Source organism: Janthinobacterium sp. GW822-FHT07A03, from assembly GCF_058798815.1.
Genome location: NZ_JBXAKW010000010.1, coordinates 1 through 55,171 on the forward strand (window position 1 = coordinate 1; position 55,171 = coordinate 55,171).

A 55,171-nucleotide genomic window follows, 5' to 3' on the forward strand; every position below is an offset into this window, starting at 1 on the left:
CAGGACCGTGAAACAACTTTGCGCCGATGATAGTGCTGCAACCAGTGTGAAAGTAGGTTATCGTCAGGCTTGTTATATAAAAAAACCCCGCATCAGCGGGGTTTTTTTTCGTCTGCAGCGTTCATCGGACTAGATGCCCCAAGTGATGCTTTCGCCTTCCGCCTTGGCCGAGCGCAGCATTTCCATCAAGGGATAGGCGCGCTGTGAAAAGTGCACTTTTTGCGCGCGCGCATGGGCACCCGTTTCGCCATCTTCCAGCGTTTCCGGCGTATGCGCATCGTGTTCGACGTCATTTTCCGGATGCAGTTTGCTTTCCGCGACTTCTTTTTCCAGCAGGGCCAGGGCATCGCCCGCTTCCGCTGGCGTGATGACGCCGCGCGTGGGGTTCTTGTGCAGGATGTCGAGGATACGCTGGGCATGTTCCTGGTACATCAGCACTTCTGGGGAGGATTTGGATTTGAATGAGATCAACATAAGCGCTTTCTGAAACTTGTTGTTAGTGTCGAAACAATATCACGACTTGAAATGTCGCACAGGCCGTCCGATTGCCCGGATTGCACATTTGCAAGCCGGATAGGGCTATCTGTTGGACAACGCACGCATTTACAAGGGCTTGCTCACTGTAAAAACACCGGTTTAAGCGACCGTTAAGTCTCAATCGAGTTTCACCGAGTCCATGAAGGTATCGATGGTGTCACGCGACAGCTTGCTTTCTTCACCGAGGATGATGATCTGGAAAATCCGTTTATCCTGCGCCACGAAACGGCCGACCAGCAAGACAGGCTTGCCTTGCTGCGTGCCCTTGGCCTCGATGCTGAGCGAACTGCGCTTGTGCGTGCCGGCTGCCGTGCTGCTGGCCGCCGATGCCGATTTTTCGCTGCGCACGCTGCCGTTGATATTTTTTAACAGGGCAGTCTGCATGGTGGGCAAGGCCGCTTGTGCCTGTTCTGCGCTGTCGAGCACGGCGCTGCCGATGGCGAAGGTATTGCCATCGACCTCGCTTGCCGTCATGGTCAGGCTGACTTTCTTGCCATTGAGATCGATCTCGCGTGTCAGCACGGCCGGCTTGCCTGGAAACAGGGCCGTGAACTGGGCGTCGGGGCTGCGATAGTCGCGCCAGTCGAATTTCGGACTGCAGGCGGACAGAATGCTGGCGGCCGCGAGCGTAGCCAGAAAGAGGGCAAGTGATGGTTTTTTCATCAGCAGATGGTAGCAGCGCCGCCAATCGCGCGCAATCGCGCACGTGTGGTGCTCACCGGGCGCCTTATATTTCACGCAGCACACGCCGGTACTGGATCGCTTCGGCGACATGCGCTTGCGTGATGCCGCGGCTGTCCGCCAGATCCGCGATGCTGCGCGCCACGCGCAGTACCCGGTGATAGGTGCGCGCGGACCAGTGCAGGCGCGCCATGGCGCCATGCAGCAACTGTTCGCCATGTGTTTCCAGGCGGCAATGCTGTTCGATTTCCGTGCTGCTCAGGCGCTGATTCGCCTTTCCCTGGCGTGCCTGCTGCAGGGCAAAGGCCGCTGCTACCCTCTTGGCAATCGATTGCGTGCTTTCTCCGGCACCGGCGTGCCGGCCCAGTGCCGCCGGCGGCATTGCGGCCACTTCGATTTGCAGGTCGATACGGTCGAGCAGCGGGCCGGACAGGCGGCTGTGATAACGGAGCACGGCGTCCGGCGTGCAGTGGCAACGGCCGGAAGCGTGGCCCAGATAGCCGCACGGGCAGGGATTCATGGCGGCGATCAGCTGAAAGCGGGCAGGAAACTCGGCCTGGCGGGCCGCGCGTGAAATATGGATGACGCCCGATTCCATGGGCTGGCGCAGCACATCGAGCACCCTGCGCTGGAATTCGGCGATTTCATCGAGAAACAGCACGCCGCAGTGCGCCAGCGAGATTTCTCCCGGGCGCGGCACGTTGCCACCGCCCACCAGGGCCACGCCGGACGCTGTCTGGTGCGGGGCGCGGTAGGGGCGGCGTTTCCAGTGTTCCACCTTGAAGTGGCCGCCCAGCGAATGCACGGCGGCCGATTCCAGCGCTTCCTCATCGCTCATGGGCGGCAGAACGCCGGGGAAGCGGCTGGCCAGCATGGTCTTGCCCGCGCCCGGCGGTCCCACCATCAGGACGTTGTGGCCGCCCGCGGCCGCCACTTCCAGCGCCCGCCGTGCCTGCTGCTGGCCCTGCACGTCGGCAAAGTCGGGATACGCAAAAGCGTGCGCTGCCAGCCTGGGCTGGTGACGCTGCAAGGCCGTGTGGTTGACGTGCGCGGCAAAATGCGCGCAGACTTCGAGCAGGCTGTGGGCGGGATAGATGCAGGCATCGCTGACCAGCGCCGCCTCGTCCGCGTTCGCCTGCGGCAGGATGAAGGCGCGTGGCGTGCCCGCCCCGCTGCGCTGCATGGCAAAGGTCATGGCCAGCGCGCCGCGGATGGGGCGCAGCTGTCCCGACAGCGACAGTTCGCCGGCAAATTCATAGTGGTGTAATTGGTCGCCCGGCAACTGGCCGGAGGCGGCCAGGATGCCCAGCGCAATGGGCAGGTCGAAGCGCCCCGATTCCTTGGGCAGGTCTGCCGGCGCCAGATTGGCCGTGATGCGCCGCGCCGGCATCTCGAAGCCGCAGTTTTGCAGCGCGGCACGGACGCGGTCGCGCGATTCCTTCACTTCCGTATCCGGCAGGCCGACTATCGTAAAGGAGGGCAAGCCATTGGCAAGGTGGACTTCGACACTTACCTCGGGCGCTTCCATGCCGGCCAGGGCGCGGCTTTTCAGGACGGCCAGGCTCATCAGACTCCCCTGTGGCGCGGGTGCGGGCAGGATCAGTCTAGCGCTTGAAACGCCGTCAGGCTTGAGGTATGCCAGCAAGGCCGTCAATAACGGGTCCTGGCTGGCGGCAGATTAGGCTTTGGATTCGTTCAGACGCGTTTCCAGTTCGATCAGGCGCAATTCCAGTGCATCAAGCTTGGCGCGGGTCTTGGCCAGCACTTGCGCCTGGATATCGAATTCCTCGCGCGTGACGAGATCGAGGCGGGCGAAGCCCTGGGTCATCATCGATTTCACGTTTTTCTCGATATCCTTGGCTGGCGAGTTCTCGATGGCTTGGTGAATCTTGCCTTGCAAGTCGTTAAAGAAGGTATTCATGTCCATGGTCAGTCCTTTTATGGTGCGGCATGTGCATCGCACCATTGCGGTGCACAGCGGTGTTAATCTGGTGCGAAAATAGGCAAATCCACAACGCTTCAGCAGCGTATTCCCGCATGCCCAGCGGCTTGCAGGGTATGTATGGCCGGAAACGCACCTGTCAAGGTGGCAAGAGAGCTGGCACGTATTCTGCTAAAGAAGGTATGAACGCTTTGTGATCTCCAGCCAAGATTTTAAACCTCAACCGCTTTAAAAGTTCAATAAAAGGGAATCGCCATGAAGAATCTGTCCAAGAACATGACTTTAGCTGCAGCGTTGACGCTGGCCATGGCCGCTTTGTGCGGCAGCGCCATGGCCCAGGATGCAGTGGCGGCGCCTGCTGCAGCCGAAGCCGTACCTGATAACGTGGTGAGCTACAACGTGGCGCTGACCAGCGATTACCGCTACCGTGGCGTGTCGCAAAGCCGTCTCGACCCTGCCATCAGCGGCGGTGCCGACTATACCCACAATCCGACGGGTTTGTACGTTGGGACCTGGTTGTCGAGCATCAAATGGATCAAGGACGGCGGCGGCGATACGAACCTGGAATGGGATATTTATGCCGGTAAACGGGGCGAGATCAGCAAGGATTTCACCTATGACGTGGGCGGCCTGTATTACTTCTACCCATCGAACGGCTTGAGCACGAATGCGAACACCTTCGAGCTGTACGGCCAGCTGGGCTATGGCCCGGCCTACATCAAATATTCGCACTCGACGACCAATCTGTTTGGCGTGCCTGACAGCAAGAACAGCGGCTACCTCGATGTGGGCGCGAATATCGATATGTACGAAGGCTATCTGCTGAACCTGCATGTGGGCCGCCAGAAGGTCGAACATAACGATGCCCTCAGCTACACCGATTACAAGCTGGGTGTCACCAAGGATTTCGGCGTGGCAACTGTTGCGTTGGCCTACGTCAAGGCCAACATCACGTCGCTGGCACCGAATGGCAAGAATCTGGCGAAATCCGGTCTCGTGCTGACCGTATCCAAAACCTTTTAAGCGAGACTGCCATGAAAATGATTACTGCAATCATTAAACCGTTCAAACTGGACGAAGTACGCGAAGCCTTGTCGGCTATCAACGTGCAAGGTATTACCGTCACCGAAGTCAAAGGTTTCGGCCGCCAGAAAGGCCACACGGAACTCTACCGTGGCGCCGAGTATGTCGTTGATTTTTTGCCAAAAACCAAGATTGAAGCGGCCGTCGATGACGCCATTGTCGACCAGGCCATCGAAGCGATCGAAGGCGCCGCGCGTACCGGCAAAATCGGCGATGGCAAGATTTTCGTCTACAACCTGGAACAAGTCATCCGCATCCGTACCGGTGAAACCGGCAACGAAGCGCTCTAAGGGGAATATTGATGCGTAAAAATATAACAAAATTGCTCGCTGGGATAGCCTGTCTGTGTGCGTTTGGCGTCGCCACGCCGAGCTTTGCCGATGCCCCCGCCAAGACGGAGGCGGCTACAACCACGGCCGTCGCCACCCCCGCCGTCACGCCCGTGCCTGACGCCGCGCCCGCTGCCGCTGCTCCGGCCCCGGCCGCTGCCGCGCCGGCTGCCGCCCCTGTCGCCAACAAGGGCGATACCAGTTTCATGATGATTTCCACCTTGCTGGTGATTTTGATGACCATCCCCGGCCTGGCCCTGTTCTACGGCGGCCTGGTGCGCTCGAAGAACATGCTGTCGGTGCTGATGCAAGTGTTCATGGTGTTCGCGCTGGTGATCGTGCTGTGGTGTATCTACGGTTACTCGGTCGCCTTCACGGAAAAAACCGCCTTCTTCGGTGGCTTCGACCGCCTGTTCCTGAACGGTATCTGGGACCCGGCCAAGGGCACGTTTGCCGCCGCCGCTACCTTCAGCAAGGGCGTCGTCATTCCCGAGTTCGTCTTCGTGGCTTTCCAGGGCACGTTTGCCGCCATCACCTGCGCACTGATCGTCGGCGCCTTTGCCGAGCGCGCCAAGTTTGCCGCCGTGCTGGCCTTCGTCGTGCTGTGGTTCACATTTGCCTACCTGCCTGCGGCCCACATGGTGTGGTTCTGGACCGGTCCTGACCTGATCACCAATGCCGCCACCTCGGCCAGCGAAGCCCTGAAAGCGGGCTGGATCTGGCAAAAAGGCGCGCTGGACTTCGCCGGCGGCACCGTGGTGCACATCAATGCCGCCGTCGCCGGCCTGGTGGGCGCGATCATGATCGGCAAGCGCGTCGGCTACGGCCGTGAATCGATGGCGCCGCACTCGCTGACGATGACCATGATCGGCGCTTCCCTGCTGTGGGTGGGCTGGTTCGGTTTCAACGCCGGTTCCTCGCTGGAAGCGGGCGACGTGGCGGCCCTGGCCTTCGTCAACACCTTGCTGGCGACTGCCGCCGCCACCCTGTCGTGGGTATTTGGCGAATGGATCAGCAAAGGCAAGCCATCCATGCTCGGTGGCGCATCGGGCGCCGTGGCCGGCCTGGTGGCGATCACCCCGGCGGCCGGCTTTGTCGGCCCGATGGGCGGCCTGGTCATCGGCCTGCTGGCCGGCGTCATCTGCCTGTGGGGCGTGAATGGCTTGAAACGCCTGATCGGCGCCGACGATTCGCTCGACGTGTTCGGCGTGCATGGCGTGGGCGGTATCCTCGGTGCCTTGCTGACGGGCGTGTTTGCTGCACCACAATTGGGCGGCCAGGGCATCTTCGACTATGTCACCAACAAGATGTCGGCTGACCCATACTCGATCGGCCATCAGGTGTGGGTGCAGGCGCAAGCGGTCGGCACCACCATCCTGTGGTCGGCCCTGGTCTCCGTCGTTGCCTATAAACTGGTCGACATCGTCATCGGCTTGCGCGTACCGGAAGAAGAAGAGCGCGAAGGCCTCGATATCACCAGCCATGGCGAGCAAGCGTATCATGGCTAAATAACAAGGATCTGGCATGCCAGCGCCCCGGCGCGGCATGTCCTGCTGGAAAAGGCGCCTCATTGAGGTGCCTTTTTTTCGTTGTGGGAATGGAAAAGGTCTTTAAAACAAGGCTTTTGCCCCGATTTGGGGTACTTACACGGTAATATAGTCGGCAGTTCTGTGTGCTTTTTTGAATACTGCACATAATTTAAGGATGTAACTATGGTTCCCCATCTCGTCACGGCCCTGACCGGACCGCTGCTCGACCTCGAAAAAAAGATTCTGGCTGCGACGCCGGCCATTGAGCGCTGGTTTCGCATGGAGTGGCAAGAGCACACGCCGCCCTTCTATTGCTCGGTAGACTTGCGTAACGCGGGCTACAAGCTGGCGCCCGTCGATACCAATCTGTTCCCTGGCGGTTTTCACAACCTGGCCACGGAAATGCTGCCCCTGTCCGTGCAGGCGGCCATGGCCGCCATCGACAAGTATTGTCCGGACGCCCGCAACCTGCTGATCGTGCCGGAATTGCACAACACCACGCCGCAATACCTGCAGAACGTGGCGCGCCTGATGCAAATCTTCCGCCAGACGGGACTGCACGTGCGCTTCGGTTCGTGGTCGCCCGACATCACCCAGCCGACACCCTTGGCGTTGCCAGATGGCAACATGCTCGTCATCGAGCCCCTCGTGCGCCTGAACAATGGCCGCCGCCTGGGTTTGAAGGATTTCGACCCGTGCACGATTCTGCTGAATAACGACTTGTCGGACGGTATCCCCGATATCTTGCAAAATATTCATGAACAAAGCCTGTTGCCGCCATTGCACGCGGGCTGGGCCTTGCGCCGCAAGAGCAACCACTACACGGCCTACGATGAAGTGGTGAAAAAATTCGGCAAGATGATCGATGTCGACCCGTGGATGCTCAATCCCTTCCACGCCAAGTGCAGCGACGTCAACTTCCAGGAAGGCGAGGGCGAAGACGCGCTGGCCGCCAGCGTCGACGTGCTGCTGGCCAAGATCCGCAAGAAATACAAGGAATACGGCATCAAGGAAAAGCCGTTCGTCATCGTCAAGCCCGATGCGGGCACGTATGGCACGGGCATCATGACGGTGCGCGACGCCAGCGAAGTGCGCGACCTGTCGCGCAAGCAGCGCGACAAGATGTCCATCGTCAAGGACGGAAAAGTGGTCACCGACGTCATCATCCAGGAAGGCGTGCCGACCTTTGAAAGCATCAAGGATGCCGTGGCGGAACCCGTCGTCTACATGATCGACCGCTACGTGGTGGGCGGTTTCTATCGCGTGCACGCGGAAAAGGGCGTGGACCAGAACCTGAATGCGCCCGGCTCGCAGTACGTGCCGCTGGCGTTTGCCCAGCAGCATGCCGTGCCGGACTTGAAGGCCAAGCCGGGCACGGCCGCGCCGAACCGCTTCTACGTGTATGGCGTGGTGGCGCGCCTGGCCTTGCTGGCCGCGTCGCTGGAAATGGAGCGCACGGACCCGAATCCCGAGGTGTATTGATCCCTCCCCGCAGCTTGCCGGGCGCGCTGACCACTGCGCCTGGCGATCTCGGCTAGAATCAAGCATTCCTTATCCAGGCTCCCCGATTGGACGCACCATGAAAATTGCATTCCTTGCCGACCCGCTGGCAGGCTTCAAGACTTACAAAGATTCCACCTTCGCCATGATGCGCGAGGCGGCCAAACGCGGTCATGCCGTGTATGCGTTCGAACAGAAGGACATGGCGCTGGAAGAGGGCATCGTCACGGCACGGGTAAAACACATCGCGCTGACCGGCGACGAACACGACTGGTACAAGGTCGTTTCCACCGAGGAAGTGCGCCTGTCGGCCCTGGACGCCATCATCGAGCGCAAGGACCCGCCGTTCGACATGGAATACGTGTACGGCACGTATTTGCTGGAACTGGCGGAAAAGCAGGGTGCCTGCGTCTTCAACAAGCCATCCGCCATCCGCGACAACAATGAAAAGCTGGCCATTGCCCAGTTTTCCGAATTCACTTCGCCGACCCTGGTGACGTCGGATGAAGCGCGCCTGCGCGCCTTCCACGCCAAGCACCAGGACGTCATCTTCAAGCCGCTCGACGGCATGGGCGGCACGGGCATCTTCCGCGTCAAGGCCGATGGCCTGAACCTGGGCGCCATCATCGAGACACTGACGGATAACGGCGCGCAGACCATCATGGCGCAGCGTTTCATCGCCGACATCGTCAAGGGCGACAAGCGCATCCTCGTCATCGGCGGCAAGCCGGTGCCGTTTTCGCTGGCGCGCATCCCGCAGGCGGGCGAAGTGCGGGGCAACCTGGCGGCCGGCGGCACGGGCGTGGCGCAGCCATTGACGGCGCGCGACCTGGAAATCGCAGAAAAGCTGGGCCCCATCCTGGCCGCGCGGGGCCTGATGCTGGTAGGATTGGACGTGATCGGCGACTATCTGACGGAGGTCAATGTCACCAGCCCGACTTGCTTCCAGGAAATCATGCAGCAGACGGGTTTTGACGTGGCAGCCATGTTTGTCGACGCCGTCGAGCATGGCGTTGCGCAAGCGCAGCAGCGCTAGAAGGTGAAATGACTATGGTAGGGATTTTGCTCATGACACATGCACCGCTGGGACAGGCTTTCATCGCCGCCTGCGCGCATGTGTTTCGCGGGCCAACGGAACGGTTTGAAGCCATCGACGTCGTCGCCGACCAGGACCTGGCGGAAGTACAAAAGCTGGCCTCGGAAGCCATCTGCCGGCTCGACGACGGCTCCGGCGTGCTGGTGATTACCGACGTTAAGGGCGGCACGCCGTCGAACTGCTGCAACAAGCTGGCCGATGCGGGCCGGGTGGAAGTCATCGCCGGCATCAGCCTGCCGATGCTGCTGCGCGCCATCACATACCGCCGCGACACGCTCGACGTGGTGGTGGAGATGGCGCTGGCCGGTGCGCAAAGCGGCGCCGTGCGCGTCGATAACCGCATCCGCGTGGGCGAATAGGGAAATGCATGGCCGCCGCCCTGAAGGCGGCGGGTTTTATAGGCCAAGATTGTCATCAGCGTAGCGCATTCAGGGATAGAGACCATACAAAAATGATTCAAAAAGAACTCGAAATCATCAACAAGCTGGGACTGCACGCACGCGCCTCCGCCAAATTTACCCAGCTCGCCGCCAAGTTCAAGAGCGACGTCTGGCTGACCCGCAACGCGCGCCGCATCAACGCCAAGTCCATCATGGGCGTGATGATGCTGGCCGCCGGCAAGGGCGCGAAAGTGACCCTGGAAGCCGAGGGCGATGATGAGCAGGCATGTGTCGATGCGCTCACCGCCCTGATTAATGACAGGTTTGGCGAAGGCGAGTAATGCCCGCCGAACGCAGCCGCAGCCGCATTCCGACAGGTCACCCCATGGCATCTTTCACGCTCCACGGCATCCCGGTTTCACGCGGCATCGCCATCGGCCGCGCGCATCTGCTGGCGCCGGCCGCCCTTGACGTCAAACATTACCTGGTCGCCCAGGAACAGATCGAAGCCGAAGTGCAGCGCCTGCAAAGCGCCATCGCCACCGTCCACAAGGAACTGCAAACCCTGTGGAACGAGCTGCCCAAGGATGCGCCCACGGAGCTGGGCGCGTTCATCGACGTGCACGCGCTGATCCTCTCCGACCCGATGATTTCCGAAGCGCCGCTCGACATCATCCGCAAGCGCCACTACAACGCCGAATGGGCGCTGCTGACGCAAATCGATGAATTGTCTGCGCAGTTCGACGAAATCGAAGACCCGTATTTGCGCGAACGCAAGGCCGATATCCAGCAAGTGGCCGAACGTGTCTTGAAAGTCTTGCTGGGTACCGAGCAGCTGCTGCCCAAGGCGGCGGCCGAAGACGAATTGATGGCGCAGATGATCGTCGTCGCGCACGATATCTCTCCGGCCGACATGCTGCAGTTCCGCGACCGCTCCTTCATCGGTTTCATCACCGACGTGGGCGGGCAGAACTCGCACACGGCCATCGTCGCGCGCAGCCTCGATATCCCGGCCGCCGTCGGCATGTCGCAGGCGTCGATGCTGATCGAGCAGGACGACTGGTTGATCATCGACGGCGACGCCGGCGTCGTCATCGCCAACCCCAGCGCGCTGGTGCTGGAACAGTACCGCGAGCGCCAGGTGGCCATGCAGCGCGCGCGCAAGAAGCTGGGCAAGCTGAAAAAGACGCCGGCCGTCACCAAATGCGGCACGCCCGTTACCCTGCTGGCGAACATCGAATTGCCCGAGGATTGCGCGTTTGCGCTGGAGTCGGGCGCCAGCGGCGTGGGCCTGTTCCGCTCCGAATTCCTGTTCATGGGCCGCGTCCACAAGATTCCCACCGAGGACGAGCAGTTCGAGGCTTACCGCAACACGGTGCAGTCGATGAAGGGAAGAGTCGTCACCATCCGCACGCTCGACATCGGTGCCGACAAGCCGCTCGACCAGTCCGACCATACGGCCTTGAATCCCGCCCTGGGCTTGCGCGCCATCCGTTACTGCCTGGCCGAGCCGCAATTGTTCCTGACGCAGCTGCGGGCGATTTTGCGCGCCTCCGCCTTCGGCAAGGTGCGCATCCTGATTCCCATGCTGGCGCATGCGTTCGAGATCGACCAGTCGCTGGCCATGATCGCACAAGCGAAGGGCAGCCTGCGCGAGGAGGGCGTCAAGTTCGACGACGAGGTCGAAGTGGGCGCCATGATCGAGATTCCGGCCGCCGCGCTGGCCCTGCCCATGTTCGTCAAGCGCATGGATTTCCTGTCGATCGGCACGAACGATCTGATCCAGTACACCCTGGCAATCGACCGGGTCGACTACGAGGTGGCGCATTTGTACAATCCGCTGCATCCGGCCGTGCTGCAGCTGATCTCCATGACGATCGCCGCCGGCCACAAGGCGGGCATCGACGTGGCCGTGTGCGGCGAGATGGCGGGCGACGTGAAGCTTACGCGCTTGCTGCTGGGCATGGGCTTGCGCGAGTTTTCCATGCATCCGGCGCAGCTGTTGGCGGTCAAGCAAGAGATCCTCAACAGCGATCTGGGCCTGATTGCACCACAAATGCGCAAAATTATGCGCTCGATGGAGCCAAATGTGATCGCGGAAGCTGTCCATCAACTTCAGCTCATGTAAACTGTCACCTTAAGCATCAGGACACATCGCGCGCGGCAAGATGTGTCCTGATGTTAAAGTTGCAGCACCTATCATCGCGGTGCTGCATCGACCATGGCCCGTGGGGCCGCCTCCCTTTTATAAACCGACACACATGTCATCCATTGGAATCGTTTCGCCGCAAACTATGTATTTTGCGCAACCCCTGCAGCTGCAAAGCGGCGCATCGCTGCGGGACTATATGTTGATGTATGAAACCTACGGCACCCTGAACGCCGACAAATCGAACGCGGTGCTGGTCTGCCACGCCCTGAACGCCTCGCACCACGTGGCCGGCGTCTACGCCGACGAGCCGAAAAGCACGGGCTGGTGGGACAATATGGTCGGCCCCGGCAAGCCGCTCGACACGGATAAATTCTTCGTCATCGGCGTCAACAACCTCGGTTCCTGCTTCGGCTCGACGGGCCCGATGCACACCAATCCCGCCACCGGCAAGCCATATGGCGCCGCCTTCCCCGTCGTCACGGTGGAAGACTGGGTCAGCGCGCAGGCGCGCCTGGCCGATGAACTGGGCATCAGTCAGTTCGCCGCCGTGATGGGGGGCTCGCTGGGCGGCATGCAGGCGCTGGCGTGGAGCATCATGTTCCCCGAGCGGCTGCGCCACTGCGTGGTGATCGCCTCGACGGCCAAGCTGTCGGCGCAGAACATCGCCTTCAATGACGTGGCGCGCCAGGCCATCCTGTCCGACCCCGACTACCGTGGCGGCGACTTTTATGCGCACGGCGTGGTGCCGAAGAACGGCTTGCGCGTGGCGCGCATGGTGGGCCACATCACGTATCTGTCGAACGACGACATGGCCGAGAAATTCGGCCGCAAGCTGCGCGACGCGGCGCAGACGGGCGACTACAAATTCGGCTTCGGCATCGATTTCGAGATCGAATCGTATCTGCGCTACCAGGGCGACAAGTTCTCCGAGTACTTCGACGCGAACACCTACCTGCTGATCACCAAGGCGCTCGACTATTTCGACCCGGCGCGCGCGCATGGCGGCGACCTGGCCCAGGCCCTGTCGGGTACCAAGGCCAAGTTCTTCCTCGCCTCGTTTTCCACCGACTGGCGCTTCTCGCCCGAGCGCAGCCGCGAGATCGTCGAAGCGCTCGTGTGCAACCGCCGCCAGGTCACATATGCCGAAATCGACGCGCCGCACGGCCACGACGCCTTCCTGCTGGAAGATCCGCGCTACATGAACATGGTGCGCGCCTATTATGGCCAGGTTTGGAACGACATCGGGGCGGGCTTGCCCGCTCCTGCACCGCACACTGCCGTCCGCCAGGGCGCGAAGGAGACCGCATGACTTTTGACGAATTGAGCGCGCTGCGCCCCGACCTGGCCTTCATCGCCCACTGGGTGCCGAACAACGCGCACGTGCTGGACGTGGGCTGCGGCGAAGGCGTGATGCTGCAGTACCTGCAAAGCGACAAGGAATGCAGCGGCTATGGCATCGAGATCGCCGACGACAAGGTATTGGCCAGTACTTTGCGCGGCGTCAATGTGATCCAGCAGGACATGGAAAAGGGCCTGGCCATCTTTGGCGACAACAGTTTCGATACGGTGCTGTGCCTGTCGTCGCTGCAGATGATGAAGCAGGTCGAGCCGCTGCTGCGCGACATCGTGCGCGTGGGCGCCGAAGCCATCGTCTCGTTTCCCAACTTTGCCTACTGGCCGCACCGCGTGGCCTTGCTGAAAGGCCGGATGCCCGTGTCGAAATCGCTGCCTTACCAGTGGTACGACACGCCCAACGTGCGCTGCGCTACCATCAACGACTTCCGCGAACTGGCAGAGGAATGCGGCCTGGAAGTGATCGAATGCGTGGCCCTGGCCGAAGGCAAGATGGTTTCCGTGCTGCCGAACCTGCGCGGCGACCTGGCTGTCTTCCGTCTGCGTAAAAAAGCGGTGCATTGATGACCACAAGCCCGGCGCCTGGCTGGCGTTCCTATGCCAATGGCCGCATGCTGGCCGTGCTGGTGCTGGGCTTCAGTTCCGGCTTGCCCCTGTTCATCCTGCTGTACCTGCTGCAGGCATGGCTGGCCAAGTCGGGCTTGAACGTGAAAGCGCTGGGGCTGTTCGCCATGGTGCAGTTCCCGTATATCTGGAAATTCCTGTGGGCGCCCCTGATGGACCGCTACCGCATCCTGGGGCTGGGACGCCGGCGCGGCTGGATGGCGCTCACGCAAGTGGCGCTGTTCTTTTCCATCGGCGGCATGGGCATGCTGGACCCGCTCACGCAGATCGGCCTGATCGCGGCCGCCGCGGGCGGCGTGGCTTTTCTCTCTGCCAGCCAGGACATCGTCATCGACGCCTACCGGCGCGAAATCCTGTCCGTTAACGAGCAGGGCCTGGGCGCCGCCGTCATCGTCAACGCGTATAAAGTGGCGGGCATGGTGCCGGGCGCGCTGTCGCTGATCCTGGCCGACCGCATGCCGTGGCAGCCCGTGTTCTGGATCACGGCCGCCTTCATGTTGCCGGGCCTCGTCTGCACCTTGCTGATCAAGGAGCCCACCGTGTACGGTTCGCCGCCGAAGACCATGCGCGAAGCGATCATCTTGCCATTTCAGGAGTTTATTGCGCGCGATGGTTGGCGTAACGCAATGTGGATCCTTGCCTTTGTATTACTCTACAAAATAGGCGACAGCATGGCCACCGCGCTGGCGACGAAGTTTTATCTGGACCTGGGTTTCAGCATGACGCAGATCGGCCTGGCCGCCAACACCACGGGTTTCTGGGCCAGCCTGGCCGGCGGCGTGGTGGGCGGCGTGTGGATGCTCAAGCTGGGCATCAACCGGGGCCTGTGGGTGTTTGGCGCGCTGCAGGCGATCGCCATCCTGGGCTTTGCCTGGCTGGCGCAGGTGGGGCCGAATACCATGCTGCTCAGCGCCGTGATCGGTTTTGAAGCCTTCGCCAGCCTGGGACTGGGCGCGGCCGCCTTTGTCGCGTTCCTGTCGCGCAGCACGGACCCGCGCTATACGGCCACGCAATACGCCCTGTTTTCCAGCCTGAGCGCCGTGCCGCGCACCCTGATCAACGCCTCGGTGGGTTTTCTGGTCGCGGAATTGGGCTGGTTCTCGTTTTTCATTGTTTGCTTCTTCCTGGCCTTTCCGGCCATGATGATGCTGCCTAAAATTGCTCCATGGAGGTCTGCCGATGGCACCAATATCCCTTAAACGTTACGCCGTCCTGGCCAGCCTGTGCGCGGCCACCGCGCTGGCACCCCTGTCCGCTCACGCCCAGCAGGCGACGGTCCAGGATGGCATCAAGGTGCGTCCGCTGTCGACGTCGCGCATCTTTGCCGGCGGCGCCGATTTCAATGAACAATCGAAGCAGCAATATGCGCAGCTGGTCAACGAGGCGAAGGAAAAAAATGCGCTGGTGCCCGACAGCGACCCGCAAGTCAGGCGCCTGCGCGCCATCGCCCAGCGCATCATCCCGTTCGCCACGCGCTGGAACGAGGCGGCGGCCAACTGGAACTGGCAGGTCAACCTGCTCAATTCCGACCAGGTCAATGCCTTTTGCATGCCGGGTGGGCAGATCGCTTTTTACAGCGGCATCATCACCAAGCTCAATTTGACCGACGATGAAGTGGCCATCGTCATGGGGCATGAGATTTCGCATGCGCTTCGCGAACACTCGCAGGCGCAGGCGGGCAAGGGCAACCTGGCCGCCGTCGGCGCCAAGCTGGCCGGCGCCGGACTGTCGGCCTGGCTCGGCGTCGATCCGAGCATCACCAGTACCGCCACGAATATGGCGGCGCAGGGCGTGATGCTGAAGTTTTCGCGCGACGATGAGCGCGAAGCGGACCTGATCGGCATGGATCTGGCTGCGCGTGCCGGTTTCGACCCGCGCGCCGGCGTCATCCTGTGGCAGAAAATGGCGGCCGTGAGCAAGGGCGCGCCGCCGGAATTCCTCTCGACGCACCCATCGGGCAAGGACCGTATCTCGCAGATGAACAGCCACATGGCGCAAGTGCTGCCGCTGTACGCGCGCAGCAAGGGCGTCAGCGTGGACGCCTTGCCGCCGTACCGCAGCAACGCCATCGCGCAGCGCTAGGATGACCAAGCGCCACGCCGCCGCCCCGTTGCCCATGCGCGACGGCGTGGCACCCAGCTACCTGTGGCTGCCGGAAGGGCAGTGGCCAAGCATGCTGTCGTTTCTGCTGGAGCGCTATCCGCAGATCGGCGCCGCGCAGTGGCGGGACCGCATGGCGCGCGGTGAAGTGGTCAATGGCGACGGCGCCGTGCTGGCGCCCGACAGCGCGTACCGGCGCGGCATGCGCATTTTTTACTACCGCGAGCTGGAGCGCGAGACGCTGATCCCGTTTCACGAAGAGATCCTGTTCCAGGACGAGCATCTGATCGTGGTCGACAAGCCGCATTTTCTGCCGATGACGCCGGGCGGGCGCTTCGTGCAGGAGACCTTGCTGACGCGCCTGAAGAAAAACCTGGACTGCGCCGAGCTGACGCCGATCCACCGCCTCGACCGCGAGACGGCCGGCGTGGTGATTTTTTCACGCCAGGTAGCCAGCCGTGGCGCCTACCAGTCGCTGTTCCAGCGCCGCGAAGTGCGCAAGGCCTACGAGGCGCTGGCGCCCGTGCTGGCGGGACGCGATTTCCCATTCACCTACCGCAGCCGCATGGTCGAGGGCGAGCAGTTTTTCCTCATGCGCGAAGTAGCGGGCGAGCCGAATTCGGAAACCGTCATCGACGTGATCGAGGAGCGCGGCGACGTGACTCTGTACCGCTTGCAGCCGCACACGGGCCGCAAGCACCAGCTGCGCGTGCACCTGGCATCGTTGGGCATCCCCATCGTCAACGATGCGTTTTACCCTGTTGCCCTGCCGTGCAAGGAAGATGACATGTCGCAGCCGCTGCAACTGCTGGCGCGCGCGATCGATTTCACGGACCCTTTGAGCGGCGCGCCGCGCCACTTTGAAAGCCGGCGCAGCCTGTAGCGGTGCTTATGCCTTGACGGTGTAATCGATGATCAGGGGCGCATGGTCGGAAAACCGCTCGTCCTTGTAGACGCTGACCGTATGCGCCTGGGCCGCGATGCCTGGCGTGGCGACGTGGTAATCGATGCGCCAGCCCACGTTCTTCGCGTAGGCTTGTCCGCGGTTGCTCCACCAGGTGTACTGGTCTTCGCGCTTGTCCAGGCCACGGTGCACGTCGACAAAGCCCACTTCGTCGAAGACGCGCGTCAGCCAAGCGCGTTCTTCCGGCAGGAAGCCGGAATTCTTCTTGTTGCCCTTCCAGTTTTTCAGGTCGATTTCGTGGTGGGCGATGTTCCAGTCGCCGCAGATGACCACTTCGCGGCCCAGCGCCTTCAATTCCAGCAGGTGCGGCAGGAACAGTTCCATGAAGCGGAACTTGGCTTCCTGGCGTTCCGGGCCGGACGAGCCGGAGGGGCAGTACACGGAAATGACGGACAGGTTGCCAAAATCACAGCGCACGTAGCGGCCTTCGGCGTCGAATTCGGGGCTGCCGAAGCCGATATGCACGGCGTCCGGTTCCACCTTGCTGTACACGCCCGTGCCGGAGTAACCCTTTTTCTCGGCATAGTGGAAATGGCCATGGTAGCCGTGCGGGTTGAGGAATTCCGGCGTCATGTCGGGCAGCTGCGCCTTCAATTCCTGCACGCAGATGAAATCGGCCGTCTGCGTGCCCATCCAGTTGAAAAAGCCTTTTTTGGCGGCGGAACGGATGCCGTTCAGGTTGGCGGAGATAATTTTTGGCATAGAGTGAGAATGAAAAGGGCGCTGGACGGGGCCGGCGGGCGCGGCATGGCGATTGTCTCGCCGCTGCGCGCGGATTAAAATACAGGCACTTTTAAAAAATGAGGCTAATGTGAATAATTTACGCCAGCAGTTTATCGCGTTTTCAGTATCCAAGGGAGTCTTGCGGTTTGGCGAGTTCACCACCAAGGCCGGGCGATCATCGCCGTACTTCTTCAATGCGGGCCTGTTCCATGACGGCGCCACCCTGGCCGAGCTGGCGCAGTTCTACGCGCAGACCCTGCTCGACTCGGGCGTGGAGTTCGACATGCTGTTCGGCCCCGCCTACAAGGGCATCACCCTGGCGTCGGCCACCGCCGTGGCGCTGGCCGGCAAGGGCCGTAACACCTCGTTCGCCTTCAACCGCAAGGAAGCCAAGGATCACGGCGAAGGCGGCACCATCGTCGGCGCCAAGCTGCATGGCAAAGTTGTCATCATTGACGATGTGATCTCGGCCGGCACCTCGGTGCGCGAATCGGTGGACATGATCCGCGCCGCCGGCGCCGAACCATGCGCCGTGCTGATCGCCCTGGACCGCATGGAGCGTTCCGGCCCAGACGGCCAGCTATCGCCAAGTTCGGCGGTGCAGGAAGTGTCGAAACAGTATGGCATCCCCGTCATCTCGATCGGCAACCTGGACGACTTGTTCGGCTACCTGAACGGCGCGGGCGCCGATCCGGAACTGCTGAAATATAAAGAGGCTGTTTCCGCGTACCGCACGCGCTACGGCATCTGAGGTTCAGGCGCGCTTGAACGTCCTGTTCGTTTGCAGTCGCAACCAGTGGCGCAGTCCCACGGCGGAGCGGGTATGGCGCAGCCATCCCGACCTGTCCGTGCGTTCGGGCGGCACCAGCACGAACGCGCGCCATCCCGTCAATGCGAATGACCTGGCCTGGTGCGAGGTGATTTTCGTGATGGAAGAGAAGCACAAGTCGCGCCTGCGCGCGCAGTTTGGCCGTCTGCTCGAGCACAAGACCATCCATGTGCTCGATATTCCTGACGAGTATCAATTCATGCAGCCGGAACTGGTCGAACAACTCGAACTGTCGGTCGCGTCCATTCTCGGCCTCGGTTGACCCAGTGCACCTGGGCATAGCGCCGCTGGATTTCACGCATCAATGCCCTTGCCACGCCACGATGGCGAAATGGCGGTTTCACGAACAGCATGTTGAGCGTGGCTTGCGCGCCGCAGGGACTGAAATCGAGCATGGCCACCTGCTGCCCGTCGATGCAGGCCGACAGCGCATGCTCGCCCGAAGCCGTTACTTGGATCACGCCAGCCATGGTTTGACCGCCGCATGCAGGCCCAGGGCGAACAGCCCGGCAAAAAAACACCGTTTGAATGCCTGCTGCGCGATGCGCCCGCGCAGCCATTGACCGGCCAGCATGCCGGCCAGCGCCGGCAGCAGCGCATACGCGGATGCGCCGGCCGCGCCGAGGCTGAAGTCGCCGTGCAGGGCCAGGCTGGCCGCCAGCGCCACCGTTGATGCCGTAAAGGCCAGGCCCAGCGCCTGCACCAGCGCATCGCGCGCCAGCCCCAGTCCCTGCAGATACGGCACGGCGGGGATCACGAATACGCCCGTGGCGGCCGTCACCAGTCCCGTCGCCGCGCCCGCCAATGGCCCCAGCCACGCTTCCTGCCGCGCCGGCACGCGCAGCTGCAGCGAGAACAGGCCCGCCAGCGCATACAGCATCAGCGCCACGCCCAGCGCGACGACGGCCCAGGCGCCGCTGTCGGCCGGCAGCAGCGCGCCGCCCGCCAAGGTACCGGCCATGACGGCCGCCAGCATGGGCCACAGGCGCCGCAGCAGGGCGCGCAGCCCGGGGCCGGCCGCCAGTTGCCAGATATTCGTGACCATCGACGGCACGATCAACAGGGCCGCCGCCTGCACGGGCGGCATGACGAGGCTGAGCGTGCCCATGGCCACCGTCGGCAGACCCAATCCGACTACGCCCTTGACGAAGCCAGCGACGAGGAAGCTGGCGCCGACGGCCAGCAGGAATGACGTCTCCATTTTTTCTATTCCGCAGTGAATTGCGTGGATTCTGCGCGCGCTGGGCGGTTTCGCCAAGGTGGATTATTTTGAGTCAGCCTCAGTAGAATACGAAGGCTGGTAAGATGGCATAAAGGAGGGCGCCATGCGCTTTGATCTGGTCGACTTGCAGCTGTTTGTCAACGTGGTGGAGGCGGGCAGCCTGACGGCGGGCGCCGCGCGCAGCCATCTCGCATTGGCCTCCAGCAGTGCGCGCGTGCGCGGCATGGAAGAGATGCTGGGCATGCCCTTGCTGCTGCGCGGGCGGCGCGGCGTGGAGCCGACGCCCGTGGGCCAGACCCTGCTGCATCACGCGCGCCTGGTATTGCTGCAAATGGAGAAAATGCGCGGGGAACTCGGCGAATTTGCGCGTGGCTTGAAAGGGCAGTTGCGGCTGCTGTGCAATACGGCCGCGCTCAGCGAATTTTTGCCCGAGGCGCTAGGCGCTTTTCTCGACCGCCACCCGAACCTGACCATCGACCTGGAAGAGCGCCTCAGTTACGATATCGTCAAGGCCGTCTCGGAAGGGCTGGCCGACATGGGCATCGTGTCCGACTCGGTCGACATGCGCGGCCTGCAGACGTTTCTGTTCCGCCCCGACCGGCTGGTCGTCATCGCCGCGGCCGACGGCGTGCATCACCGCGCGCTCGGACAGGATGGCGTCGTCGACTTTGCCAGCGTGCTGGATCACGATTTCATCGGCCTGGCCGACGACAGCGCGATGCAGCAGTACCTGGGCATGCATGCGGCACGCCTGGGGCGCCCCTTGAAGGTGCGCGTGCGCCTGCGCAGCTTCGATGCCGTGTGCCGCATGGTGGCCAGCGGCGTGGGCATCAGCGTGGTGCCGCTGGCGGCGGCCAGCCGCTGCCAGCAGACGATGGCGCTGCGCTGCCTGGAATTATCCGATCCCTGGTCGGTACGCAATCTGACGATCTGCGTGCGCCAGTTCAGTGAATTACCCCTGTATGCGCGTCAGTTGATCGATCATCTGAAGGCGTGACAGGGCATGACAGGAGCAGCGATGCGTTTTTCAGAAGACAAGATGGCCAGCCTGCTGTGCAGCGACCAGGTCGAGCGGCCCATCCACATCTGGCAGCCGGAGCATCCCCGCGCCGTGATTCTGGCGATCCACGGCGGCATGGCGCATGCGGGCGACTACGTCACGCCGGCGTTGTACTTCCGCCAGCATGGCATCGCCACCGTCAGCTTCGACATGGTGGGCCACGATGGCAAGCGCAAGGTGGATATCCCCTCGTTCGATGCCTTCCTCGACGACGAAGAGCTGTTCCTCGCCTGGGTCAAGCAGGCCTACCCGGGCTTGCCGATTTTCGTCATGGGCCATTCCATGGGCGGATTGATTGCCACGCACCTGGGGCTGCGGCGCTTTGCTGGCGACCCGGCCATCAAGGGGTTTGTGATTTCATCGCCGTATTACGTGAATGCGATTCCCGTGCCGAAGGTGCTGCAGATGCTGTCCGGCTGGCTGGCGCAGCGCTTCCCGACGATGAAAGTGCCATTGGGCAACTTGACCATGCTGCTCACGCACGATCAAACCATCACCGAGCGCCATTTCCAGGACGAGCGCGACGGCATCCGCGCCAGTGCGGCGTCGGTGCGGTTTGCCCATGCGCTGACGTCGGCGCAAAAGGCGCTGGCGGGCGGCTTGTCGGATTGGCGTTTCCCCCTGTTCGCCGTGGTGGCGGGCGACGACAAGCTGGCCGACAGCCGGGCCACGGAAAGCCTGCTGCGCAGCGTGCCCGATGGCTTGCTCGACTATCATTTTTATCCGGCCAATTATCACGAGAATTTCAATGAGGTGAACCGCGAGGCGATCTTTGCCGCCATTCAGGCCTGGATGGAAAAACTGCTGGCACCCGTGCAGGTGTGAGGGCCGGGTATCGTTATAATCGGATTAACTGAATTTACCGCCGGCGCATGCCGGCCCGGTCCCCGCGGCACAGGGGAATACTCAAGGAACGAACGATGCGCTTGCTGATTGCCCTGTTACTCCCATGGCTGACCTTTTTCACGATCGGCCGCCCGATCGCCGGCATCATTTGCCTGATCCTGCAAATCACCGTGATCGGCTGGCTGCCGGCCACGATCTGGGCAGTGTATGCGCTGAGCCAGTACAAGACGGACCAGAAGATCGCCGACGCCATGCGCCGGCGCTAACCTTCTAAGACTGGCCTAAGCTGCGCTTCCTATCTTGATTCAACCGACATGAGGAGAGTGAGATGGCATTAAACAGACGCGGTACCCTGGGCCTGGCGGCGGCGATGCTGGCCGCCGGGCTGTTGCTGGGAAGTGCGGCGCAGGCGCAAACCGACGGCGCACTGCCGCCCGTGCAGAAGAACGGGGCGGTGGAGTACCTGAGCGGCGGCATCGGCCTCGATGAGTCGACGGCCATCAAGAGCGCCAGCCGGCATTGGCCTTTGAGCCTGGTGTTTTCCGTGCAGGCAGCGGGCAAGGCGGAATTTGCCTCCGACGTGAAGCTGGAAATACGCGATGCCAAGGGTAATCCGGTGCTGGACACGACGGCCAGCGGACCGTTCCTGCTGGCGAAACTGGCGCCGGGCAGCTACAGCCTGCGCGCCACCCTGGCCGGCAAGTCGCTGGAGCGCAAGGTGCAGATCAAGGCAGGCAGTTCCGCGCGCGTGGAGCTGGTCTGGCCAGCGGGAACGAACCAGGGCCGGCCCTGATGCCTGGCGACGGCAAGGCGCCCGACCGGGACTTGTCGGCGCGGGGCTTGTCGGCGCATATCCTGCCGACGTCGGCGACGATGGTCGGCGTGTGCATGACGGTGCTGTCGATCGGGCATCTGGCGCCGCGCGGCGAGGTGCGCGTGGCCATCGACAAGCTGCTCGCCGTCGATGCCATCGTCTTTCTCGTCAGCGCCGTGCTCTCGTTCATGTCGCTGCGCCCCGGCCAGTCGCGCTTGCGCTACGAATCGTGGGGCGAGCTGTTGTTCATCTGCGGCCTGGCCTTGCTGGCGCTGGGCGCCGTGGTGCTGGCCTTCGTCATCAACTGACCGCGAGCACGCGCCCTTCGGCGGCGCTTTGCAGCGCCAGTTCGATCAGGCGTATCGTCGCGGCCCCATCCTCGGCCGCCACGGGCGCCGGTGCGCCGTGGCGGATGGCGTCGGCCATGCCCTGGTAAAAATCCTGGTAGCGGCCCGCCTGCATTTCGAGGTGTTCGCAATGGCCGTCCGGCTGCGTGCCCAGGTGCAGCGCGCCGCGCACGGGATCGACGCCCCAGCCGGACTGGCCCGGCCTGCCGCCCGCCTTCAGGGCGTCTTCCTGCGGGTCGAGGCCGAATTTCACGAAACTGCCCTTGTCGCCATGCACGGCGAAGCGCGCCGTCGGCGCCTTCACCAGACAACCCGCTTGCAGCACCACGCGCAGGCGGTCGTAGTACAAAACGATGTGCATGTAGTCGACGGCTTGCGCGCCATCGCGCTGCAGGACGATATCGGCATACAGTTTTTCCGGCTTGCCGAACAGCTGCATGGCCTGGTCCAGCATGTGCGGGCCCAGGTCGTACAGCAAGCCGCCGCCCGGTGCGCCGGATTCGCGCCAGCGCTGGCGGATCTCGGGGCGGAAACGGTCGAAATGCGATTCGACGCTGGCGATGCGTCCCAAGGTGCCCTGCGCCAGCAGCGCCTTGATGGTGAGGAAGTCGCCATCCCAGCGCCGGTTGTGATACACGCTGAGCACCAGCTGGCGCTCTTTCGCCAGTGCGATCAGGCTCTGCGCCTCGGTGCTGGAAATGGTGAAGGGCTTGTCGACCACGACGTGCTTGCCCGCTTGCAGGGCCGCCTGCGCCAGGCTGAAATGCGCCTCGTTGGGCGCGGCGATGACGACCAGCTCGATGGACGGATCGGCAAACAGTTGCGCGGGCTCCGCATACACGGTCGCGTGCGGCCAATCCTTGTGCACGAGCTCGGGCTTGCTGGAGGCGACGGCCGTCAATTCCAGGGCATCGATGGTGGACAGGACGGGAGCGTGGAAGGTGGAGCCGGCAAAGCCGTAGCCGACCAGGCCGGTTTTGATCTTGTTCATGGCAGATTCACAGGTGCGTGGAAGAATCCATGATCATACCCGCAAGCGGGCGGCGGCACCGCTGCAGCAATGCTGCCACGATGTGCCGCCGCAAATGCCTTAGTGCAGGCTCCAGACGTATTGCACCTTGACGCTGGCGCCGACCGGCTTGCCGCCGGCGAGGGCCGGCTTGAACGTGCATTTGGCAATGCCGCTGCGCGCCGCCTCGTCGAGGGCCGGATGGCCGCTGCTCTTGACCACGCTCGAGTCCAATACCTTGCCAGTGGCATTCACGTCGAAGGACATGGTGACCGTACCCTCTTCCTTCGCCTGCAGCGAGGCGGCCGGATAGACCGGTTTGCCGCAGACGCCAAAGTCGATGACGGGGCGGCGCTCCAGCACGGGTGCGCTGTCGGCGGCGACGGCCTGGCCGTAGATGCCGAGGCAGGCACCGGCCAATGCCAGCAGCGGCACGGCTGCCTTCCAGTTCAGGGTTTGCGGTGCGGGGCGCAGCAATCGTTTGATACGTGACATAAGATCTCCTCCGTTGGCCGCCTGGGCCAGGTGGTGGGTTGAGAACTGGAGACGTTCCAGTTCCGAGAGTGCAAGAGCCAGACGCCGCGGTTCGCCCAGTTGTCTTGCTGCGAAATCATCTGCAATGTGTTCGCGTTCGAGGCGCACGCCGCGTGAAATCCACCAGACGGCAGGGTGGAAGAACAGCAGCGCCTCGATGGCGTTTTGCAGCAGGTTGATCAGATAATCGTGGCGCCGGATGTGCGCCAGTTCATGCGCCAGCAGCGCATCGAGCAGGTGCGGCGGCATGCCGGTGAGCAGCGCCGCGGGCACCAGCACCATGGGTCGCCAGATGCCGGCCGTGAGCGGACTGGCGATGTTGTCGAGCACGCGCAGCCGCACGGGCCGCGCCACGCCGGCATCGTGCGCCATGCGCGACAGCCTTGTCTGCAGTTGTCCATGCGCGGCGCCCGTGTTCCTGGCGCTGCGCTCTATCCACAGCATGCCCAGCGCCATGCGCACGGCCAGCACGGCGGCACACAGGGCCCACACGCCGACGACGGCGCGCAGCAGCAGGTCCAGGTCGGGCAGGCTGTCGGGCGCCAGCAGGGCGGCCGGCAGCAAGGCGCCGGAGTACTGGGCGCCCGTGGCGTCGCCGCCGGCCAGGCGCAGATACAAGCCCGCCGCAGGCCATGCCAGGCAGGCTAGCAGGGCGCCGCAACCGACGGCATAGCGCGCCTCGGGACGCGCATTGCGCAGGGCGGCCCGCGCCAGCGCCGTGGCGCAGCCGATCAGGATGCCCTGCCACAGGAAGTGCAGCAGGGTCCAGCCCAGCGCCGGCACGAAGCCGCTCATGACTGATCGTCCTTGAGCATTTTTTCGATTTCCTCGCGTTCGGCGCGCGACACGCCCGTGCGCAGCGCCGCCAGCACCAGCGCCTTGGCCGAGCCGGCAAAGGCTTTCTGCATCAATTCCTTGAGCAGGTTCGTCTGCAGGCTGTCCTGGGCCTGGGCCGGCGCATACACGTGCGAACGCTGGCTTTCGTCGCGGATTAGCAAGCCCTTGCCGTGCATGATCTGCATCAGGCGCAGCACGGTGCCGTAGGTGATGGCCGGCTTGGCCAGCGCCATCGCCTCGTGCACCTGCTTGGCCGTGGCGGCGCCCAGCGGCCACAGTGCCTGCAGCAGATCGAGTTCGGCTGCCGTCGGTTTCGGGGTGTCGGGCGTCTTGGCCATGCGGTTTTCCTCTTGCCTGAAATTCAATAGGGCTAGATTAAACCTTGTAGACAAAAATGTATACTTTAATTTTCAGTGGCGTATAAACGCCTGTCAGGCGTGCCATAAAAAGTAGACAAGCTTGTTTATGAGGAGATCTGACAGGCGGAAAAAAAGACGCCGCAGCGTCTTTTTTGGGGGGAAGAGGAGAGTCAGCCCGCCAGCTTAGCCTTCAGCAATTCCGTCAGCTGGGCCGGGTTGGCCTTGCCCTTGGAGGCCTTCATGGCCTGGCCGATCAGCGCATTGATGGCCGCTTCCTTGCCGGCGCGGTACTGCTCCACCGATTTGGCGTTGGCCGCCAGCACTTCATCGACGATGGCTTCCAGTGCGCCCGAATCCGAGATCTGCTTCAGGCCCTTGGCGTCGATGATGGCGTCAACCAGGTGCTCGTCGTTCGATTTCGCTTCCCACATGCCGGCGAAGACTTCCTTTGCCGCCTTGTTCGAGATCGTGCCGTCGGCGATGCGCTTGAGCATGGCGGCCAGCTGCGCGGCGGAGACGGGGGCGTCGTCCAGGTCCACGCCTTCGCGGTTCAGGGTCGACGATACGTCGCCCATCAGCCAATTGGCGGCGGCCTTGGCGTTTTCCTTGCCGGCCTTCTCGACCACGGCGACGAAGTAGATCGCCATGGCTTTCGATTGCGTCAGCACCAGCGCATCGTAGTCCGGCAGAGCGTATTCGCTGATGAAGCGGGCACGCATGGCAGCCGGCAGTTCCGGCATCGAGGCCTTGACGGTGTCGATCCACGCTTGCGAGATGACCAGCGGCGGCAGGTCCGGGTCCGGGAAATAGCGGTAATCCTGGGCGTCTTCCTTGCTGCGCATTTCGCGCGTTTCCTTGCGGTCCGGATCGTACAGGCGCGTCGCTTGCACGACCTTGCCGCCGTCTTCGATCAGTTCGATCTGGCGGCGCACTTCGACGTGCACGGCTTCCTCGATGAAGCGGAAGGAGTTCAGGTTCTTGATCTCGCAGCGCGTGCCGAATTCCTTCTGGCCGACGGGGCGCACGGAGACGTTGACGTCGCAGCGGAATGAGCCTTCCTGCATGTTGCCGTCGCAAACGCCCAGCCACATGACCAGCGAGTGCAGGGCCTTGGCGTAGGCCACGGCTTCGGCGGCGCTGCGGATTTCCGGCTCCGAGACGATTTCCAGCAGCGGCGTGCCGGCGCGGTTCAAGTCGATGCCGCTCATGCCCGCGTAGTCTTCATGCAGGGATTTGCCCGCGTCTTCTTCCAGGTGGGCGCGCGTCAGGTTCACCGTCTTGGTGACGAATTCGCCGTCCTTTTCGTAGCCGAAGGTCAAGGCGCCGCCGATGACGACGGGGTCTTCGAACTGGCTGATCTGGTAGCCCTTGGGCGAATCGGGATAAAAATAGTTTTTACGGGCGAAGACCGAGTGCGGCGCGACGGTGGCGCCCACGGCCAGGCCGAAGCGGATCGCGCGGTCGACGGCTTGCTTGTTCATCACCGGCAGCACGCCCGGCAGCGCCAGGTCGACGGGGCTCGCCTGCGTGTTGGCTTCGGCGCCGTACTTGATCGGCGAACCGCTGAAAATTTTGGATTCGGTCGTGAGCTGCACGTGGTTCTCAAGACCGATGACGATTTCCCATTGCATAGTGTTCTCGCTTATTTTTTGGTGGCGCCGCCTGGGCGGCGCGAATTTTTTTCTTAAATGCCGGCAGGGCTGCGCGTATGCCAGTCCGTCACTTGCTGGAACTGGTGGGCCACGTTCAGCAGCTTCGCTTCGCCGAAATAATTGCCGATGATTTGCAGGCCGACGGGGCGCTTGCCATTCTTGTCTCCTGCGCCGAAACCGCAGGGAATCGACATGCCGGGCAGGCCGGCCAGGCTGGTCGACAGGGTGTAGATGTCGGCCAGGTAATTTGCCACCGGGTCGTCCGTCTTGTCGCCCAGGTCCCAGGCGACGGTCGGCGCGACCGGTCCCATGATGACGTCGCAGACGGCGTTCGGGCCATTCAGCACGGCGTCGAAGTCCTGCGCGATCAGGCGGCGGATCTTTTGCGCCTTCAGGTAGTAGGCGTCGTAGTAGCCGTGGCACAGCACATAGGTGCCGACCATGATGCGGCGCTGCACTTCCGGGCCGAAGCCCTGGGCGCGCGACTTCTTGTACATGTCCTGCAAGTCCTTGTACTCGGCGGCGCGGTGGCCGTAGCGCACGCCGTCGTAGCGCGACAGGTTCGACGACGCTTCTGCCGGGGCGATCATGTAATAGGCGGGAATCGACAGGGCCGTGTTCGGCAGCGAGATGTCGACCAGGGTGGCGCCCAGCTTTTCATACTGCGCCAGCGCGCCGCGCACGGCCGCTTCCACGTCCTTGGCCAGGCCCTCGCCGAAGTACTCGCGCGGCACGCCGATGCGCAAGCCCGTGAGGGGGGCATCGAGACTGCGCGAAAAATCTTCGGCCACGCCGCCCTGTTCAGGGGACAAGCTGGTCGAGTCGCGTTCGTCGAAGCCGGCCATGGCGGTGAGCAGCAGGGCGCAGTCTTCGGCCGAGCGGGCCATCGGGCCGCCCTGGTCCAGCGACGAGGCAAAGGCGATCATGCCGAAGCGCGAGACGCGGCCATACGTCGGCTTGATGCCGGTGATGCCGCAAAAAGCGGCTGGCTGGCGGATCGAGCCGCCCGTATCGGTGCCGGTGGCCGCTGGCGCCAGGCCGGCCGCGACGGCGGCGGCCGAGCCGCCCGAGGAGCCGCCCGGCACGGCCGTCTTGTCCCACGGGTTCTGCACGGCGCCGAAGGACGAGTTCTCATTGCCGGAACCCATGGCGAATTCATCGCAATTGACCTTGCCCAGGGTGACCATGCCGGCCGCCTGGAATTTTTCCACCACGGTGGCGTCAAACGGGCTGGCGTAGTTGGCCAGCATTTTCGAGCCGGCCGTCGTGCGCCAGCCTTTCGTGACGAACAGGTCCTTGTGGGCGATCGGCACACCCGTCAATGGCGTGGCCGTGCCAGCGGCAATGCGGGCATCCGCTTCGGCAGCTTGCGCCAGGGTCAGGGCACGGTCGACGTGCAGGAAGGCGTTCGAGTTGTCCGCTTCGATGCGGTCGAGGAAATGCGTCGCCAGTGCAACGGCGGAAATTTCCTTGTTCTGCAAAAGCGTGGACAGCTGTTTGATGGATTTTGTATGCATGGCGTTTCTATTGTGATATTCGGCAAGAAGGCGGGAGCGGCGCAACGGCGTGTTTATTCGATAACCTTGGGAACGAGATAGAGTCCATCCTGTACCTTCGGTGCCACGGCCTGGTAGGCGTCGCGGCGATTCTGTTCCGTGGCGACGTCTTCGCGCAGGCGCAGGGCGATATTGTCCATGTGGGCGGCCAGCGGGTGGCTCAGGGGCGCCACGCCATCGGTATTGACGGCTTGCATTTGTTCCGCCAGTGCGAAAATCTTGTTCAATTGGGCCAAAGACGTGACGGCCTGGTCGTCGGCCATTTCAAGTTGGGCCAGGTGGGCGATGCGTTTTACGTCGGAGAGTGTCAGGGACATGGCGAATGGCGCGGAGTGCCGCGCATTAGTATTAAGTTGGCGTTTTGATAAAACGCGGGTATTTACTGCTATTTTGCTCACAAAAATCGAGGAATGCCGCGTAACTCGCGGCTGCAAGAGTCGCACTTTTCCATGGTTTTTGAGCAAATCGCATTCAAATTATAAGGTAGAATGGCGGGTTAATGCGTTGCCGGCGCTGATGGACCGCTGCCGCAGCATAGAAAAGATTGCGCAAGCGCCAAGCGAAACCCGGAAAAATCGCCTTCATGGATTTTCAGGGTGCCTGAAAGCGCCCGCTTTGAAACTCCCCATAAACAGCTTTTGCGCAGCTCGATGCGCTACAGGACACTCATGTTTGGTTTTTTACGCAGGTATATCTCCACCGATCTGGCCATTGACTTGGGCACGGCCAACACCCTTATTTATGTACGCGGCCTCGGTATCGTCCTGGACGAGCCATCCGTCGTCGCCATCCGCCAGGAAGGCGGTCCGAATGGCAAGAAGACCATTCAGGCAGTCGGCAAGGAAGCCAAGCAGATGCTGGGCAAGGTGCCGGGCAATATCGAAGCGATTCGTCCGATGAAAGATGGCGTGATCGCCGACTTCACCGTGACCGAGCAGATGCTCAAGCAATTCATCCGCATGGTGCACGACTCGAAATTCTTCCGTCCATCGCCGCGCATCATCATTTGCGTGCCGTGCGGTTCGACCCAGGTCGAACGCCGCGCGATCCGCGAATCGGCCCTGGGCGCCGGCGCCTCGCAGGTGTACCTGATCGAAGAACCGATGGCAGCGGCCATCGGCGCGGGCTTGCCCGTGTCGGAAGCAACGGGCTCGATGGTGGTCGACATCGGCGGCGGCACGACGGAAGTGGGCATCATCTCGCTGGGCGGCATGGTCTACAAGGGTTCCGTGCGCGTGGGCGGCGACAAGTTCGATGAAGCCATCGTCAACTACATCCGCCGCAACTACGGCATGCTGATCGGCGAACAGACGGCCGAAGCCATCAAGAAGGCCATCGGTTCGGCTTTCCCGGGCTCGGAAGTGAAGGAAATGGAAGTCAAGGGCCGCAACCTGTCCGAAGGCATCCCCCGTTCGTTCACCATTTCCAGCAACGAGATCCTCGAAGCGCTGACCGACCCGCTGAACAACATCGTCTCGGCCGTGAAGAACGCGCTGGAACAGACGCCGCCGGAACTGGGCGCCGACATCGCTGAAAAAGGCATGATGCTGACGGGCGGCGGCGCGCTGCTGCGCGACCTGGACCGCCTGCTGATGGAGGAAACCGGCCTGCCGGTGCTGGTGGCCGAGGACCCGCTCACCTGCGTGGTGCGCGGTTCCGGGATGGCACTGGAACGTATGGACAAGCTCGGCTCGATCTTCTCCTACGAATAATCTGACAGAAGGGCCGGAAACCACTCCGGCCTTTTTTTGGTTTTGGCGCCGGCGTCTGACCGGGGCCTGCACGTTGGCGCACTGCGCCTGGCCTGATTATTGGAAGTCATGGAATACAGTCCTCCGCCACTTTTCAAACAAGGCGCCTCCGCCCGCGTCAAGATGATGGTGTTCGCCGGCATTTCTATCGCCCTGCTGCTGGTCGATTCGCGCATGCACGCGCTGACGGCCGTACGTCAGGCCGTCGGCACCGTGCTGTATCCGGTGCAAATGGCGGCCTTGGTGCCGCGCGACGTGGCGCTGGGCGTCGGTAATTACTTTTCTTCGCTGTCCGTCTTGGAAAAACAGGTGCGCGACCTGAAGCACGAACAGATCGCCTCGGCGCAGATCATGCAGCAGGCACAGCTCAATATCGTTGAAAACAACCACTTGCGCAAATTGATGGAGGCGCGCGAGCGCGTGCCCGTCAAGACCATGATGGCCGAGGTGCTGTATGACACGCGCGATTCGGCCACGCGCAAGATCGTGCTGGACCGGGGCATCCAGAATGGCGTGGAACTGGGCCGCCCCGTGATCGACAACCTCGGCGTGGTGGGGCAGGTCACGCGCGTGTTCCCGTTCACCTCCGAAGTAACCCTCTTGACCGATGAAGAGCAGGCCATTCCCGTGCAGCTGCTGCGCAATGGCGTGCGCAGCGTGGCCATCGGGCGCGGCAAGTCCGGCACCATGGAACTGCGCTTCACGGCCCCCAGCGCCGACATCCAGATCGGCGACATCGTCATTACCTCGGGCCTCGACGGCCTCTACCCGGCCGGCCTGGCCGTGGCGCGCGTGACCCTGGTCGAGCGCAATGCGCATGGCCCGTTCGGCCGCGTCGTGTGCCAGCCGCTGGCTGGCATCGAACGCAACACCCAGCTGCTCATCCTGATGACGTCGCCCGATATCCCGCCGCGCCCGCCGGCCGAAGATGTCAAGACGGGCCGCAAGATCGCCGGCAAGATGGCGCCGATCAAGGATCCGGCCAAGGAGCCTGCGGCTGCCGCCGCGACCGCGCCGGCCGCGAAACCGCCCGCAAGCCCCGCGCCGAAACCGGCCGCGCCGGCAGTACCTGTACCAACACCTGCCGCCGTGCCACCGAAGGAAGCGACACGATGAACCGCCCGCATTACATCCTGCTGCCGGTCAGCCCCCTGTTCATCGGTTTTTCCCTGCTCTGCGCTTTTCTGCTGAACCTGCTGCCATGGGGGCAGTTCGTCGGCGTGCCCGATTTCGTCGCCCTGGTGCTGGTCTTCTGGGGCATCCACCAGCCGCGCAAGGTCGGCATCGGCGTGGCGTTCTTCATGGGCCTGATGATGGACGTGCACGATTCGACCCTGCTGGGCGAGAATGCGCTGGCCTACACCTTGTTGTCGTATTTCGCCATCATGATGCACCGCCGCGTGCTGTGGTTCCCCATCCTGACGCAGGCGCTGCACGTGCTGCCGCTGCTGCTGCTGACGCAGGCGTTGCAATTGCTGACGCGGCTGATCGTCTCGGGCCGTTTCCCCGGCTGGCTCAACTTCATCGAGAGCTTCGTCGCCGTCGCCCTGTGGCCTTTCGTGACGTGGATCCTGCTGGCGCCGCAGCGCCGCGCCGTGGACCGCGACCATAACCGGCCGATCTGACGGGCGCCTGCCATGACCGAACTGAAAAATACCGAGCGCGAACTGCATTTTTTCCGCATGCGCCTGACCATCCTGGGCGCGCTCGTCTTCGTCTGCTTTTCGCTGCTGCTGGCGCGCTTCATCTGGCTGCAGGTGATCAAGCACGAGGACTACGCGACCAAGGCCGAAGACAACCGCATCGCCGTGGTGCCCATCGTGCCCACGCGCGGCCTGATCCTCGACCGCAACGGCGTGGTCCTGGCGCGCAATTACTCGGCCTACACGCTGGAAATCACGCCATCGAAATTGAGCGCCAGCCTCGATTCGGTGATCGATGAGCTGTCGACCCTGGTGCAGATCGACATCAAGGACCGCCGCCGCTTCAAGAAGCTGCTGGAAGAATCGAAGAACTTCGTCAGCGTGCCGCTGCGCACGCGCCTGACGGACGAGGAAGTGGCGCGCTTCACGGCGCAGCGTTTCCGCTTCCCCGGCGTGGAAGTGCAGGCGCGCCTGTTCCGCCAGTATCCGATGGGCGAAGTCGCCTCGCACGTGGTGGGCTTCATCGGCCGCATCAACCGCAATGAGGCCAAGGCGCTGGAAGAGGGCGAGGACGCTGCCAACTACAACGGCACCGACCATATCGGCAAGGAAGGCCTGGAAAAGAGCTACGAAAAGCAGCTGCATGGCACCACCGGCTACGAAGAAGTGGAAGTCTCGGCCGGCGGGCGCGCCATGCGGACCCTGTCGCGCACGGCGGCCACTCCGGGCAACAACCTGATCCTGTCGATCGACATCGAACTGCAGAAGGTGGTCGAGGAAGCGTTCGGCGAATGGCGCGGCGCGGCCGTGGCGATCGATCCGGCCACGGGCGACATCCTCGCCTACGTCTCCAAGCCAGGCTACGACCCGAACCTGTTCGTTGACGGCATCGACCAGCAAAGCTGGAACGAACTCAATACCTCGCTGGACCGGCCGATGGTCAACCGTCCCCTGTCCGGCACCTACGCGCCCGGCTCGACCTTCAAGCCCTTCATGGCGCTGGCCGCACTGGAACTGGGCAAGCGCACGCCGAGCCAGTCGATTTCCGATCCCGGCTTCTTTATCCTCGGTGGCCATACCTTCCGCGACGACAAGGTGGGCGGCCATGGCACGGTGGACATGCACAAGTCCATCGTCGTCTCGTGCAACACCTATTACTACCAGCTGGGCCGCGACATGGGCATCGACGCCATCCACGACTTCATGAAGCCGTTCGGTTTCGGCCAGCTGACGGGCATCGACCTGAATAATGAAAAGACGGGCGTGCTGCCATCGACGGAATGGAAGCGCAACCGCTTCAAGACGCCGCAGCAGAAAAAATGGGTGGGCGGCGACACGATTTCGGTGAGTAACGGCTCCGGCTACAATTCCTATACGCCGCTGCAGATCGCCCACGCGACGGCCAACCTGGCCAATAACGGCGTGGTGATGAAGCCGCATCTGGTGAAGATCATCGAAGACGCGGCCACGCGCGCGCGCACCCTGACGGTACCGAAGGAAAGCTACCGCATCGCGCTCAAGCAGGAAAACATCGACATCATCAAGCGCGCCATGGTGGGCGTGACCAGCGAGCAGGGCGGCACGGCCGCGCGCATCTTCACCGGCGTGCAGTACACGGTGGGCGGCAAGACGGGTACGGCGCAGGTGGTGGGCATCAAGAAAAACGAGAAGTACAATGCCAAGCTGCTGGCCGAACGCCTGCGCGACAACGCCCTGTTTACGGCCTTCGCGCCGGCCGACAAGCCGCGCATCGCGATCGCCATCGTGGTGGAAAACGCGGGCTTCGGCGCCGGCGTGGCCGCGCCGATCGCGCGCAAGGCGCTCGACTACTACCTGCTGGGCAAGCGCCCGAGCGACAAGGAAAAGGACACCACCAAGGTGCCCAAGGAAGATGTCGACGAAGTGCGCACCCTGGAAGAAATCACCGACGAGCAGGCCGCCCCGGCGCCGCCTGCCAGGCAATAAGGAAGCACATGCCCATTAACGAGAGGCGCTCGCTGTGGCGGCGCGCCAAACCCTATCTGGCGGTGTTCGATCCGCCGCTGATGATCATCATCCTGATGCTGCTGTGCACCAGCCTGCTGACCCTGTATTCGGCCAGCATCGGCATCCCCGGCAAGATCGAGGACCACTTGCGCAACATCCTGCTGTGCTTTTTCGTCATGTGGGTGGCGGCCAACGTGACGCCGCAGATGATGATGCGCATCGCCGTGCCCGCGTATACGGTGTCGGTGATCTTGCTGGTGGCCGTGGCGCTGTTCGGCACCATCAAGCTCGGTGCGCGGCGCTGGCTGCATATCGGCGTGATCGACATCCAGCCTTCCGAATTCCTGAAGATCGCCACGCCGCTGATGCTGGCCTGGTTCTTTCAGCACAATGCGGGCGCCCTGCGCTGGAAATCGTTCCTGATGGCGGCCGTGCTGCTGCTGGTGCCGGTCTACCTGATCGCGCGCCAGCCCGACCTGGGCACGGCGCTGCTGGTGGTGGCGGCCGGCTTTACCGTCATCTTCTTGGCCGGCCTGTCGTGGAAGGTGCTCGCCGGCTTGCTGATCACCTTTGTTTCCTGCCTGCCGATCGCCTGGTCGCACCTGCATGATTACCAGCGCGACCGCGTGATGATGCTGATCGACCCGACCAAGGACCCGCTGGGCAAGGGCTTCCATATCATCCAGTCCATCATCGCCATCGGGTCCGGCGGCATGACGGGCAAGGGCTGGACGCACGGCACGCAGGCCCACCTGGAATTCGTTCCGGAGCGAACCACCGATTTCATCTTCGCCGTGTACTCGGAGGAGTTCGGCCTGGTGGGTAATCTGATTCTGATGCTGATGTATTTACTGCTGGTGGGACGGGGGATGATGATCGCCGCCAACGCCCCCAGTTTTTTCACTCGCCTGCTGGCAGGAGCGATAACTATGATTTTCTTTACGTATGCGTTTGTCAACATGGGCATGGTCAGCGGCATCGTGCCGGTGGTCGGCGTCCCCCTGCCATTCCTCAGCTATGGCGGCACCGCGCTGCTGACCCTGGGCGTGGCCACCGGCATCCTGATGAGCATTCAGCGCCACCGCAAGCTGGTGCAGACCTGATGCGGGCGCCTATCGATACCTTCGCCATGCGCGGGCTGAGCCTTGCGGCCTTGCTGACCTTGGCCGCCTGCGGCACCGCGCCGCACAAGCCTGCATCGAACAATGTGCCGCTGCCGTCGGGCGGCAAGGTCAAGGTGCCCGTGCGCCAGGACCCTACCTTGCCGGCATTGCCGGCGGCCGGCTCCGGGCGCGGCGGCTATTACAAGGACGACGGCCCGGGCGATAATCCGCCGGCCAATCTGCGCGACGTGCCCGACGCGGAAGTGCGCAACGAGCCGTATTCGACGCGCTCGAACCGTCCGTATGTCGTCTTCGGCAAGACGTATACGCCGATCACGGACAACGAGCCATTCAAGCAGACGGGCACGGGCACCTGGTATGGCAAGAAATTCCATGGCCAGCGCACCTCGTCGGGCGAAATCTACGATATGTACAAGATGACGGCGGCCCATCCGACCTTGCCGATTCCATCGTATGCGCGCGTGACGAGCATCGACAGCGGCGAGCAGGTGATCGTGCGCATCAACGACCGCGGCCCGTTCCACGCCACGCGCGTGATCGACGTGTCCTACACGGCGGCGCTGAAACTGGGCTTCCTCGGCAAGGGCAGCCACCAGGTGGTCGTCGAGCGCTTGCTGCCGGCCGATATCGACGCCATCCTGGCGGCCCGCGCGGCGCCCAAGCCGGTGCCGTCGGTCGTGGCCATCTCCATCGACACGCCTGTGGAAACGGGCGCCGTGGTGCAGCCGGAAGTGTCGTCGCAGATGCTGCCCGTCGATGCGACGGTGGCGATGCCTGCTCCGGCGGCGCTGGCCAGCGGCTTCTATCTGCAGCTGGGCGCCTATACGCGCGCCGACAATGCGGAATCGGGCCGTTCGCGCCTGGAGCCGTACGCGGCAGCGCTCGGTACTTTGGGCGTGGTGCAGGCCGGTAACCTGTTCCGCCTGTACGGCGGACCGTTCGCCAGCCGCGCCGAAGCGGCACGGGCGGCGGCGAATTTGCCGGAATCGACGGGCATCAAGCCCATCGTCATCCAAAGGTAGTTATTTGCAATTGCGCAGTTCCTGTTCCGGGAACTGCGTTTTGATCTTCTCCAGCCGAGCGCGCGTGGCGGCGTCGAGGTCGCGGAACTGGTAGGCGAATTGCTTGCTGGCGCTGTAGCGCGGCGCGACGCGGGCGCTGTGCACGCCCTGCTTGTTGAGCGATGTCAGCTGGCTTTGCGCGCTCGTTTCCGACTTGAATACGCCCAGTGAAATGCCCCAGCGTAGCGGGCTGCTTTCGTTCATGATGAAGTAATTCGTCACGCCCAGCTGCTTCAATTCGCCGGCCTTGCGGTCGGCGCCTTCCTTGCTGCCTTGCGGCGGGATGTACACCATGTAGCTGGAAATGTCCTGGCCGGCCACGTTGCGGCGCGACTGGCGGTCGCCCAGGTCCAGCGCGGCCACTTGCGCCTCGAAACGGCGCCCGTCAGCCAGCAGGAAATTGCCCACTTCCGTGCAGGCATACGATGGCGGCGGCGCTGGCGCGACCGCCGCCGGCTTCTCAGCTTCTTCGGCGGCCGGCGGCGCGGCGGGCGCCGTGGCCTGCTCCTGCGTCAGCAAGGTGAGCTTGCCCGCCTGCAGCTGGTTTTTCAGGCGTGCCGGTTCGCGCGTCTCGCTGCGAAAACTGCCCAGATAACCCTGGCCGATGGCCAGCACCAGCAGGTTGACGCCGGCCAGCAGCCAGAAGACGAATTTCAGCATACGTGGTTTCCTTGTGTTCCTGCCGCCCCGGCGCGCGCGGCCGTCTGCAGGCCGATCATGACGATATTATCGACCAGATGCAGCGGCACCGCCAGCGCCAGGGCCGGTGCGATGCGCGCTGCGGCGCCGCCCGACAGCAGGCAGGCGCTGGCGCCGTGCATGCGCACGGCCCGTTCGATGGCGCCCGCCTGCGCCGCCAGGCAGCCGGAGAGGATGGCGTCGTCCGTATTGTCGGCAAAGCCGGCCGGCAGCGCGGCGTCGCTGGCGATGTGCGGCAGCTGCGCCGTGTTGCGCGCCAGCGAACTGGCCATCAATCCCAGTCCCGGCAAGATCATCCCGCCGAGGAAAACGCCATCTGCCGTGATGGCGTCAATGGTGGTGGCGGTGCCGCAATTGGCGACGATGACGGCCTGGCCAGGCGCCAGTGCGTGCGCGCCGATGGCGGCGGCAAAGCGGTCGCAGCCCAGCTGCGACGGCGCGCGGTAGCCGTTCGTCAGTCCCGCCAGTTGCGGCAGCGAGGCAAAATCGCTGGGGGCTACCGGCAGCATGGCGCGCAGGCGCGTGCCGATGACGGCGCCGGCCACGTTCGACAGCAGCGCCTCATTGATGGCGAGTGGCGCCCACTGCGCGGCCAGGGTGTCGATCTGCGCATGCGCGACGGCGCCGCTGGCCAGCCAGCCGCCGGCGGCACTGTCGGCAGCGACGAGCGCCCATTTGATGCGCGTATTGCCGGCGTCGATCAGCAGCAGCATGCGTTTACTCCCCGGCCAGGCGCAAGGACACGTCGCCGGACATGACTTCCTGCAGGCCGCCGTCGGTGCGCAGCAGCAGGCGGCCCAGTTGATCCACGCCGGCCGCCACGCCTTGCTGCAGCAGCTGGCCGTTGTCAAGGATTTTCACGTGCTGGCCCTGCCACGCGTGCAGCAGGTTCCAGCGTTCCGCAAACGGCGCGAAGCCCGTGTCGTCGAATTCGGCCAGCACGCCTGCCAGGCGGCTCAATAGGGCCGCCACCAGGGTATTGCGCTCCATCTGCGCCAGCCAGGGCACGGCCGAGACGCTGCGGCCGATCTGCCGCTCCAGCGCATCGGGCATCAAGAGATTGATGCCGCAGCCGATGACGGCCCACACGCCCCCGTCCTGCGCCTGCTGCGTCTCGACGAGGATGCCGGCCAGCTTGTGGCCATCCTTGAGCAGGTCGTTCGGCCATTTCAGTTGCACCGGCACGCCCAGCGCCGTCATGCTTTCGGCCAGTGCCACGCCGACGGCCAGCGGCAGGCCGACCAGTTGGTGCAGCGGACCCTTGAAGCGCCAGGCCAGCGAGAACATCAGGCTGGCGTCCGCCTGCGACACCCACGGCCGTCCGGCGCGCCCCCGTCCAGCCGTTTGCTGGCCGGCGATGCGCAGGGTCGGGCCGGCCAGGCTGGCGCAGCGCGCCAGCAGGTCGGCGTTGGTCGATCCCGTTTCGTCAACCACTTCGATGGCCACGTGGGAGGCGCCCGTGGCGCAATGGGCGGCGATGGCCGCGCTGTTCAAGTCTGCGTGCTTCGTCATGTTGGTCGATTCAGTTGCGCGCCTTGTGCGGCGCGTTGGCGAAGGCCCGGTCGTAGACGGCATTGGGCAGCGCGCGCAGCAGCTTGGCGACGACGCCCATCTGCCACGGGATCACGCGGTAGCTGTCGCCGTCGGCGATGGCGCGCGCGGCGCGCACGGCGAATTTTTCGGCCGGCATCAGGAAGGGCATGCGGTAGGCGTTATGGCGCGTCATCGGCGTGTCGATGTAGCCGGGCGTAATGGTGACGACCTTGATGCCCGCCGGTTTCAATTCCAGGCGCAGCGATTCGCAGTAGCTGATGACGGCCGCCTTCGAGGCGCTGTAGGCTTCGGCACCGGGCAGGCCGCGGATGCCGGCCACGCTGCCGATGCCCACCAGGCGTCCGCTGCCCTGGCTTTTCATGGCGGCGATGAAGGGAGCGAAAGTGGCGACGGTGGCCGTGACGTTGATGGCGATGAGGCGCGCGAAGGCGTCGAGGTCTTCCGCGTGTTCGCTCAGGGTGCCGTAGGACACGCCGGCGCTGGCGATGACGACGTCGATGCGGCCGGCATGGGCGATGAAGTCCTGTGCTGCGCCTTTCAGGGCCGCGTGGTCGCACACGTCGACGGCGTAGGCACGGTGGCGTTCAGGGTGGGGCAGGGAAGCGATCAGGTGCTGCAGCGCGTCGCCGCGGCGGGCCAGCAAGCCCAGTTGGGCGCCCTGGCGCGCGTACTGCAGCGCCAGGGCGGCACCCAGTCCGCTCGACGCGCCCGTGATGAAAACGCTGTGCATCAGGCGATGCCCGGGCGCGCCAGGAAAGTGGCCATGCTTATTTCTTTTCCGCTTTGGCTTTCGCGACCAGCACGTCCATCACGGTGAGCGCCTGGGCGTTCAGCTGCTCTTCGTTCTTGGCCGACTTGCTGCCCTGGTCGGCTTGCGAAGGCGAGGTGATGTAGCGGCCATCGATGGCGATCATGGGCCAGAACGTCACGTTATAGCCCTGCATCATGGCGTCCGCACGGCGCACGCGGGCCGAAACGCCCATCGAACGGTAGGTGTCGATGAATTTCTGGCGGTCCACTCCCTGCTTGGCGACGAAGTCGAAGACGGCATCGTCGGTGTTCAGGCGGTTGCGCTCCACGTGCATGGCGTGGAAGACGCCGGTATGCAGCTTGTCGACCAGGCCCATGGCTTGCAGGGTGAAGAACAGCCGCTGCTGCGGCGCCACGCTCTCGTCGCGCGACACGTGCACGCGCTTGAAGACGATGTTGTCGCCCTGTTTCTTGACCCAGGCCGCCAGCTGCGGTTCGAGCACGTTGCAGTGCGGGCAGTAATAGGCGAAGAATTCCGTCACTTCGATTTTCTTGCCCGATTCCGTCGCCTGCGGCGCGGGCAGGGTTTCGTATTCGACGCCGTTCTTCGGCTCGGCAGGCGAGGCAGACGCGCCCAGGGCGATGCTGCACAGGGCGGCGGCGAACAGGATTTTCTTCAGAAAACGCATGCTGGTTCCTTATTTTTGGTTGCGGACGACGGCGACATCGATGCCGTTTTCAGACAGTTTGGTACGCGCGCGGTTCATCGCTTCGAGCTGGTTGAACGGCCCGATGCGCACGCGGTGCAGCACGCCGGCATCGGTGCTGCGGTCGCTGATGGCGGCTTCGAAGCCGAGCAGCGCCAGTTTGCCGCGCGTGCTTTCGGCGTCCGACATGTCATGGAAGGCGCCGGCCTGCAGATAATAAATCCATTTGTCGCTGGCTGCATCGGCCTTGGCTTCGGCTTTCACGTCGGCCTTGGCTTGCGGCGCGGGTGCCGCCGCCGGCGTTTTCGGCGCCGGCTTGTCCTTCAAGGTACCGATCAATTCCTGCAGCGCGTCCGGCGGCGGCGCCTTCGGCTGCTGCGCGGGTGCTGGCGCCGGCGCCGGTGCGGCTGGCTGCGTCGGCGTGACGATCTCGCGCGGCTCCTTGGAGAAGTCGCGCGCCGCTTCCTTGGCCGCTTCCTTGTTGCCGTACATCGGCTTGTTCGGGTCGGCGATCTGGCCGGCCGTCGGTTCGGCCGATTTGCCGGCCTTGCCCGACTTGTCGGTGAAGGGCGAGGCGCCCTTGGTGATCACCAGGGCGACCACCACGGCGATGCCCAGGCCGATGACCAGGCCGATGATGATGCCGACCAGGGTATTGCCCTGCTGGCGCCGGGTCGAAGAGAAGCGGGAAGCATGATTCATTGACGATTAGACCTTCGCGATTACATTTTGTTTGGCGCGGACACGCCGATCAGTGCCAGGCCGTTGCGCAATACCTGGCGCGCGGCGATGACGAGGGCCAGGCGGGCCATCTTGACGGCTTCGTCCTCGACCAGCACTTTTTCGGCGAAGTAGAAGCTGTGCAGGTTGGCGGCCAGGTCGCGCAGATAGAAGGCGACCTGATGCGGTCCCAGTTCCGCTTGCGCGCGCGCCAGCATTTCCGGGTAGGCGGCCAGGGTCGCCAGCAGGGTCGCTTCCGTCGGCGCCGTCAGCGGGGACAAGTCCACTCCGGCGACCATGCTTTCATCGCCGCCCCAGTTTTCCAGGATGCGGCAGATGCGCGCATGCGCGTACTGCACGTAATAGACCGGGTTTTCATCGGTGGTTTTCAGCGCCACGTCGACGTCGAAGACGAATTCCGTGTCGGCCTTGCGCGAGATCAGGAAGAAGCGCACGGCGTCGCGGCCCTTGGCGATGTCGCCTCCGCCCGACCATTCGATCAGGTCGCGCACGGTCACGTAGGAGCCGGCGCGCTTGGAAATTTTGACCTCTTCGCCGTCCTTCATGACGGTAACCATCTTGTGCAGCACGTAGTCGGGGTAGCCTTGCGGGATGCCCATGTCGACCGCCTGCAGGCCGGCGCGCACGCGCGCGATGGTGCCGTGGTGGTCACTGCCCTGGATATTGATGGCCTGCACGAAGCCGCGCTGCCATTTCACCAGGTGATACGCCACGTCCGGCACGAAATACGTGTAGGTGCCGTCCGTCTTGCGCATGACGCGGTCCTTGTCGTCGCCGAAATCGGTGGTGCGCAGCCACAGCGCGCCATCTTGCTCGTAGGTGTGGCCCGCCTTGATCAGGGTTTCCACGGCGCTGTTGACCTTGCCGTCCGCGTACAGCGACGATTCGAGGTAGTAATTGTCGAACTTCACGCCGAAGGCCTGCAAGTCGATGTCCTGCTCGTTGCGCAGGTAGGTGACGGCGAACGGGCGGATCGAATCGATGTCTTCCACGTTGCCATTGGCCGTCGCTGGCAAGCCGTCGCTGGCCGATACCGTCTTGCCGGCCTTGAAATCGCTGGCGATGTCGGCGATGTAGTCGCCGTTGTAGGCGGACTCGGGCCATTCGGCGTCGCCCGGCTTGAAGCCGCGCGCGCGCGCCTGCACGGAATTGGCCAGGGTCTGGATCTGCACGCCCGCGTCGTTGTAGTAGAACTCGCGCGTCACTTGGTAGCCTTGCGCGTCGAACAGCGAGGACAGGGCGTCGCCCAGGGCCGCCTGGCGGCCGTGGCCCACGTGCAGGGGACCGGTCGGGTTGGCGGAGACGAATTCCAGGATGACTTGCTTGCCGGCGCCTGCCGTGCTGCGGCCATAGCTGTCGGCCTCGCTCAAGATGGTTTTCACCACGGCCTGCTTGGCGGCGGCGGAGACGCGCACGTTGATGAAGCCGGGGCCGGCGATTTCCACTGCCTCGATCAGGCCCTTGCCGGCCGGGTTGGCCAGCACGGCCGTCACGATGGTTTGCGCCAGTTCGCGCGGGTTCTGTTTCAGCTGCTTGGCCAGTTGCATGGCGATATTGCAGGCGACGTCGCCATGCGATGCATCGCGTGGTCGCTCGAGCACCACGGATGGCGTCAGCGAAGTGCCGGCCAGGACGGGAGCGAGGGCGGCCTGGAACAGGGCGATGATTTCTTGTTTCTGTTGGGCGAGCATGAGCAGGATGGCGGTGGAACCGCGTTAAGAATGAATAGAATGAATCAAAAAGCAAAACGGACGGCAAGTACCCAAGCCGCCCAGACTGCGTTAATTATACTGGTTTGCCGCCGGGAACAATACGCTTGCCGGCAAGCTTCCCGTGCCGGCGCATTTCACGATATTATCAGGACAGCATGCTCATGTTGGTGCGCGAAAACATCAGCGTGGTGCATTCTGCTTGTATATATGCAGTTTTTTGCCGCAATTTACATGTATCGCTGCAATCGCTTGGGCCAGAGGGCGCCACAAACGCTACAATCGACCCTTTATTGATGACGCGCGGCCGCGACTTTGCCACCATGCAGCCCGCCGCGCGCAGCCACACCGGATAACTATGAACAAGCGCCCCACGCTGAAATTGAAAACCAAGCCGGCGCCAGGCCAGGCTCCTGCCGCACCGAAATTGCGTCCCAGCTACCATCCCGACCTGAAACCGGTCTTGCAGCCAGGCTTCCAACCCGATTTGCGCACCGACTCGCTGGCGTTTTGCCTGCTGGGCGCTGCCAATGCCGTGGCGCAAGTGCGCACGGGCACGGCGCTGCCGCAGGCGCTGGCCAAGGTGTTTGCGCAATCGAACGCCAGCCCGCAGGCGCGCGGCGCCATCCAGGATATTTCCTACCGCACCATGCGCCAGCTGGGCCGCAGCGAAACCCTGGTCGGCCTGATGACGTCGAAGGCGCCCGAGCCGCCGATGCTGGCCGCGCTGCTGTGCTGTGCGCTGTCGCTGATCTCAAACGAGCCGGGCGAGCAGCCCTACGAAGAATTCACCGTTGTCGACCAGGCTGTCACAGTGGCCACCTCGCATCCTGACCTGGCGCATGCCAAGGGCATGGTCAACGCCGTTTTGCGTCGTTTCTTGCGCGAACGCAAGTCCTTGCTGGAAGCGGCCCTGCAGCAACCTTTGGCGCAATGGAATTATCCGCAGTGGTGGATCGACTCGCTGCGCCTGGCCTATCCGCGCGACTGGCAAGCCATTCTGACGGCCGGCAATGCCGTGCCGCCATTGACCTTGCGCGTGAATCGCCGCAAGAGCACGGTCGAAGCGTATCTGGCCGTGCTGGCTGATGCGGGCATTGCCGCGCGCCAGGTGGGTCCGTTCGCCGTGCGCCTGGACAAGCCGATCGGCGTGGCGCTGATCCCCGGCTTCGAGCAGGGCGTCGTCTCCGTGCAGGATGCTGGCGCGCAATTGGCCGCGCCGCTGCTGGACTTGCAGGACGGCATGCGCGTGCTGGACGCCTGCGCGGCACCGGGCGGCAAGACGTGCCACATCCTCGAGCTGGCCGACGTGCAGGTGACGGCCATCGATGCGGACGCCAAGCGCCTGCCGCGCATCGCGGAAAACCTCGAGCGCCTGGGCCTGGACGCCACGCTGAAGGCGCAGGACGCGCAATCGAGCGCCTGGTGGGACGGCCAGCAGTACGACCGCATCCTGGCCGACGTGCCGTGCACGGCCTCGGGCATCGTGCGCCGCCATCCCGACATCCGCTGGTTGCGCCGCAAGGGTGACGCGTTCCAACTTGCAACACTTTCATCCAAAATTCTGGACAACCTGTGGCAGATGCTGCGCCCCGATGGTAAATTGCTGTTCGTGACTTGTTCATTGTGGCCGCAAGAGTCCGAGGCACAGGCGGCGGCATTTGCGGTGCGCAATAATGCGACCCGATTGACAGCGCCTGGCCAGCTGTTGCCGACTGGCAGCGCGGAGCAGGACCACGACGGTTTGTTCTATGCGCTATTCCAAAAAAATGCGGCTTGAGCGATTCGTCGAGCCTTATCTTACGGACACTACCGGCACACTTGTGACAACACGACTCTTCCGACTCCTGGCCCTGCTGCTGATGCTGGCATGTAGCATGCCACGCGCGCATGCTGCCGACATGGTCGAGATCACCCGTGCCTACATCGAGGCTAGCGAAGAGGGCTACAAGCTGGCCGCCACGTATTCCTTCGAGCTCAATCACGACCTCGATGATGCGGTACAGCATGGCGTGCCGCTGTATTTCACGACGGAAATCGAACTGACCCGGCCCCGCTGGTATTGGTTCGATGAAAAAGCCATCGTGGCGCGCCAGACCAGCAAGCTGTCGTACAACGTGCTGACGCGCCAGTATCATGTGTCGGGCGGCGGCTTGCAGCAAAGCTTTCCCACACTCGACGACGCGCTGTTCCTGATCCGCCGTCCCAGCCGCTGGCTGGTGGCGCGGCGCGGCGAGCTGAAAGTGGGGCAGACGTATAACGTCACCTTGCGCATGGGCATGGACCGCGACTACCTGCCCAAGCCGATACAGGTCAATGCCTTCAATAACAGCGACTGGCGCCTGGCTTCGAATAAAAAAACCTTCTTGTATACGGCGGAGTAGTGAGTCAAGCATTGCGCTATCTGCTGGTGGTGGGCGGCGGCATTGTCAGTATCCTGCTGTTCCTGCTGGCGTCGGCTTCCGACAATTCCGGCTTTTTCGACCGTTACTACACCTGGCTGCTGGGCTTGAACGCGGCCGTGGCCGTGTCCTTGCTGGCACTGGTAGGCATTTCCCTGGCCCGCCTGTACGCGCGCTACAAGAGCGGCAAGTTCGGCTCCAAGCTGATGACGCGCCTGGTGATGCTGTTCGCCGCCGTCGGCATCCTGCCGGGCCTGGTGATTTTCCTTGTTTCCGTGCAATTCGTTTCCCATTCCATCGAATCCTGGTTCAACGTCAAGATCGAAGCGGCGCTGGAATCGGGAATTGAGCTGGGCCGCGCCGGCCTCGATGCAGCCCTGGTCGAGCTCGACCACCGGGGCCACAAGGCCGTCGAAGAAATGGGTGCCGACCCGGTGGCCGGTCCCGCAGTGCTGACCAGCCTGCTGCGCGAAGAGGGCATGCAAAATGTCATGCTCGTCAGCGGTGACGGTGTGCTGCTGGCCAGCGCCGGGCCGCACAGTGCGGCCGACTTGCCGACGCCGGCCATGCTGGTGCAGGCGGCCTTGCCGGCCGGCTATGCCTCCGCTGAAGGGGGGCTGGAATTGCACGACGATGGCACGGAGTCGGGCGGCGGCGGTTTCCGCTCGGGCCTGCCGGCGTCGCTGGAAACGGCGGCCAGCCTGCGTCTGCGGGTACTGGTGGCCGTGCCGGGGCCTTCCGTCTCGCCCCGTTACCTGCAACTGCTGCAGGCGGTGCCGCCCAAGCTGGCGACGAATGGCGAAGTGCTGCGCGCCGCCTACAGCGAATACAAGGAACGTTTCGTCGCGCGCGTGGGATTGCGCAAGATGTACATGGAAATCCTCACCTTGACCTTGCTGCTGGCCATCTTTGGCGCCATCGGCAGCGCCTTCCTGATCGCCGGCAACCTGGCCCAGCCGCTGCTGCTGCTGGCGGAGGGCACGCGCGCCGTGGCCGAGGGCGACCTGTCGCCGCGTCCCATCGTCGCCACCAAGGATGAACTGGGTACCCTGACGCAATCGTTCAACATCATGACGCGCCAGCTGCTCGATGCGCGCACGGCCGTGGAAAGCAACCGCGCCGCGCTGCAAAACGCCAAGGCCCACCTGGAATCGGTGCTGGCGAACATGTCGGCCGGCGTGATGGTGCTCGACGGCGATTTCAAGCTGGTGACCTGCAACGAGTCGGTCGAGCGCATCCTCCAGCATTCGGGCATGAGCATGGTGGGCCAGCCGCTGGCACATATTGCCGGAATGGAAGAGTTTGGCGGCGCCATCATCAGCGCCTTCACGGCGCAAAGCGCGCAATCGGCGTCGGGCCGACAGCAGCGCCTGCACTGGCAGCGCCAAATCGAGATTCCGCGCCGGCTGGGCAGCAGTGCCGACGAGCACGACATCACCTTGCTGGCGCGCGGCTCGCGCCTGCCGCTGGAGTCGGGCAGCGGCTACATCGTTGTTTTTGATGATATTTCCGACGTCATTTCCGCGCAGCGCTCGATTGCCTGGGGCGAAGTGGCGCGCCGCCTGGCGCATGAAATCAAGAACCCGTTGACGCCGATCCAGCTGTCGGCCGAGCGCCTGCAGATGAAGCTCGAAGACAAGCTGGAGCCGCGCGACGCCGAATTGCTCAGCCGCGCCACCACCACCATCGTCAAGCAGGTCGATGCGATGAAGCGCATGGTCGACGACTTCCGCGACTATGCGCGCACGCCGCCGGCCGTGCTCGTGCCGCTGCGCCTGAACGAGCTGATCGAAGAGATATTGAACCTGTACCTGCGCGGCGACGATGGCGACATCATCCACCCGCTGCTGGCGCCGAATCTGCCGATGGTGATGGGCGATCCGACCCAGTTGCGCCAGGTGATCCATAACCTGCTGCAGAACGCGCAGGACGCCATGGCCGACTTGCCGCCGGACTCGCCGCATCCGCGGATTGACGTAAGGACGGAAGCAATTCATTATCGCAGTGCGGACGGCGGCGTGAATATCGCCGTACGGCTGGCCATCACCGACAATGGTCCTGGTTTTGCGCCAAAAATCCTGGCGCGGGCCTTCGAACCCTATGTGACCTCGAAGGCGCGCGGCACGGGATTGGGCCTGGCGATGGTGAAGAAAATTATCGATGAACACGGCGGACGCATCGATATCGAGAACCGGGTCGACGGCAATGGCGCTTCGGTGGTCATTTTGCTGTTAAAGTTAGCTCCCGACGCTCGTGCCCAGGAATTCCTGGCGTGAGGGTCTGGTTTAGTATTTAAAACACTAATAAAATCATAGTTGTCCGCCGTGTACATCTTGTGCGCGACGGCCGGCGAAATGAGGAAGGCAAGACACGAATGGCAAACATACTCGTAGTGGATGATGAAATGGGTATCCGTGAGTTGCTCTCGGAAATTTTGGGCGACGAAGGACATGCTATCCAGCTGGCCGAAAATGCGCAGCAGGCGCGCGAAGCGCGTGCCGCCGGTGCGCCGGATCTGGTATTGCTGGATATCTGGATGCCCGACACGGATGGCGTCACCTTGCTCAAGGAGTGGCAGCGCGATGGCTTGCTGACCATGCCGGTGATCATGATGTCGGGCCACGCCACCATCGATACGGCGGTCGAGGCGACGCGTATCGGCGCCATGAACTTCCTGGAAAAACCGATTGCCCTGCAAAAACTGCTGAAGGCAGTCCAGCAAGGCTTGACGCGGGCACAGGAAACCGTGCGCGCGCCGAGCGTGGCGCCGCGTCCCGTGGCACCCGTGGTGGCCGAGGAAAGCAGCCATCCCGTGCCCAGCTTTGGCGGCAGCGCGCCGCAACAGCTGATGGTGCGCCCAGGCATCGCCGTACCGGCGGTGGCCGAAGGCCATGGCTACAATCTGTCATTCGACTTGCCGCTGCGCGAGGCGCGCGACGCGTTCGAGCGCATGTATTTCGAACACCACCTGGGCCGCGAAGGCGGCAGCATGACCCGCGTGGCGGAAAAAACGGGCCTGGAACGCACCCATTTGTACCGCAAGCTGAAACAGCTGGGTGTCGAACCGGGCAAGCTGGCCAAGAAAGGCCTGTGACGGCAGCCGTGCGGCGCCCGACGCCGCTGACCCTGGTCAGCGGTGGTCGCGCCGCCGGGCGCGAGGCGGCCATCGCGCACGCCTTGCAGCCTGGCCAGCCGGCCGCCGCGATCCTCGAAGGTCTCGCTGATGGCAGCGCCATCCTGGCCGATCTGGCCGATCAAGTTTCCCCTTCTCCATCGTTTCCATTGCAACTGTTGCGCATTGCGCCCGGTTGCCTGTGCTGCAGCGGCAATCTCGTATTGCGTGTAACATTAAATCGTCTGCTGCGCCGTCCCCCCGCGCGCCTGTTCATCAGCCTGGCCGACGCCTCGCATATCGAACAGCTGCGCATCTGGCTGACGGCCAGTCCCTACGATGTCCTGCTGGCGCTGGAACCCGACCTGCTTGTTTCCTGAACGTGGTTGCCTGACGGTATTACCGCAGTCGCAGTTTGCATCTCGTTACAACTCTGTAGCCCGCAGGGTGGCCTGGCCGCTTGAAATGGCGGCGTGGGAACCCCACCTCTGTCCTGAAACCGCAAGAGTTTCTCTTGCTTGAGCGAAGGATGCAAAATGAACCTGATCTATAACAGCGAGCAATACAGCGTCGTGGAATTCGGCGCCGACGTCGACCTGGAAGCCCTGCGCTTCGGCGGCTATGAAATCGTCGACAAGGGCGGCAAGCGCGAGACTTTCATCGCGGGAGTCCTTGCCCAGCATTTCCGCCGCGACGTCACGGAGCTGATTGCCAGCGAACCCAGCATGGAAGAGATCGATGAATTTTTAGGCAGCTATGATTCCCTCATGAGCCAGCCGGTCCTGTTGCACTGATTCTGGCTGTCTGATGGCGATCGCCGCCATACCAATCCGCCGGGCGGCATGGTATGGTGGCCATGTTATCCCGCTGCAAACAGACCATGTGCCAACTTCTCGGAATGAATTGCAATGTCCCTACGGACATTGTCTTTAGTTTTACCGGCTTCGCCATGCGCGGCGGCCATACCGATACCCACCATGACGGCTGGGGCATCGCCTTTTTCGAGGGCGCCGGCGTGCGCCATTTCGTCGACCACCAGGCGGCCATCGCCTCGCCCGTGGCCGAACTGATCAAACGCTATCCCATCAAATCGCGCAATGTCATCGCGCATATCCGCAAGGCCACGCAAGGCCAGGTGGCGCTGGAAAATTGCCACCCCTTCGTGCGCGAACTGTGGGGCCGCTACTGGGTCTTTGCCCACAATGGCGACTTGAAAGAGTTCCATCCCGTGCTGACGGGCAGTTACCGCCCCGTCGGCTGCACGGACAGCGAACTGGCCTTTTGCTACCTGCTGCAGGAGCTGCACGCGCGCTTTGGCGACGCCCCGCCGGCCTTGCCGCAGCTGCATGCCGCCCTGGCGGAATTGTTGCCCGGCATCGCGGCCCACGGCACGTTCAACATGATGCTGTCGAGCGGCGAGGCGCTGTTTGCCCATTGCTCGACCAGCTTGCACTATCTGGTGCGACAACATCCGTTTCCAACTGCTAAACTCTCCGATGAAGACTTGAGCGTGGACTTTTCCCAGGTGACGACGCCCCAGGACAGGGTGGCCGTGATCGTTACCCAGCCGCTGACGACGAATGAGCAATGGACGGCGTTTGCGCCCGGTGAATTGAAATTATTTGTCGACGGGGTGGTGCAAGACACGCCAGCGGCCTAATTTGTTGACGACAATACGCTGGATTGCTGCCAAAATACCCACAGCGCGGGCGAAATTCAGCTAAAGTATTGTCAATAGTGAACCTTGATGCGGGCGCCGCGCGGCCGGTGTCACTCGACGTGATTGATGAAGAGTTAATGATCGATATTTCCAGCAACGACATCACCCCGAAACCCTTGCGCGTGCGCGAGTTCTATCTGGGTCGACAACCTATCCTTGACCGCAATCAAGCCCTGTTCGGCTATGAGTTGCTATTCCGCAACGCTCCGGTCGGCCCCGCCAACATTACCAGCGACCTGTCCGCCACGGCCTCCGTCATCGCCCATGCTTCCCAGTTGGGCATGGAAAAGGTCATCGGCGACGCGCTCGGTTTCGTCAACGTCGATGCCGACGTGATCATGAGCGATATCTTCGTCTTCCTGCCGCGTGAAAAAGTGGTGCTGGAAATCGTTGAATCGATGCCCGTCACGCCGGAAGTGCGCGCGCGCATCAGCGAACTGGTGGGCCACGGCTTCACTTTCGCGCTGGAAAACGTCGTCTCCGATACGTCGCAAGTGCAGGAACTGTTGCCGCTGGTGCAATACGTCAAGATGGACATGAGCACGGTCGACCCGAAAGTGCTGGCAGCGCTGGCGCCCCGTTTCAAGCAGGAAAACAAGAAACTGGTGGCGGAAAAGGTCGAGACGCGGGAAGAATTCAAATCGGGCCTGGACCTGGGCTTCGATTATTTCCAGGGTTATTACTTTGCCAAGCCCGCCATCATGACGGGCAAGAAGCTGTCGCCGTCGCAACTGGCCGTCATGGAACTGATGACACTGGTGACGTCCGATGCCGACAACATGGATATCGAGCGCGCCATCAAGCGCGACGTCTCGCTGGCCTTGAACCTGTTGCGTTTGGTCAATACGCCAGCCGTGGGCGCGCGCCAGCGCATCGATTCGCTGAGCCAGGCCGTGACCGTGCTGGGCCGCCGCCAGTTGCAGCGCTGGCTGCAGATCATGCTGTATGCGGAACCAAGCAAGCGCGGCCATAGCATGACGCCGCTGCTGATGCTGGCCACCACGCGCGGCCGCCTGCTCGAATTGCTTGCGCATAAACTGCGCCCGAACCATGCCCATTCGGCCGATATCGCCTTTACGGTCGGCATCATGTCCCTGATGGATACCCTGTTCGGCGTGCCGATGTCGGAAATCCTCAGCCAGATCGAAGTCATCGACGAAGTGGCCGAAGCGCTGCTGTCGCGCGAAGGCTTCTACGGCGACCTGCTGCGCCTGGCCGAATGCATCGAGCGCATCGAAGACATGGAAGGCGAGATCGTGCCGACCTTGCGCGACCTGGCCATGTCGCCGGACGACCTGGTGGAGCTGGAAATGGCGGCCTATGAATGGAGCGACAACGTTGTAAGGTATGCGCTGTAGGTCGGATCAGGTGGGGCCGCCGAGGCCCGCAGGGCCGTAATCCGACAACATTGTTGGCAATGATTGTGGTGTTGTCGGATAACGCGCAAGCGCTAATCCGACCTACCTTTCGAAAAAGCCCTGCACGGCTTGGCCGTGGCAGGGCTTTTTTGCGCCGCTACGCGGCGGCGCCGGGCCAATGCTTGTGCAGCTCGGGGTCGGTGCGCAGTTCCCACAGGGCCAGCACGACGACGGCGATACCGACGAGCAGCTCGTTCCACATGACGACGCGTTGATCGGCCAGCCGCAATACCCACGGCGAGACGGCGACCCAGACGCCCACCAGCAGGTTGACGACGACGGCCCAGAAATAGGTCTTGTACAGGTCGAAGGCGGCCAGCACGGCGATGACCAGGCCCGAGATAAAGGCGTTGAGCATCTGTGGCGAGCCTTCGGGATACGAAAAGGCCCAGGGCGAGACGACGAGCCATAGGCCCAGCAACAGGATCACTTGGTCCTGCCAGCGTTTCAGTTTGAAGTTGGTTGCCATATTACCTCCTTGCCAGTTGGGGAACGGGCCGGAGCGGGCATGCAGCATGCCGGCCGGCATACTGCGTTAGTGCGCTTCGGCGCGCGATAAGTTCCGCGCGCCTTGTGCTTATATTATGACAGATTGGGTGCCAGCCAGCGTTCCACGTCCTCGATGCTGGCGCCACGGCGCTTGGCCATGTCTTCCACCTGGTCCATGCCGATCTTGCCGACGACGAAGTATTTCGACTCCGGGTGGGCAAAATAGAAGCCGGACACGGCCGCGCCGGGGAACATGGCATACGATTCTGTCAGCTGCATGCCGATTTCCTCGGCCTGCATGACCTCGAACATTTCTTTCTTGACCGTGTGCTCGGGGCAGGCAGGATAGCCGGGCGCCGGGCGGATGCCGACATATTTCTCGGCGATCATGTCGTCGTTGTTCAAGTGCTCATCGGGTACGTAGCCCCACAAATCCTTGCGCACGCGCTCATGCAGGTATTCGGCAAACGCCTCGGCCAGGCGGTCCGCCAGCGATTTGAGCATGATGGACGAGTAATCGTCGTGCGCGTCTTCGAAGCGTTTTTCGTATTTTTCGATGCCCAGGCCGGACGTGACGGCAAACATGCCGATGTAATCGTTCACGCCAGATTCCTTGGGGGCAATGAAGTCGGCCAGGCACTGGTTCGGCCGCTGCACGCCGTCGACCACGGGTTTGACGCCTTGCTGGCGCATGCCGTAATACGTGAACGCCACGCTACTGCGCGTATCGTCCGTGTACACCTCGATATCGTCGTCATTGACGCTGTTCGCTGGCAGCAAGGACACGACGCCATTGGCCGTCAGCCAGCGCCCGTCGATGAGTTTTTTCAGCAAGGCCTGGCCTTCCGCGTACACCTTGGTGGCCGCGTCGCCCACCACTTCATCCGTCAAGATGGCGGGGAAGGGGCCGGCCAGGTCCCAGGTCTGGAAGAACGGGCCCCAGTCGATATAGTTGGCCAGGGTGGCCAGATCCACGTTCTTGAACACGCGGCGGCCGATGAACTTCGGTTTCACGGGCTTGCAGGCGCCGTCGAACGGCACGACCATCTTGTTGGCACGGGCCTGCGCCAGCGGCAATATGGGCAGGGCTTTCTTGTTGGCGTGCTGCTCGCGGATGCGCGCGTAGTCGATTTCAATGTCTTCCACATACTTGTCGCGCTGCTCCGGCGTCAGCAGCGATTGCGCTACGGAAACGGAACGCGAAGCGTCCGGCACGTAGATGACGGGGCCTTCGTAGTTGTGCGCGATTTTCACGGCCGTGTGTGCGCGGCTGGTGGTGGCGCCGCCGATCAGCAGGGGAATCTTGAGCATGCGGAAATGTTCGTCGCGCTGCATTTCCTTGGCGACATACGCCATTTCTTCCAGCGATGGCGTGATCAGGCCCGAGAGGCCAATGATGTCGGCGTTTTCCACCTTGGCGCGCGCGAGGATTTCCGAGCACGGCACCATCACGCCCATGTTGACCACTTCGAAGTTATTGCATTGCAAGACTACCGTGACGATATTCTTGCCGATGTCATGCACGTCGCCTTTCACGGTCGCCATGATGATCTTGCCCTTCGGCTTGGCGACGATGCCCGTGCGCTGCTCTTCCAGCAGTTTTTCTTCTTCGATGAACGGAATCAGATGGGCCACGGCCTGCTTCATCACGCGCGCCGATTTCACCACTTGCGGCAGGAACATTTTGCCTTGGCCAAACAGGTCGCCCACCACGTCCATGCCGGCCATCAAGGGGCCTTCGATCACGTGGATGGGGCGCCCGCCATTGTGCAGCAGCTGCTGGCGCGCTTCTTCCGTGTCTTCCACGATGAATTGCGTGATGCCGTGCACCAGCGCGTGCGACAGGCGTTCCTGTACCGTGCCTTCGCGCCAGGCCAGGGTTTGCGCTTCGGCCTTGCCGCCCGCCTTCAGGGTGCCGGCAAATTCGATCATGCGCTCGGTCGAGTCTTCGCGGCGGTTCAGCACCACGTCTTCCACGCGTTCGCGCAATTCCGGGTCCAGGTTGTCGTACACGCCCACCATGCCGGCGTTGACGATGCCCATGGTCATGCCGGCCTTGATGGCGTGGTACAGGAAGACGGTATGGATGGCTTCGCGGGCGGGATCGTTGCCGCGGAAACTGAACGACACGTTCGACACGCCGCCCGAGATCTTCGCGTACGGCAAGTTTTCCTTGATCCAGCGCGTAGCATTGATGAAGTCGACGGCGTAGTTGTTGTGCTCTTCGATGCCGGTGGCGACGGCAAAGATGTTCGGGTCGAAAATGATGTCTTCCGGCGGGAAGTCCAGCGCATCGATCAATAAATGGTATGCGCGGGCGCAAATCTCGATCTTGCGCTCGAAGGTGTCGGCTTGCCCTTTTTCATCGAAGGCCATGACGATCACGGCCGCGCCGTAGCGGCGGCACAGCTTTGCCTGGCGCAGGAATTCTTCCTCGCCTTCCTTCATGGAAATCGAGTTGACGATGGCCTTGCCCTGCACGCATTTCAAGCCCGCTTCGATGACCGACCATTTCGACGAGTCGACCATGATGGGCACGCGCGAAATATCGGGTTCCGAGGCGATCAGGTTCAGGAAACGCGTCATGGCGGCTAGCGAGTCGAGCATCGCCTCATCCATATTGATATCGATCACTTGCGCGCCGTTTTCCACTTGCTGGCGGGCAACGGACAGGGCTTCGTCGTATTGCTCGTTGAGAATCATGCGCGCGAACGCCTTGGAACCCGTGACGTTGGTGCGCTCGCCCACGTTGACGAACAGCGATTCGTCGTTGACGACGAACGGCTCCAGGCCCGCCAGGCGCAGGTCGTGCGATGGGGCCGGCACCGTGCGCGGTGTGTTTTTCGACAGCAACTCGCCGATGGCGGCGATGTGCTCGGGCGTGGTGCCGCAGCAGCCGCCCGCCATGTTCAGGAAGCCCGCGTCGGCAAATTCGCGCAGCAGGGCGGACGTGTCGGCCGGCAACTCGTCGAAGCCCGTGTCGCTCATGGGATTGGGCAAGCCCGCGTTCGGGTAGATGCAGACGAAGGTGTCGGCGATCTTGGCCAGCTCTTCCGCGTACGGGCGCATCAGGGCGGCGCCCAGCGCGCAGTTCAGGCCGATGGTCAGCGGTTTCGCGTGGCGCACGGAATTCCAGAAGGCGGGCACGGTCTGGCCCGACAGGATACGGCCCGAGGCGTCCGTGACGGTGCCGGAAATCATCAGCGGCAGGCGCACGACGGCCGGATTCTGCTCGTAGTACAGGTCGATGGCGAACAGGGCCGCCTTGCAGTTCAGGGTATCGAAGATGGTTTCCACCAGCAGCACGTCGGCGCCGCCCTCCACCAGGCCCTGCGTCTGCTGCAGGTAGGCGGCCACCAGCTGGTCGAAGGTGACGTTGCGCGCGGCCGGGTCGTTGACGTCGGGCGAGATCGATGCCGTCTTCGGCGTGGGGCCCAGGGCGCCGGCGACGAAGCGCGGCTTGTCCGGCGTGGAATATTTATCGCAGGCGGCGCGCGCCAGTTTTGCCGCCTGGACGTTCATTTCATAGGCCAGGTGGGCCATGTGGTAATCGTCTTGCGCGATCGTCGTGGCGCCGAAGGTATTCGTTTCGATCAGGTCGGCGCCGGCCGCCAGGTAACGCTCGTGGATTTCCTGGATGATGTGCGGCTGCGTCAGGGTCAGCAGCTCATTGTTGCCTTTGACGAACAGTTCGCGCGCGCCGCTGTCGGCCGGCGCGGCGAAATCGATGAAGCGGCCGGCGGGACCGCCACGGTACGCTTCTTCGTCGAGCTTGTATTGCTGGATGATCGTGCCCATGGCGCCGTCGAGGATCATGATCCGCTGCGCCAGGATGGCGCGCAAGGTGGCTTCGGTCGGGGACATGGCGGGGATCACGGTATCGTTCATTTCATGCTTTCAATAGGCAAACGGGCGGCGGCGCGGCGACAAGACTGTACGGGGCGGTTGCGGGCCAGCAGGATCAGCTGACGGAGAGTGCCGGCCGGGTAGGGCAGGCAGAAGGTGGCAATCGCCTGATTTCACCGGGTCTAAAATTATACGGCATCAGGCTGCTTTGGTTTTAAGCAAAAGCGGCCGTTCGCCCCACGGCATGCCTTCTTGCAACACATCGCCTTGCGCCGCCCCCGCTGCTGAAAATTACACTCCTGAAAATCTTACTCAAAACGTTAATTCTTCCGCCAAAATTGGCAGGAAGGCACGGCGTCTAGGCTGTGGAAAAATTTCCACATTATTTGCGCCATCTCAAG

At 63.0% G+C, this 55,171-nt stretch carries 56 protein-coding genes; 34 read left to right on the top strand and 22 right to left on the bottom strand.

The genetic code is table 11. The features are described from left to right. Positions 1-129: 129 nt before the first annotated feature. The 4 genes from AC1RJW_RS24800 to AC1RJW_RS24815 form a co-directional block, all read right to left on the bottom strand. Positions 130-474 (bottom strand): DUF1840 domain-containing protein, encoded by a 345-nt coding sequence (locus AC1RJW_RS24800; RefSeq protein ID WP_493047309.1) that lies wholly within the window; start codon positions 472-474, stop codon positions 130-132. Between the two features lie 180 nt (positions 475-654). After that, positions 655-1,200: a hypothetical protein gene (locus AC1RJW_RS24805; RefSeq protein WP_493047310.1), complete on the bottom strand. Its 546-nt coding sequence runs from the start codon at positions 1,198-1,200 to the stop codon at positions 655-657. A 64-nt stretch (positions 1,201-1,264) separates the two neighbouring features. Further along, positions 1,265-2,785, bottom strand: a complete 1,521-nt coding sequence (locus AC1RJW_RS24810; RefSeq protein ID WP_493047311.1) for a YifB family Mg chelatase-like AAA ATPase — start codon at positions 2,783-2,785, stop codon at positions 1,265-1,267. 111 nt (positions 2,786-2,896) lie between these two features. After that, positions 2,897-3,145 (bottom strand): accessory factor UbiK family protein, encoded by a 249-nt coding sequence (locus AC1RJW_RS24815; protein ID WP_046683506.1) that lies wholly within the window; start codon positions 3,143-3,145, stop codon positions 2,897-2,899. A gap of 270 nt (positions 3,146-3,415) precedes the next feature. Here AC1RJW_RS24815 and AC1RJW_RS24820 point away from each other — a divergent pair, with 270 nt between their 5' ends. The 13 genes from AC1RJW_RS24820 to AC1RJW_RS24880 all read left to right on the top strand — a co-directional run bounded on the left by AC1RJW_RS24820 (position 3,416) and on the right by AC1RJW_RS24880 (position 16,189). Beyond that, positions 3,416-4,183, top strand: coding sequence for a TorF family putative porin (locus AC1RJW_RS24820; protein WP_493047312.1), 768 nt, complete (start codon positions 3,416-3,418; stop codon positions 4,181-4,183). A gap of 11 nt (positions 4,184-4,194) precedes the next feature. Beyond that, positions 4,195-4,533, top strand: coding sequence for a P-II family nitrogen regulator (locus AC1RJW_RS24825; protein ID WP_010393464.1), 339 nt, complete (start codon positions 4,195-4,197; stop codon positions 4,531-4,533). 11 nt (positions 4,534-4,544) lie between these two features. Then, positions 4,545-6,080 (top strand): ammonium transporter, encoded by a 1,536-nt coding sequence (locus AC1RJW_RS24830; protein ID WP_493047313.1) that lies wholly within the window; start codon positions 4,545-4,547, stop codon positions 6,078-6,080. Between the two features lie 204 nt (positions 6,081-6,284). Beyond that, positions 6,285-7,583: a glutamate--cysteine ligase gene (gene gshA, locus AC1RJW_RS24835; protein ID WP_077399358.1), complete on the top strand. Its 1,299-nt coding sequence runs from the start codon at positions 6,285-6,287 to the stop codon at positions 7,581-7,583. A gap of 97 nt (positions 7,584-7,680) precedes the next feature. After that, positions 7,681-8,637: a glutathione synthase gene (gshB, locus tag AC1RJW_RS24840; RefSeq protein ID WP_493047314.1), complete on the top strand. Its 957-nt coding sequence runs from the start codon at positions 7,681-7,683 to the stop codon at positions 8,635-8,637. 14 nt (positions 8,638-8,651) lie between these two features. Then, on the top strand, positions 8,652-9,056 hold the full coding sequence (locus AC1RJW_RS24845; protein WP_029496035.1) for a PTS sugar transporter subunit IIA: 405 nt from the start codon (positions 8,652-8,654) through the stop codon (positions 9,054-9,056). 92 nt (positions 9,057-9,148) lie between these two features. Beyond that, positions 9,149-9,418 carry an HPr family phosphocarrier protein gene (locus AC1RJW_RS24850; RefSeq protein ID WP_010393142.1) on the top strand — a complete coding sequence of 90 codons (270 nt, stop codon included), beginning with the start codon at positions 9,149-9,151 and terminating at the stop codon, positions 9,416-9,418. A gap of 44 nt (positions 9,419-9,462) precedes the next feature. Then, positions 9,463-11,205: a phosphoenolpyruvate--protein phosphotransferase gene (gene ptsP / locus AC1RJW_RS24855; RefSeq protein WP_493047315.1), complete on the top strand. Its 1,743-nt coding sequence runs from the start codon at positions 9,463-9,465 to the stop codon at positions 11,203-11,205. A 133-nt stretch (positions 11,206-11,338) separates the two neighbouring features. Next, complete coding sequence (gene metX / locus AC1RJW_RS24860; RefSeq protein ID WP_493047316.1) at positions 11,339-12,538, top strand: homoserine O-succinyltransferase MetX; 1,200 nt, start codon at positions 11,339-11,341, stop codon at positions 12,536-12,538. Then, positions 12,535-13,146, top strand: coding sequence for a methionine biosynthesis protein MetW (gene metW / locus AC1RJW_RS24865; protein WP_070222822.1), 612 nt, complete (start codon positions 12,535-12,537; stop codon positions 13,144-13,146). The genes metX and metW overlap by 4 nt, the downstream gene beginning before the upstream one ends. Then, the gene (locus tag AC1RJW_RS24870) at positions 13,146-14,405 is read left to right on the top strand and encodes an AmpG family muropeptide MFS transporter (protein ID WP_493047317.1); all 1,260 of its coding nucleotides are present in this window, start codon (positions 13,146-13,148) and stop codon (positions 14,403-14,405) included. Before metW ends, AC1RJW_RS24870 begins: the two co-directional genes overlap by 1 nt. Further along, complete coding sequence (locus AC1RJW_RS24875; protein ID WP_493047318.1) at positions 14,386-15,288, top strand: M48 family metallopeptidase; 903 nt, start codon at positions 14,386-14,388, stop codon at positions 15,286-15,288. The genes AC1RJW_RS24870 and AC1RJW_RS24875 overlap by 20 nt, the downstream gene beginning before the upstream one ends. Before the next feature lies 1 nt (position 15,289). Next, the gene (locus tag AC1RJW_RS24880) at positions 15,290-16,189 is read left to right on the top strand and encodes a pseudouridine synthase (protein WP_493047319.1); all 900 of its coding nucleotides are present in this window, start codon (positions 15,290-15,292) and stop codon (positions 16,187-16,189) included. Between the two features lie 6 nt (positions 16,190-16,195). Here the strand turns inward: AC1RJW_RS24880 and AC1RJW_RS24885 are convergent, their stop codons facing one another. After that, a complete protein-coding gene (locus AC1RJW_RS24885) occupies positions 16,196-16,972 on the bottom strand; it encodes an exodeoxyribonuclease III (protein WP_076568255.1) in 777 nt (258 codons plus the stop codon). Between the two features lie 109 nt (positions 16,973-17,081). On the opposite strand from AC1RJW_RS24885, the gene pyrE reads away from it, so the two are divergent. Further along, positions 17,082-17,744, top strand: a complete 663-nt coding sequence (gene pyrE, locus AC1RJW_RS24890) for an orotate phosphoribosyltransferase (protein ID WP_436579598.1) — start codon at positions 17,082-17,084, stop codon at positions 17,742-17,744. Between the two features lie 13 nt (positions 17,745-17,757). Then, positions 17,758-18,084 (top strand): low molecular weight protein tyrosine phosphatase family protein, encoded by a 327-nt coding sequence (locus tag AC1RJW_RS24895; protein WP_493047320.1) that lies wholly within the window; start codon positions 17,758-17,760, stop codon positions 18,082-18,084. Here the strand turns inward: AC1RJW_RS24895 and AC1RJW_RS24900 are convergent. Both AC1RJW_RS24900 and AC1RJW_RS24905 read right to left on the bottom strand, forming a co-directional pair. Then, positions 18,020-18,382 carry a GNAT family N-acetyltransferase gene (locus AC1RJW_RS24900; protein WP_493047321.1) on the bottom strand — a complete coding sequence of 121 codons (363 nt, stop codon included), beginning with the start codon at positions 18,380-18,382 and terminating at the stop codon, positions 18,020-18,022. The two genes, AC1RJW_RS24895 and AC1RJW_RS24900, sit on opposite strands and share 65 nt — an antisense overlap. Beyond that, on the bottom strand, positions 18,280-19,023 hold the full coding sequence (locus AC1RJW_RS24905) for a sulfite exporter TauE/SafE family protein (protein WP_493047322.1): 744 nt from the start codon (positions 19,021-19,023) through the stop codon (positions 18,280-18,282). Before AC1RJW_RS24905 ends, AC1RJW_RS24900 begins: the two co-directional genes overlap by 103 nt. 124 nt (positions 19,024-19,147) lie before the next feature. On the opposite strand from AC1RJW_RS24905, the gene AC1RJW_RS24910 reads away from it, so the two are divergent. The 5 genes from AC1RJW_RS24910 to AC1RJW_RS24930 all read left to right on the top strand — a co-directional run bounded on the left by AC1RJW_RS24910 (position 19,148) and on the right by AC1RJW_RS24930 (position 22,072). Next, entirely contained in the window at positions 19,148-20,041 is an 894-nt protein-coding gene (locus tag AC1RJW_RS24910; RefSeq protein WP_034749390.1) for a LysR family transcriptional regulator, read from the top strand. Between the two features lie 21 nt (positions 20,042-20,062). After that, positions 20,063-20,929: an alpha/beta fold hydrolase gene (locus AC1RJW_RS24915; protein WP_493047323.1), complete on the top strand. Its 867-nt coding sequence runs from the start codon at positions 20,063-20,065 to the stop codon at positions 20,927-20,929. Between the two features lie 95 nt (positions 20,930-21,024). After that, the gene (locus AC1RJW_RS24920) at positions 21,025-21,216 is read left to right on the top strand and encodes a YqaE/Pmp3 family membrane protein (RefSeq protein ID WP_326458128.1); all 192 of its coding nucleotides are present in this window, start codon (positions 21,025-21,027) and stop codon (positions 21,214-21,216) included. Positions 21,217-21,278: 62 nt separating this feature from the next. Then, positions 21,279-21,743 carry a carboxypeptidase regulatory-like domain-containing protein gene (locus tag AC1RJW_RS24925; RefSeq protein WP_493047324.1) on the top strand — a complete coding sequence of 155 codons (465 nt, stop codon included), beginning with the start codon at positions 21,279-21,281 and terminating at the stop codon, positions 21,741-21,743. Next, complete coding sequence (locus tag AC1RJW_RS24930) at positions 21,743-22,072, top strand: hypothetical protein (RefSeq protein WP_493047325.1); 330 nt, start codon at positions 21,743-21,745, stop codon at positions 22,070-22,072. The genes AC1RJW_RS24925 and AC1RJW_RS24930 overlap by 1 nt, the downstream gene beginning before the upstream one ends. Here the strand turns inward: AC1RJW_RS24930 and AC1RJW_RS24935 are convergent. The 6 genes from AC1RJW_RS24935 to gatC all read right to left on the bottom strand — a co-directional run bounded on the left by AC1RJW_RS24935 (position 22,065) and on the right by gatC (position 28,375). After that, positions 22,065-23,102 carry an oxidoreductase gene (locus AC1RJW_RS24935; protein ID WP_493047326.1) on the bottom strand — a complete coding sequence of 346 codons (1,038 nt, stop codon included), beginning with the start codon at positions 23,100-23,102 and terminating at the stop codon, positions 22,065-22,067. The two genes, AC1RJW_RS24930 and AC1RJW_RS24935, sit on opposite strands and share 8 nt — an antisense overlap. Before the next feature lie 99 nt (positions 23,103-23,201). After that, on the bottom strand, positions 23,202-24,449 hold the full coding sequence (locus AC1RJW_RS24940; RefSeq protein WP_493047327.1) for a TonB family protein: 1,248 nt from the start codon (positions 24,447-24,449) through the stop codon (positions 23,202-23,204). Further along, positions 24,446-24,829 carry a BlaI/MecI/CopY family transcriptional regulator gene (locus tag AC1RJW_RS24945; RefSeq protein ID WP_493047328.1) on the bottom strand — a complete coding sequence of 128 codons (384 nt, stop codon included), beginning with the start codon at positions 24,827-24,829 and terminating at the stop codon, positions 24,446-24,448. The genes AC1RJW_RS24940 and AC1RJW_RS24945 overlap by 4 nt, the downstream gene beginning before the upstream one ends. A 191-nt stretch (positions 24,830-25,020) precedes the next feature. Beyond that, positions 25,021-26,496: an Asp-tRNA(Asn)/Glu-tRNA(Gln) amidotransferase subunit GatB gene (gatB, locus tag AC1RJW_RS24950; protein WP_493047496.1), complete on the bottom strand. Its 1,476-nt coding sequence runs from the start codon at positions 26,494-26,496 to the stop codon at positions 25,021-25,023. Between the two features lie 38 nt (positions 26,497-26,534). Further along, complete coding sequence (gene gatA, locus AC1RJW_RS24955) at positions 26,535-28,019, bottom strand: Asp-tRNA(Asn)/Glu-tRNA(Gln) amidotransferase subunit GatA (protein ID WP_493047329.1); 1,485 nt, start codon at positions 28,017-28,019, stop codon at positions 26,535-26,537. Positions 28,020-28,072: 53 nt separating this feature from the next. Further along, positions 28,073-28,375: an Asp-tRNA(Asn)/Glu-tRNA(Gln) amidotransferase subunit GatC gene (gene gatC / locus AC1RJW_RS24960; RefSeq protein ID WP_070222787.1), complete on the bottom strand. Its 303-nt coding sequence runs from the start codon at positions 28,373-28,375 to the stop codon at positions 28,073-28,075. A 351-nt stretch (positions 28,376-28,726) separates the two neighbouring features. On the opposite strand from gatC, the gene AC1RJW_RS24965 reads away from it, so the two are divergent. From AC1RJW_RS24965 to AC1RJW_RS24990, 6 genes are all read left to right on the top strand, one after another. Next, positions 28,727-29,770 carry a rod shape-determining protein gene (locus tag AC1RJW_RS24965; protein WP_010393186.1) on the top strand — a complete coding sequence of 348 codons (1,044 nt, stop codon included), beginning with the start codon at positions 28,727-28,729 and terminating at the stop codon, positions 29,768-29,770. Positions 29,771-29,878: 108 nt separating this feature from the next. Then, positions 29,879-30,925, top strand: coding sequence for a rod shape-determining protein MreC (mreC, locus tag AC1RJW_RS24970; protein ID WP_493047330.1), 1,047 nt, complete (start codon positions 29,879-29,881; stop codon positions 30,923-30,925). Continuing rightward, a complete protein-coding gene (gene mreD / locus AC1RJW_RS24975; RefSeq protein ID WP_035824494.1) occupies positions 30,922-31,434 on the top strand; it encodes a rod shape-determining protein MreD in 513 nt (170 codons plus the stop codon). Before mreC ends, mreD begins: the two co-directional genes overlap by 4 nt. Before the next feature lie 12 nt (positions 31,435-31,446). Beyond that, a complete protein-coding gene (gene mrdA / locus AC1RJW_RS24980; RefSeq protein ID WP_493047331.1) occupies positions 31,447-33,417 on the top strand; it encodes a penicillin-binding protein 2 in 1,971 nt (656 codons plus the stop codon). Between the two features lie 8 nt (positions 33,418-33,425). Continuing rightward, a complete protein-coding gene (gene rodA / locus AC1RJW_RS24985) occupies positions 33,426-34,541 on the top strand; it encodes a rod shape-determining protein RodA (protein ID WP_230541617.1) in 1,116 nt (371 codons plus the stop codon). Next, a complete protein-coding gene (locus AC1RJW_RS24990) occupies positions 34,541-35,584 on the top strand; it encodes a septal ring lytic transglycosylase RlpA family protein (RefSeq protein WP_493047332.1) in 1,044 nt (347 codons plus the stop codon). The genes rodA and AC1RJW_RS24990 overlap by 1 nt, the downstream gene beginning before the upstream one ends. On the opposite strand, the gene AC1RJW_RS24995 is transcribed toward AC1RJW_RS24990, so the two are convergent. The 7 genes from AC1RJW_RS24995 to argS are packed head-to-tail and all read right to left on the bottom strand — an operon-like array spanning position 35,585 to position 41,765. Further along, positions 35,585-36,283, bottom strand: a complete 699-nt coding sequence (locus AC1RJW_RS24995) for an SPOR domain-containing protein (RefSeq protein WP_493047333.1) — start codon at positions 36,281-36,283, stop codon at positions 35,585-35,587. Continuing rightward, positions 36,277-37,035 (bottom strand): type III pantothenate kinase, encoded by a 759-nt coding sequence (locus AC1RJW_RS25000; protein WP_493047334.1) that lies wholly within the window; start codon positions 37,033-37,035, stop codon positions 36,277-36,279. Before AC1RJW_RS25000 ends, AC1RJW_RS24995 begins: the two co-directional genes overlap by 7 nt. Before the next feature lie 4 nt (positions 37,036-37,039). Then, a complete protein-coding gene (locus AC1RJW_RS25005) occupies positions 37,040-37,834 on the bottom strand; it encodes a biotin--[acetyl-CoA-carboxylase] ligase (protein ID WP_493047335.1) in 795 nt (264 codons plus the stop codon). Positions 37,835-37,844: 10 nt separating this feature from the next. Then, positions 37,845-38,606 carry an SDR family oxidoreductase gene (locus tag AC1RJW_RS25010; RefSeq protein WP_493047336.1) on the bottom strand — a complete coding sequence of 254 codons (762 nt, stop codon included), beginning with the start codon at positions 38,604-38,606 and terminating at the stop codon, positions 37,845-37,847. 37 nt (positions 38,607-38,643) lie between these two features. Continuing rightward, a complete protein-coding gene (locus AC1RJW_RS25015) occupies positions 38,644-39,315 on the bottom strand; it encodes a thiol:disulfide interchange protein DsbA/DsbL (RefSeq protein ID WP_230506386.1) in 672 nt (223 codons plus the stop codon). Positions 39,316-39,324: 9 nt separating this feature from the next. Next, the gene (locus AC1RJW_RS25020) at positions 39,325-40,035 is read right to left on the bottom strand and encodes an SPOR domain-containing protein (RefSeq protein ID WP_493047337.1); all 711 of its coding nucleotides are present in this window, start codon (positions 40,033-40,035) and stop codon (positions 39,325-39,327) included. A gap of 20 nt (positions 40,036-40,055) precedes the next feature. Beyond that, positions 40,056-41,765: an arginine--tRNA ligase gene (gene argS, locus AC1RJW_RS25025; RefSeq protein ID WP_493047338.1), complete on the bottom strand. Its 1,710-nt coding sequence runs from the start codon at positions 41,763-41,765 to the stop codon at positions 40,056-40,058. A 376-nt stretch (positions 41,766-42,141) separates the two neighbouring features. On the opposite strand from argS, the gene rsmB reads away from it, so the two are divergent. The 8 genes from rsmB (at position 42,142) to AC1RJW_RS25065 (ending at position 50,375) form a co-directional block, all read left to right on the top strand. Continuing rightward, on the top strand, positions 42,142-43,563 hold the full coding sequence (gene rsmB, locus AC1RJW_RS25030; RefSeq protein ID WP_493047339.1) for a 16S rRNA (cytosine(967)-C(5))-methyltransferase RsmB: 1,422 nt from the start codon (positions 42,142-42,144) through the stop codon (positions 43,561-43,563). Positions 43,564-43,660: 97 nt separating this feature from the next. Beyond that, positions 43,661-44,167, top strand: coding sequence for a DUF4390 domain-containing protein (locus AC1RJW_RS25035; protein ID WP_226939765.1), 507 nt, complete (start codon positions 43,661-43,663; stop codon positions 44,165-44,167). Continuing rightward, positions 44,167-46,461, top strand: coding sequence for a sensor histidine kinase (locus AC1RJW_RS25040; protein WP_493047340.1), 2,295 nt, complete (start codon positions 44,167-44,169; stop codon positions 46,459-46,461). Before AC1RJW_RS25035 ends, AC1RJW_RS25040 begins: the two co-directional genes overlap by 1 nt. A 98-nt stretch (positions 46,462-46,559) precedes the next feature. Next, on the top strand, positions 46,560-47,279 hold the full coding sequence (locus tag AC1RJW_RS25045; protein WP_034749318.1) for a response regulator: 720 nt from the start codon (positions 46,560-46,562) through the stop codon (positions 47,277-47,279). Beyond that, complete coding sequence (locus AC1RJW_RS25050; RefSeq protein ID WP_493047341.1) at positions 47,276-47,677, top strand: GTPase; 402 nt, start codon at positions 47,276-47,278, stop codon at positions 47,675-47,677. The genes AC1RJW_RS25045 and AC1RJW_RS25050 overlap by 4 nt, the downstream gene beginning before the upstream one ends. A gap of 156 nt (positions 47,678-47,833) precedes the next feature. Next, complete coding sequence (locus AC1RJW_RS25055; RefSeq protein ID WP_010393222.1) at positions 47,834-48,091, top strand: BTH_I0359 family protein; 258 nt, start codon at positions 47,834-47,836, stop codon at positions 48,089-48,091. Between the two features lie 86 nt (positions 48,092-48,177). After that, complete coding sequence (locus AC1RJW_RS25060) at positions 48,178-48,957, top strand: class II glutamine amidotransferase (RefSeq protein WP_489628925.1); 780 nt, start codon at positions 48,178-48,180, stop codon at positions 48,955-48,957. 137 nt (positions 48,958-49,094) lie between these two features. Next, a complete protein-coding gene (locus AC1RJW_RS25065) occupies positions 49,095-50,375 on the top strand; it encodes an EAL and HDOD domain-containing protein (protein ID WP_034784728.1) in 1,281 nt (426 codons plus the stop codon). Between the two features lie 157 nt (positions 50,376-50,532). On the opposite strand, the gene AC1RJW_RS25070 is transcribed toward AC1RJW_RS25065, so the two are convergent. Together AC1RJW_RS25070 and metH are read right to left on the bottom strand one after the other, a co-directional pair. After that, positions 50,533-50,904 (bottom strand): SPW repeat protein, encoded by a 372-nt coding sequence (locus tag AC1RJW_RS25070; RefSeq protein ID WP_493047342.1) that lies wholly within the window; start codon positions 50,902-50,904, stop codon positions 50,533-50,535. A 113-nt stretch (positions 50,905-51,017) separates the two neighbouring features. Then, positions 51,018-54,812 (bottom strand): methionine synthase, encoded by a 3,795-nt coding sequence (gene metH / locus AC1RJW_RS25075; RefSeq protein ID WP_493047343.1) that lies wholly within the window; start codon positions 54,810-54,812, stop codon positions 51,018-51,020. Positions 54,813-55,171 lie beyond the last annotated feature (359 nt).

Excerpts from the sequence above, each read along its gene's own strand:
- AC1RJW_RS24800 (WP_493047309.1), bottom strand. The coding sequence starts at position 474 with ATGTTGATCTCATTCAAATCCAAATCCTCCCCAGAAGTGCTGATGTAC.
- AC1RJW_RS24805 (WP_493047310.1), bottom strand. The coding sequence starts at position 1,200 with ATGAAAAAACCATCACTTGCCCTCTTTCTGGCTACGCTCGCGGCCGCC.
- AC1RJW_RS24810 (WP_493047311.1), bottom strand. The coding sequence starts at position 2,785 with ATGAGCCTGGCCGTCCTGAAAAGCCGCGCCCTGGCCGGCATGGAAGCG.
- AC1RJW_RS24815 (WP_046683506.1), bottom strand. The coding sequence starts at position 3,145 with ATGGACATGAATACCTTCTTTAACGACTTGCAAGGCAAGATTCACCAA.
- AC1RJW_RS24820 (WP_493047312.1), top strand. The coding sequence starts at position 3,416 with ATGAAGAATCTGTCCAAGAACATGACTTTAGCTGCAGCGTTGACGCTG.
- AC1RJW_RS24825 (WP_010393464.1), top strand. The coding sequence starts at position 4,195 with ATGAAAATGATTACTGCAATCATTAAACCGTTCAAACTGGACGAAGTA.
- AC1RJW_RS24830 (WP_493047313.1), top strand. The coding sequence starts at position 4,545 with ATGCGTAAAAATATAACAAAATTGCTCGCTGGGATAGCCTGTCTGTGT.
- gshA (WP_077399358.1), top strand. The coding sequence starts at position 6,285 with ATGGTTCCCCATCTCGTCACGGCCCTGACCGGACCGCTGCTCGACCTC.
- gshB (WP_493047314.1), top strand. The coding sequence starts at position 7,681 with ATGAAAATTGCATTCCTTGCCGACCCGCTGGCAGGCTTCAAGACTTAC.
- AC1RJW_RS24845 (WP_029496035.1), top strand. The coding sequence starts at position 8,652 with ATGGTAGGGATTTTGCTCATGACACATGCACCGCTGGGACAGGCTTTC.
- AC1RJW_RS24850 (WP_010393142.1), top strand. The coding sequence starts at position 9,149 with ATGATTCAAAAAGAACTCGAAATCATCAACAAGCTGGGACTGCACGCA.
- ptsP (WP_493047315.1), top strand. The coding sequence starts at position 9,463 with ATGGCATCTTTCACGCTCCACGGCATCCCGGTTTCACGCGGCATCGCC.
- metX (WP_493047316.1), top strand. The coding sequence starts at position 11,339 with ATGTCATCCATTGGAATCGTTTCGCCGCAAACTATGTATTTTGCGCAA.
- metW (WP_070222822.1), top strand. The coding sequence starts at position 12,535 with ATGACTTTTGACGAATTGAGCGCGCTGCGCCCCGACCTGGCCTTCATC.
- AC1RJW_RS24870 (WP_493047317.1), top strand. The coding sequence starts at position 13,146 with ATGACCACAAGCCCGGCGCCTGGCTGGCGTTCCTATGCCAATGGCCGC.
- AC1RJW_RS24875 (WP_493047318.1), top strand. The coding sequence starts at position 14,386 with ATGGCACCAATATCCCTTAAACGTTACGCCGTCCTGGCCAGCCTGTGC.
- AC1RJW_RS24880 (WP_493047319.1), top strand. The coding sequence starts at position 15,290 with ATGACCAAGCGCCACGCCGCCGCCCCGTTGCCCATGCGCGACGGCGTG.
- AC1RJW_RS24885 (WP_076568255.1), bottom strand. The coding sequence starts at position 16,972 with ATGCCAAAAATTATCTCCGCCAACCTGAACGGCATCCGTTCCGCCGCC.
- AC1RJW_RS24900 (WP_493047321.1), bottom strand. The coding sequence starts at position 18,382 with ATGGCTGCGCGGGCGCATCGCGCAGCAGGCATTCAAACGGTGTTTTTT.
- AC1RJW_RS24905 (WP_493047322.1), bottom strand. The coding sequence starts at position 19,023 with ATGGAGACGTCATTCCTGCTGGCCGTCGGCGCCAGCTTCCTCGTCGCT.
- AC1RJW_RS24910 (WP_034749390.1), top strand. The coding sequence starts at position 19,148 with ATGCGCTTTGATCTGGTCGACTTGCAGCTGTTTGTCAACGTGGTGGAG.
- AC1RJW_RS24915 (WP_493047323.1), top strand. The coding sequence starts at position 20,063 with ATGCGTTTTTCAGAAGACAAGATGGCCAGCCTGCTGTGCAGCGACCAG.
- AC1RJW_RS24920 (WP_326458128.1), top strand. The coding sequence starts at position 21,025 with ATGCGCTTGCTGATTGCCCTGTTACTCCCATGGCTGACCTTTTTCACG.
- AC1RJW_RS24925 (WP_493047324.1), top strand. The coding sequence starts at position 21,279 with ATGGCATTAAACAGACGCGGTACCCTGGGCCTGGCGGCGGCGATGCTG.
- AC1RJW_RS24930 (WP_493047325.1), top strand. The coding sequence starts at position 21,743 with ATGCCTGGCGACGGCAAGGCGCCCGACCGGGACTTGTCGGCGCGGGGC.
- AC1RJW_RS24935 (WP_493047326.1), bottom strand. The coding sequence starts at position 23,102 with ATGAACAAGATCAAAACCGGCCTGGTCGGCTACGGCTTTGCCGGCTCC.
- AC1RJW_RS24940 (WP_493047327.1), bottom strand. The coding sequence starts at position 24,449 with ATGAGCGGCTTCGTGCCGGCGCTGGGCTGGACCCTGCTGCACTTCCTG.
- AC1RJW_RS24945 (WP_493047328.1), bottom strand. The coding sequence starts at position 24,829 with ATGGCCAAGACGCCCGACACCCCGAAACCGACGGCAGCCGAACTCGAT.
- gatA (WP_493047329.1), bottom strand. The coding sequence starts at position 28,019 with ATGCATACAAAATCCATCAAACAGCTGTCCACGCTTTTGCAGAACAAG.
- gatC (WP_070222787.1), bottom strand. The coding sequence starts at position 28,375 with ATGTCCCTGACACTCTCCGACGTAAAACGCATCGCCCACCTGGCCCAA.
- AC1RJW_RS24965 (WP_010393186.1), top strand. The coding sequence starts at position 28,727 with ATGTTTGGTTTTTTACGCAGGTATATCTCCACCGATCTGGCCATTGAC.
- mreC (WP_493047330.1), top strand. The coding sequence starts at position 29,879 with ATGGAATACAGTCCTCCGCCACTTTTCAAACAAGGCGCCTCCGCCCGC.
- mreD (WP_035824494.1), top strand. The coding sequence starts at position 30,922 with ATGAACCGCCCGCATTACATCCTGCTGCCGGTCAGCCCCCTGTTCATC.
- mrdA (WP_493047331.1), top strand. The coding sequence starts at position 31,447 with ATGACCGAACTGAAAAATACCGAGCGCGAACTGCATTTTTTCCGCATG.
- rodA (WP_230541617.1), top strand. The coding sequence starts at position 33,426 with ATGCCCATTAACGAGAGGCGCTCGCTGTGGCGGCGCGCCAAACCCTAT.
- AC1RJW_RS24990 (WP_493047332.1), top strand. The coding sequence starts at position 34,541 with ATGCGGGCGCCTATCGATACCTTCGCCATGCGCGGGCTGAGCCTTGCG.
- AC1RJW_RS24995 (WP_493047333.1), bottom strand. The coding sequence starts at position 36,283 with ATGCTGAAATTCGTCTTCTGGCTGCTGGCCGGCGTCAACCTGCTGGTG.
- AC1RJW_RS25000 (WP_493047334.1), bottom strand. The coding sequence starts at position 37,035 with ATGCTGCTGCTGATCGACGCCGGCAATACGCGCATCAAATGGGCGCTC.
- AC1RJW_RS25005 (WP_493047335.1), bottom strand. The coding sequence starts at position 37,834 with ATGACGAAGCACGCAGACTTGAACAGCGCGGCCATCGCCGCCCATTGC.
- AC1RJW_RS25010 (WP_493047336.1), bottom strand. The coding sequence starts at position 38,606 with ATGCACAGCGTTTTCATCACGGGCGCGTCGAGCGGACTGGGTGCCGCC.
- AC1RJW_RS25015 (WP_230506386.1), bottom strand. The coding sequence starts at position 39,315 with ATGCGTTTTCTGAAGAAAATCCTGTTCGCCGCCGCCCTGTGCAGCATC.
- AC1RJW_RS25020 (WP_493047337.1), bottom strand. The coding sequence starts at position 40,035 with ATGAATCATGCTTCCCGCTTCTCTTCGACCCGGCGCCAGCAGGGCAAT.
- argS (WP_493047338.1), bottom strand. The coding sequence starts at position 41,765 with ATGCTCGCCCAACAGAAACAAGAAATCATCGCCCTGTTCCAGGCCGCC.
- rsmB (WP_493047339.1), top strand. The coding sequence starts at position 42,142 with ATGAACAAGCGCCCCACGCTGAAATTGAAAACCAAGCCGGCGCCAGGC.
- AC1RJW_RS25035 (WP_226939765.1), top strand. The coding sequence starts at position 43,661 with ATGCCACGCGCGCATGCTGCCGACATGGTCGAGATCACCCGTGCCTAC.
- AC1RJW_RS25045 (WP_034749318.1), top strand. The coding sequence starts at position 46,560 with ATGGCAAACATACTCGTAGTGGATGATGAAATGGGTATCCGTGAGTTG.
- AC1RJW_RS25055 (WP_010393222.1), top strand. The coding sequence starts at position 47,834 with ATGAACCTGATCTATAACAGCGAGCAATACAGCGTCGTGGAATTCGGC.
- AC1RJW_RS25060 (WP_489628925.1), top strand. The coding sequence starts at position 48,178 with ATGTGCCAACTTCTCGGAATGAATTGCAATGTCCCTACGGACATTGTC.
- AC1RJW_RS25065 (WP_034784728.1), top strand. The coding sequence starts at position 49,095 with ATGATCGATATTTCCAGCAACGACATCACCCCGAAACCCTTGCGCGTG.
- AC1RJW_RS25070 (WP_493047342.1), bottom strand. The coding sequence starts at position 50,904 with ATGGCAACCAACTTCAAACTGAAACGCTGGCAGGACCAAGTGATCCTG.
- metH (WP_493047343.1), bottom strand. The coding sequence starts at position 54,812 with ATGAACGATACCGTGATCCCCGCCATGTCCCCGACCGAAGCCACCTTG.